The organism is Streptomyces sp. NPDC005496, assembly GCF_042872045.1.
Lineage (GTDB): Bacteria > Actinomycetota > Actinomycetes > Streptomycetales > Streptomycetaceae > Streptomyces.
Genome location: NZ_JBIAJQ010000010.1, coordinates 1 through 57,671 on the forward strand (window position 1 = coordinate 1; position 57,671 = coordinate 57,671).

47 protein-coding genes and 5 pseudogenes (1 of these 52 running past the window's edge) are annotated in these 57,671 nt (G+C 67.7%); 30 read left to right on the forward strand and 22 right to left on the reverse strand.

Translation table 11 applies throughout. The features are described from left to right. Positions 1-1,460: 1,460 nt before the first annotated feature. A pseudogene (locus tag ACFYQQ_RS28115) lies at positions 1,461-1,960 on the reverse strand (helix-turn-helix domain-containing protein); the annotation flags it as partial. 277 nt (positions 1,961-2,237) lie between these two features. Between ACFYQQ_RS28115 and ACFYQQ_RS28120 the strand changes: the two are divergent. The 7 genes from ACFYQQ_RS28120 (at position 2,238) to ACFYQQ_RS28150 (ending at position 10,222) form a co-directional block, all read left to right on the forward strand. Continuing rightward, a complete protein-coding gene (locus tag ACFYQQ_RS28120) occupies positions 2,238-2,744 on the forward strand; it encodes a hypothetical protein (RefSeq protein ID WP_355787243.1) in 507 nt (168 codons plus the stop codon). A gap of 50 nt (positions 2,745-2,794) precedes the next feature. Further along, positions 2,795-3,457, forward strand: a complete 663-nt coding sequence (locus ACFYQQ_RS28125; protein ID WP_356240074.1) for a Crp/Fnr family transcriptional regulator — start codon at positions 2,795-2,797, stop codon at positions 3,455-3,457. Positions 3,458-3,561: 104 nt separating this feature from the next. Next, positions 3,562-4,392, forward strand: coding sequence for a hypothetical protein (locus tag ACFYQQ_RS28130; protein ID WP_355782419.1), 831 nt, complete (start codon positions 3,562-3,564; stop codon positions 4,390-4,392). Between the two features lie 67 nt (positions 4,393-4,459). Beyond that, on the forward strand, positions 4,460-6,697 hold the full coding sequence (locus ACFYQQ_RS28135) for a hypothetical protein (RefSeq protein ID WP_355782417.1): 2,238 nt from the start codon (positions 4,460-4,462) through the stop codon (positions 6,695-6,697). After that, entirely contained in the window at positions 6,694-7,395 is a 702-nt protein-coding gene (locus tag ACFYQQ_RS28140) for a hypothetical protein (RefSeq protein WP_355782414.1), read from the forward strand. Before ACFYQQ_RS28135 ends, ACFYQQ_RS28140 begins: the two co-directional genes overlap by 4 nt. Further along, a complete protein-coding gene (locus ACFYQQ_RS28145; protein ID WP_355782411.1) occupies positions 7,392-7,622 on the forward strand; it encodes a hypothetical protein in 231 nt (76 codons plus the stop codon). Before ACFYQQ_RS28140 ends, ACFYQQ_RS28145 begins: the two co-directional genes overlap by 4 nt. 521 nt (positions 7,623-8,143) lie before the next feature. Further along, a complete protein-coding gene (locus ACFYQQ_RS28150) occupies positions 8,144-10,222 on the forward strand; it encodes an AAA family ATPase (RefSeq protein WP_355782408.1) in 2,079 nt (692 codons plus the stop codon). A 1,017-nt stretch (positions 10,223-11,239) separates the two neighbouring features. Here the strand turns inward: ACFYQQ_RS28150 and ACFYQQ_RS28155 are convergent. From ACFYQQ_RS28155 to ACFYQQ_RS28170, 4 genes are all read right to left on the reverse strand, one after another. Continuing rightward, the gene (locus tag ACFYQQ_RS28155) at positions 11,240-11,401 is read right to left on the reverse strand and encodes a hypothetical protein (protein ID WP_355790714.1); all 162 of its coding nucleotides are present in this window, start codon (positions 11,399-11,401) and stop codon (positions 11,240-11,242) included. 3,451 nt (positions 11,402-14,852) lie between these two features. After that, a complete protein-coding gene (locus tag ACFYQQ_RS28160; RefSeq protein ID WP_356240077.1) occupies positions 14,853-16,325 on the reverse strand; it encodes a replication-relaxation family protein in 1,473 nt (490 codons plus the stop codon). Between the two features lie 882 nt (positions 16,326-17,207). Continuing rightward, the gene (locus tag ACFYQQ_RS28165; protein ID WP_355788020.1) at positions 17,208-17,789 is read right to left on the reverse strand and encodes an HD domain-containing protein; all 582 of its coding nucleotides are present in this window, start codon (positions 17,787-17,789) and stop codon (positions 17,208-17,210) included. An 89-nt stretch (positions 17,790-17,878) separates the two neighbouring features. Continuing rightward, positions 17,879-19,228, reverse strand: coding sequence for a hypothetical protein (locus ACFYQQ_RS28170; protein WP_355788023.1), 1,350 nt, complete (start codon positions 19,226-19,228; stop codon positions 17,879-17,881). 183 nt (positions 19,229-19,411) lie between these two features. Between ACFYQQ_RS28170 and ACFYQQ_RS28175 the strand changes: the two genes are divergently transcribed. The 7 genes from ACFYQQ_RS28175 (at position 19,412) to ACFYQQ_RS28205 (ending at position 25,549) form a co-directional block, all read left to right on the forward strand. Further along, positions 19,412-20,023 (forward strand): hypothetical protein, encoded by a 612-nt coding sequence (locus tag ACFYQQ_RS28175; protein WP_355788018.1) that lies wholly within the window; start codon positions 19,412-19,414, stop codon positions 20,021-20,023. Next, positions 20,020-20,607, forward strand: coding sequence for a hypothetical protein (locus ACFYQQ_RS28180; protein WP_355788015.1), 588 nt, complete (start codon positions 20,020-20,022; stop codon positions 20,605-20,607). Before ACFYQQ_RS28175 ends, ACFYQQ_RS28180 begins: the two co-directional genes overlap by 4 nt. Positions 20,608-21,441: 834 nt before the next feature. Further along, positions 21,442-21,585, forward strand: coding sequence for a hypothetical protein (locus ACFYQQ_RS28185; protein WP_356240080.1), 144 nt, complete (start codon positions 21,442-21,444; stop codon positions 21,583-21,585). Next, positions 21,582-22,760, forward strand: a complete 1,179-nt coding sequence (locus ACFYQQ_RS28190) for a phosphotransferase (RefSeq protein ID WP_356240083.1) — start codon at positions 21,582-21,584, stop codon at positions 22,758-22,760. Before ACFYQQ_RS28185 ends, ACFYQQ_RS28190 begins: the two co-directional genes overlap by 4 nt. Continuing rightward, positions 22,757-23,659 (forward strand): saccharopine dehydrogenase NADP-binding domain-containing protein, encoded by a 903-nt coding sequence (locus ACFYQQ_RS28195; RefSeq protein ID WP_355781983.1) that lies wholly within the window; start codon positions 22,757-22,759, stop codon positions 23,657-23,659. Before ACFYQQ_RS28190 ends, ACFYQQ_RS28195 begins: the two co-directional genes overlap by 4 nt. Then, on the forward strand, positions 23,653-24,789 hold the full coding sequence (locus ACFYQQ_RS28200; protein WP_355781980.1) for a hypothetical protein: 1,137 nt from the start codon (positions 23,653-23,655) through the stop codon (positions 24,787-24,789). Before ACFYQQ_RS28195 ends, ACFYQQ_RS28200 begins: the two co-directional genes overlap by 7 nt. Positions 24,790-24,838: 49 nt before the next feature. Further along, positions 24,839-25,549, forward strand: a complete 711-nt coding sequence (locus ACFYQQ_RS28205; RefSeq protein WP_388905491.1) for an NlpC/P60 family protein — start codon at positions 24,839-24,841, stop codon at positions 25,547-25,549. On the opposite strand, the pseudogene ACFYQQ_RS28210 reads toward ACFYQQ_RS28205, so the two are convergent. Then, positions 25,469-26,692 (reverse strand): annotated as a pseudogene (locus tag ACFYQQ_RS28210) (IS701 family transposase). The gene ACFYQQ_RS28205 and the pseudogene ACFYQQ_RS28210 sit on opposite strands and share 81 nt — an antisense overlap. Positions 26,693-26,961: 269 nt before the next feature. Between ACFYQQ_RS28210 and ACFYQQ_RS28215 the strand changes: the two are divergent. The 3 genes from ACFYQQ_RS28215 (at position 26,962) to ACFYQQ_RS28225 (ending at position 28,670) form a co-directional block, all read left to right on the forward strand. After that, positions 26,962-27,393, forward strand: coding sequence for a hypothetical protein (locus tag ACFYQQ_RS28215; protein ID WP_355781977.1), 432 nt, complete (start codon positions 26,962-26,964; stop codon positions 27,391-27,393). Positions 27,394-27,435: 42 nt separating this feature from the next. Continuing rightward, a complete protein-coding gene (locus tag ACFYQQ_RS28220) occupies positions 27,436-28,203 on the forward strand; it encodes a transposase (RefSeq protein ID WP_355781973.1) in 768 nt (255 codons plus the stop codon). 86 nt (positions 28,204-28,289) lie between these two features. After that, on the forward strand, positions 28,290-28,670 hold the full coding sequence (locus ACFYQQ_RS28225; RefSeq protein WP_355781970.1) for a hypothetical protein: 381 nt from the start codon (positions 28,290-28,292) through the stop codon (positions 28,668-28,670). Between the two features lie 194 nt (positions 28,671-28,864). Here the strand turns inward: ACFYQQ_RS28225 and ACFYQQ_RS28230 are convergent, their stop codons facing one another. Both ACFYQQ_RS28230 and ACFYQQ_RS28235 read right to left on the reverse strand, forming a co-directional pair. Continuing rightward, the gene (locus ACFYQQ_RS28230) at positions 28,865-29,653 is read right to left on the reverse strand and encodes a universal stress protein (protein WP_356240086.1); all 789 of its coding nucleotides are present in this window, start codon (positions 29,651-29,653) and stop codon (positions 28,865-28,867) included. 366 nt (positions 29,654-30,019) lie between these two features. Next, a complete protein-coding gene (locus ACFYQQ_RS28235) occupies positions 30,020-30,718 on the reverse strand; it encodes an alpha/beta fold hydrolase (RefSeq protein WP_355783005.1) in 699 nt (232 codons plus the stop codon). Between the two features lie 118 nt (positions 30,719-30,836). Here ACFYQQ_RS28235 and ACFYQQ_RS28240 point away from each other — a divergent pair, with 118 nt between their 5' ends. After that, the gene (locus ACFYQQ_RS28240) at positions 30,837-31,175 is read left to right on the forward strand and encodes a helix-turn-helix domain-containing protein (RefSeq protein WP_355783002.1); all 339 of its coding nucleotides are present in this window, start codon (positions 30,837-30,839) and stop codon (positions 31,173-31,175) included. An 8-nt stretch (positions 31,176-31,183) separates the two neighbouring features. Here the strand turns inward: ACFYQQ_RS28240 and ACFYQQ_RS28245 are convergent. The 4 genes and pseudogenes from ACFYQQ_RS28245 to ACFYQQ_RS28260 all read right to left on the reverse strand — a co-directional run. Further along, a pseudogene (locus ACFYQQ_RS28245) lies at positions 31,184-31,409 on the reverse strand (ArsR/SmtB family transcription factor); the annotation flags it as partial. Between the two features lie 448 nt (positions 31,410-31,857). Beyond that, positions 31,858-32,517 carry a response regulator transcription factor gene (locus ACFYQQ_RS28250; RefSeq protein WP_355783001.1) on the reverse strand — a complete coding sequence of 220 codons (660 nt, stop codon included), beginning with the start codon at positions 32,515-32,517 and terminating at the stop codon, positions 31,858-31,860. Continuing rightward, a complete protein-coding gene (locus tag ACFYQQ_RS28255) occupies positions 32,517-34,634 on the reverse strand; it encodes a histidine kinase (RefSeq protein WP_355782998.1) in 2,118 nt (705 codons plus the stop codon). The genes ACFYQQ_RS28250 and ACFYQQ_RS28255 overlap by 1 nt, the downstream gene beginning before the upstream one ends. Positions 34,635-35,043: 409 nt before the next feature. Further along, positions 35,044-35,949: a diiron oxygenase gene (locus tag ACFYQQ_RS28260; protein WP_355782995.1), complete on the reverse strand. Its 906-nt coding sequence runs from the start codon at positions 35,947-35,949 to the stop codon at positions 35,044-35,046. Positions 35,950-36,190: 241 nt separating this feature from the next. Here ACFYQQ_RS28260 and ACFYQQ_RS28265 point away from each other — a divergent pair, with 241 nt between their 5' ends. Next, complete coding sequence (locus tag ACFYQQ_RS28265; protein WP_355782992.1) at positions 36,191-37,084, forward strand: SDR family NAD(P)-dependent oxidoreductase; 894 nt, start codon at positions 36,191-36,193, stop codon at positions 37,082-37,084. 60 nt (positions 37,085-37,144) lie between these two features. Here the strand turns inward: ACFYQQ_RS28265 and ACFYQQ_RS28270 are convergent, their stop codons facing one another. Continuing rightward, positions 37,145-38,047, reverse strand: a complete 903-nt coding sequence (locus tag ACFYQQ_RS28270; protein WP_356240089.1) for a diiron oxygenase — start codon at positions 38,045-38,047, stop codon at positions 37,145-37,147. Between the two features lie 483 nt (positions 38,048-38,530). Here ACFYQQ_RS28270 and ACFYQQ_RS28275 point away from each other — a divergent pair, with 483 nt between their 5' ends. The 4 genes from ACFYQQ_RS28275 (at position 38,531) to ACFYQQ_RS28290 (ending at position 44,100) form a co-directional block, all read left to right on the forward strand. Then, complete coding sequence (locus ACFYQQ_RS28275; protein WP_388905501.1) at positions 38,531-39,514, forward strand: 3-oxoacyl-ACP synthase III family protein; 984 nt, start codon at positions 38,531-38,533, stop codon at positions 39,512-39,514. 43 nt (positions 39,515-39,557) lie between these two features. After that, complete coding sequence (locus tag ACFYQQ_RS28280) at positions 39,558-39,854, forward strand: acyl carrier protein (RefSeq protein ID WP_355779399.1); 297 nt, start codon at positions 39,558-39,560, stop codon at positions 39,852-39,854. Further along, positions 39,851-41,074: a beta-ketoacyl-[acyl-carrier-protein] synthase family protein gene (locus tag ACFYQQ_RS28285; RefSeq protein ID WP_355779397.1), complete on the forward strand. Its 1,224-nt coding sequence runs from the start codon at positions 39,851-39,853 to the stop codon at positions 41,072-41,074. Before ACFYQQ_RS28280 ends, ACFYQQ_RS28285 begins: the two co-directional genes overlap by 4 nt. Before the next feature lie 452 nt (positions 41,075-41,526). After that, positions 41,527-44,100 (forward strand): aminotransferase class III-fold pyridoxal phosphate-dependent enzyme, encoded by a 2,574-nt coding sequence (locus tag ACFYQQ_RS28290; protein WP_355779395.1) that lies wholly within the window; start codon positions 41,527-41,529, stop codon positions 44,098-44,100. On the opposite strand, the gene ACFYQQ_RS28295 is transcribed toward ACFYQQ_RS28290, so the two are convergent. Further along, on the reverse strand, positions 44,090-44,443 hold the full coding sequence (locus ACFYQQ_RS28295; RefSeq protein ID WP_355779392.1) for a hypothetical protein: 354 nt from the start codon (positions 44,441-44,443) through the stop codon (positions 44,090-44,092). The genes ACFYQQ_RS28290 and ACFYQQ_RS28295 overlap by 11 nt on opposite strands. 496 nt (positions 44,444-44,939) lie before the next feature. Between ACFYQQ_RS28295 and ACFYQQ_RS28300 the strand changes: the two genes are divergently transcribed. Further along, positions 44,940-45,194 carry a hypothetical protein gene (locus tag ACFYQQ_RS28300; RefSeq protein ID WP_355779389.1) on the forward strand — a complete coding sequence of 85 codons (255 nt, stop codon included), beginning with the start codon at positions 44,940-44,942 and terminating at the stop codon, positions 45,192-45,194. A 55-nt stretch (positions 45,195-45,249) separates the two neighbouring features. Here the strand turns inward: ACFYQQ_RS28300 and ACFYQQ_RS28305 are convergent, their stop codons facing one another. Both ACFYQQ_RS28305 and ACFYQQ_RS28310 read right to left on the reverse strand, forming a co-directional pair. Then, a complete protein-coding gene (locus tag ACFYQQ_RS28305) occupies positions 45,250-45,399 on the reverse strand; it encodes a YaaC family protein (protein WP_355779386.1) in 150 nt (49 codons plus the stop codon). 422 nt (positions 45,400-45,821) lie between these two features. After that, positions 45,822-46,169 carry an HNH endonuclease family protein gene (locus ACFYQQ_RS28310; protein ID WP_355779384.1) on the reverse strand — a complete coding sequence of 116 codons (348 nt, stop codon included), beginning with the start codon at positions 46,167-46,169 and terminating at the stop codon, positions 45,822-45,824. 249 nt (positions 46,170-46,418) lie between these two features. Between ACFYQQ_RS28310 and ACFYQQ_RS28315 the strand changes: the two are divergent. Together ACFYQQ_RS28315 and ACFYQQ_RS28320 are read left to right on the forward strand one after the other, a co-directional pair. Continuing rightward, positions 46,419-46,736 (forward strand): annotated as a pseudogene (locus ACFYQQ_RS28315) (hypothetical protein); the annotation flags it as partial. A 17-nt stretch (positions 46,737-46,753) separates the two neighbouring features. Beyond that, positions 46,754-47,830 (forward strand): NlpC/P60 family protein, encoded by a 1,077-nt coding sequence (locus ACFYQQ_RS28320; protein WP_355779381.1) that lies wholly within the window; start codon positions 46,754-46,756, stop codon positions 47,828-47,830. Between the two features lie 354 nt (positions 47,831-48,184). Here the strand turns inward: ACFYQQ_RS28320 and ACFYQQ_RS28325 are convergent, their stop codons facing one another. From ACFYQQ_RS28325 to ACFYQQ_RS28340, 4 genes and pseudogenes are all read right to left on the reverse strand, one after another. Beyond that, entirely contained in the window at positions 48,185-48,865 is a 681-nt protein-coding gene (locus ACFYQQ_RS28325; protein WP_356240096.1) for a DUF3618 domain-containing protein, read from the reverse strand. Beyond that, positions 48,841-49,185, reverse strand: coding sequence for a phage holin family protein (locus tag ACFYQQ_RS28330; protein ID WP_355779376.1), 345 nt, complete (start codon positions 49,183-49,185; stop codon positions 48,841-48,843). Before ACFYQQ_RS28330 ends, ACFYQQ_RS28325 begins: the two co-directional genes overlap by 25 nt. 64 nt (positions 49,186-49,249) lie before the next feature. Beyond that, positions 49,250-49,861 (reverse strand): hypothetical protein, encoded by a 612-nt coding sequence (locus ACFYQQ_RS28335; protein ID WP_355779373.1) that lies wholly within the window; start codon positions 49,859-49,861, stop codon positions 49,250-49,252. Between the two features lie 719 nt (positions 49,862-50,580). Next, positions 50,581-50,805, reverse strand: a pseudogene (locus ACFYQQ_RS28340) (magnesium transporter CorA); the annotation flags it as partial. Positions 50,806-51,716: 911 nt separating this feature from the next. On the opposite strand from ACFYQQ_RS28340, the gene ACFYQQ_RS28345 reads away from it, so the two are divergent. From ACFYQQ_RS28345 to ACFYQQ_RS28355, 3 genes are all read left to right on the forward strand, one after another. Then, entirely contained in the window at positions 51,717-52,478 is a 762-nt protein-coding gene (locus tag ACFYQQ_RS28345) for an SDR family oxidoreductase (protein WP_355796148.1), read from the forward strand. A 228-nt stretch (positions 52,479-52,706) separates the two neighbouring features. Further along, the gene (locus ACFYQQ_RS28350; protein WP_356240099.1) at positions 52,707-53,588 is read left to right on the forward strand and encodes a helix-turn-helix transcriptional regulator; all 882 of its coding nucleotides are present in this window, start codon (positions 52,707-52,709) and stop codon (positions 53,586-53,588) included. 145 nt (positions 53,589-53,733) lie between these two features. Further along, complete coding sequence (locus ACFYQQ_RS28355) at positions 53,734-54,357, forward strand: TetR/AcrR family transcriptional regulator (protein WP_356240102.1); 624 nt, start codon at positions 53,734-53,736, stop codon at positions 54,355-54,357. A 581-nt stretch (positions 54,358-54,938) separates the two neighbouring features. On the opposite strand, the gene ACFYQQ_RS28360 is transcribed toward ACFYQQ_RS28355, so the two are convergent. After that, a complete protein-coding gene (locus tag ACFYQQ_RS28360; protein WP_355787394.1) occupies positions 54,939-56,153 on the reverse strand; it encodes an MFS transporter in 1,215 nt (404 codons plus the stop codon). A gap of 108 nt (positions 56,154-56,261) precedes the next feature. Between ACFYQQ_RS28360 and ACFYQQ_RS28365 the strand changes: the two genes are divergently transcribed. Further along, positions 56,262-56,720, forward strand: a complete 459-nt coding sequence (locus ACFYQQ_RS28365) for a helix-turn-helix domain-containing protein (RefSeq protein ID WP_355787400.1) — start codon at positions 56,262-56,264, stop codon at positions 56,718-56,720. A 351-nt stretch (positions 56,721-57,071) separates the two neighbouring features. On the opposite strand, the gene ACFYQQ_RS28370 is transcribed toward ACFYQQ_RS28365, so the two are convergent. Continuing rightward, a protein-coding gene (locus ACFYQQ_RS28370; protein ID WP_355787391.1) for an SGNH/GDSL hydrolase family protein crosses the window boundary here: on the reverse strand, positions 57,072-57,671 show its 3' portion. 444 nt of this gene lie beyond the right edge of the window; 600 of the gene's 1,044 nt are visible here — the last part of the coding sequence; the start codon falls outside the window, past its right edge — the gene reads right to left on this strand; the stop codon is at positions 57,072-57,074.

A 57,671-nucleotide genomic window follows, 5' to 3' on the forward strand; every position in this document is an offset into this window, starting at 1 on the left:
CCGGCGGTGCCTTATGGAACTGACCTCCGGTCAGGTTCCATAAGGCTGCGTGCCTCCGTCAGGTGTTGAGCCCTCCGGGCCCAACACCCCGCCGCGAGCACCAAGGGTGAGAAGCCGTCAGAGAACGGCTGAGAGGGTATGTGAGCCCTCCGGGCACCCACACCCGCCCGCCGAGCTGGCCCACAGCAACACCCAGCGCGCGACCGCCCACGACGGAGCACGCCCCAGCACGAGAACCCTCCCCGGGCCAGCCCGCACCACCAGCCACCCCACCCCACAGCAGGCAGCCGGGCAGGAGAGGGGAAGTCAGACCCCCACCCCAGCCCCAACACACCCATGACCAGCAAACACGCCCAAGGACACTCCAGCGGCCCCTACCCGCTGTCGTACCCCATGCCCTACCCGCCTGCCCTACCTGCTGAAGTCCCCACCTCCGTAACCCATGTCGTACATGCCTGCAGGTTGTTGTTCGCCCGCTCCAGGCCCGCCGGCCTCAGGGCGGCTTGGCGAACGAGAAAAATCGACGCCACGCAAAGGTGACGGACGTCACATACCCTTTTTAGGCAGCCCAGCTCTTTTGTGACGATTGCTTAAATAGACGCCGACCTCAGGGAGCTACATCGAGAAAATAACGGGTCGTCAGCATGTCCTAGAGTAGAAGTAGTTCAAGACACCGACGCAAGGAGCGTCACATTTGGATAATAACTGGAGGGCAAATTGTCTCAGCATGAATTCTTGATTTTTACGTTCGTCGCCACAGTGCTCCTCTACCCCGTCCTGGGGGCAGCAGCAGCACTCACCTTCTTCTTCACCATCGTCGGACAGCACTACGTCAAGTAGAAACCGACGCCTCGCCCCCACAGGCGAGGCAAGCTTGTACCACCGATCACCGATTTGACGCTTCAGCCCAGCCGGCACTCCCCGCTCGCCCAACCTTGGCTCCGTGATCTATGGGCTGGCTCTTGAGAGCACGCGACGGCCCCACTCCCGGTCCCGCACCAAGCCGTCGTACACATGACGGCGCTGACACCCAGGGCACCGCACAGCCCACTCCACCGACAGCGGACGGGCCGATCAGCCCTCTGGGACAACTCGTGCTGGAGACAACACCGTTCGCCGTTCTGTCCGACCCGCGTCGCCGCTGAGAACACAAGCCCCGCCGTAGCAGAGCGCACACCCACGCCCCGAAGCCGGGTACACCCCAAAGACATACAGCCCATCCGAGCGCAGCTCCCCTCTCGGCTGGGCTCTCGGCTGGGCTCTCGGCTCGACGTGAGCTGGAGGCCGACCTGCCCGAGCCGCCTGTCACCTTCGGGGGGTGTACCAGGGCACCAGACGCAGCAGAAGGTCGAGCGTGTGCCGCGCTGCCATGCGGGTGGCCGCGCTGGAGGCAAAGGCTGCGGCGAGGACGAGGAGGAGGAGGACCACGGTGAGCACAGCGGCAACGGCCACCAGGAGGCTCGCCGCATGTCTGTTGCTGCGTCGGACGCGGCAGGCCTGACGGCCCAGGACCTTGTACCGCCGCCATCAGGGATCCGGCCGAGTTTCTTGACATCGACATGGATCAGTTCGCCGGGCCGCTCGCGTTCGTAGCGGCGGATCACGGTGTCGGTAGGCGGGTCCATGAAGGCCAGGCGGTTTCAGGCCGTACCGAGCCAGGATCCGGTGCACGGTCGAGGCGGGCAGCCCCAGGACCGGTCCGATGCGAGCGGGCCGAGCTTGCGGTCCCGCCGTAGCCATCACACCCGCTCCTCCGCCGTCGCCGGGATGCGGTGCGGCCCGCTGGAGCGGTCGTGCAGCCCTTGCTCGCCCTCGGCCCGCCAGCGGCGGATCCACTTTGGGTCGTGGCGCGCGAAATGCCCATCTCCGCGGCCACATGAGCGACAGGACGGCCCGAACGGACACGCTCAACGAGCAACCGCCTGCCATGAACGGTCAGCCGGGCATTACGGTGGGACACGAAGACCTCCGTGCGGTGCGTTCCTAGACAGCTCCACCACATCGGAGGTCTTCGCCATGTTCAAGACCCACCAGTGTCAACAACGCTCGTGAGCAATACGCCTGGTCGCGTGACACGGCCGTGTGGTCAGCTTTGTTCCGGGCCACTACGGCGCTGGAGACAAACTGGCGCTGTGCAGTGACTGACCTTGCACGGTTCTGGCCCTTTGGTGGGCAGCAGTTCCCGTCCTGGAAAGGCAGGATCTTCCGTGAGGCAGGGTGTAGCGGAAGGAGTTGCTGTGGACTGCAGCGATGTGGACGGCTGTCACTCCTATATGGAGTTTCTACAAAAGCTCGGTGGACGGGCTTATGCCGAAGTGCAGCGTGCGGACACGAAGGCGACGACTGTCTGTGGTGTTGCCGGCGGCCTGTTGGCCCTGTCCGTGGCTGCGCTTACGCAGAAGATTGGCATTCCTCTGGGGGCAGTGTTTGTGCTGGTGGTCAGTTGTCTTCTGCTGGCTGCTGCGGTGGGTGTTGCGCTGCTGGCGTTGCGTCCGGTGCTGCCGATGCGTGGGCTCCGCAGGGTACTGACCGAGGGGTCGTGTGGGCATGGCGGATGCGGTTCTGGTGCAAGTGGTCCGCTGGCCAGCACAGTTGTCAGGTGGGAGAGAGAAGACCTTCGGCTGCAGGCGTTGTCTCATGTGGCTGACAGGAAGTTCCGCTTGGTCCGCGCGGCTGGCGACCTTGTCCTGGTGGCTCTACTGGTGGCCGGAATGGGACTGTTGAGCTGTTGCGCATTCAATTGAGATGATCTCAACGTATGTGATGAACCACCCGAATCGCACCAGGGGGATGGGTGTATCAGCCGCCGCGGGTCCAGGCGATCGGCGAAGTGCTGTGGGGGCGGCTGCGGGCGCTCACGCCGCAGCGTGTGCGCCCGGCACGGAGCGTGTTGCTGCGGCAGGGAGATCCTGCAACGCATGTGATCCTGCTGGACTCCGGTTCAGCGCTGGTCACGCTGGCCGGGGACAGCGGGGGGCGGACGCTCCTGGCCGTACGCGGGGCCGGTGAGTTGCTCGGCGAGCTGGCTGTCCTTGACGAGAGGCCGCGCACAGCCACAGTCATCGCTGCGGAAGCTTGTCACGTTCACATCGTGCCGGCTCCTGAGTTCCTCAAGTTCGTGAGCACGCACGAGCTGCTGACGCCGTTGCTGCGCCACGCCATCGCCCGGGTGCGGGAGTCAGACGCGGTCCGGTTCGAGCTCGCCACGGCATCCGTTCCCGTGCGTCTGGCATCGGCTCTCTGTCGCCTCATCGAGGCCTCCTCAACCGTGTCGGCGCAGCATTCCGTTCCGCTGACGCAGGCTGAGCTGTCCCAGTTGATCGGCGCGTCCCGGAACGCTGTTGGATCGGCTCTTCGACCGTGGCGGGAGAAAGGCTGGGTGCGTACCGCGTCAGGTGGCGGGCTGCTCGTCTGCAACATTCATGCGATTCAGTCACACGCACAGATGCAGACGTGATGCGCGGCATGCCGGGGATGCCCACTGGTGGGCACCGGCGTCGGCTGGACCGCATCAACATGGGGCACTCATCTGACCGCTCGTGCTGAAAGGCCGGTGCCCGCATGTCTTCGTCGCCGTACCCGAAAGAAACCCAGATTCCGGCCGAGTTCGCCCTGCTGGCTTTCGACATGGAGAAGTACAGCAAGATCCCCGAAGTGAGGATGGAAAGCACGCGGTCCGACGTGGACGACATCATCGCTGGCGTGCTCGCCGACTGTGGGCTGCCTGATCCCCAGACGCTGCCCCATTCGTACAAGGACGGCGGGGACGGCGCGATCCTGCTCTTTCCTCCCGAGGTCCTCGCGCGGATCATCGACCCCCTGCTCGGACGCCTCAGCGCAGCTCTGGCGCGCTACGACCAGCAGCGGCTGGCCAGCAGTCCCCTCGTGCGGCTGCGGGTCGCCGTGCATGCCGGGCCTGTGACCGGGCCCGAGCTCCGCAGCGGCAACGCTCTGGTAGACGTCAGCCGGCTCCTCGACAGCCAGGCGGTACGTAAGGCTCTGCAGTCCGCGGCGGACACGGGTGGCTTCCTCGCCGGTGTCCTGTCCGAGACCGCCTACCAGCGGTGTGTCCACGGCGGCTACACCCCTGAGCTGGCACCCCTTCACTTCGCGCAGGCCACCGCTCGGGTCAGTGACAAGCCGGGCTACCAGGCGCTGTGCCATCTCCACGTGCCCGGCATGCCCGGCGCTGCTATCACGCCGTACCTGGACGAGGAGCCGGACCCGGGTTCGCCGGAGGCCGGTGCCCCCGCCGAGCCCGGGCCGTCGGGCGCCGCCCCCTCTGCAGCATCGGCCGCCCAGGGCGGCGGCATTCAGTTCCACGCGCCGCTGTACGGGGCCACCGTGGGCGGTCACATCGAACGTGTGCGCAACACGTATCCGGGTCGCTGACCGATAGCCGCGCTAGCCCCTACCCCGCTGTCGCCGACACCCCGCTTCACTCTCCTGGAGTGCCCTGATGTCCGATGTCCCGAACGATCCTGCCCGCCCGCACCAGCCCGCCGCTGAAACCGACGCTGTTGCACCGCCCGCCGCACCCCATGGCTGGAAGTCGCCCTGGCGCCGCAACCAGGACCCGCGCGAAAGCAGCAACCACGCCAGCACGCCCCCCACTCCCCCAGACGCTGTTCCTGCCGACCGGGAAGGAGGACCTGCTCTGCAGGCGAGCGACGGCGCGATCCACGTGCACCGGCATGTCGACGTCGTCGCGCAGCACATCGACGAGCTGATTCTGGAAACCCGCACACGGGACCTGCTGGAGGGCGACGTCCAGGACCGCGTCACCCTTCTGCAGCAGCCATTCGTCCGCAACGAGCACTGGACCGAGCTGTGGGGCCAGGCCCTGCACCCAGGTGCAGGTGCTCTCCGCCAGCCCGTACTCATCGTGGTCGCGCCGCGCGCGTTCGGCTCCACAACGCTCAGTCTGCGTCTTCTGGCAGAGCACACCCCCGACCACGTCCCCCTGATCAAACTGGACGCGGACTGGAGCAGCCCCTCCAGAGGCCGGCTACCGTTGGAGAGAGACCACGCCTACCAGCTCGACCTGAAGCACCCGGCCAACGACGTCTTGTCGGCCGACTTCCTCGATGCGCTGTCCAAACATGCTGAGAGCCTCCGCAGCGCCCACTCACATCTGGTGCTGTCCGTGGCGGAGGATCTGTGGAGAGACCACCGGCTGGGAGAACGCAGCGGCATCCACGTTCTGCGCCTGCGCCAGGCCCCCGACGCTCTGGCCCTGATCGAGGCGCACCTGGACGCCCACGGCTACAGCCGCCTCACCAGCGTGCTGCGTTCCTCAGCCCAGGCACAGGCCAGCGCGCGGGGTCTGAACGCCGTATCTGCAGCACGCGCCGCGCGCACGGTCGTGGAGGCCTGGCAGGAGCACCTTCACCTCGAGCAGCACCCCCGGCGCTCGGCCGCCGGGAACACCGCCGAGCCACTCACGCTGCCCCAGCGCATCGAAGCGGCGCTGACCGACTGGCGCGGTGAACTCGACTCCCGGTTCGGAGAATCCACCGCGCAGTACAACAGCGGCAGCGGCTCGTTGACTCTGGAGGACCGCTGCCTGCTTTTGGCCCTAGCCGTGTGGCAGTCCGCTCCCATGCCGCAGGTGACCCGCAGTGCAAGCACGCTGCAGGAAAGCATCGAGAGTTCTCCTGGCGCCGGGGTGCTCTCGCAGGTGCGCAGCGCGTTCTCCAGCCGGGGACTGCGCCGCCGCATCATCGATGTCGGAGCCGACGTCAACAATCAGGACATCGTCGTCTTCGACCGGCCTGCCTACGGCCGTGCCGTGCTCGAGTACGTCTGGGACAACTACGACGTCATGCGCGACCCGCTAATCGCCTGGCTGGTCGGCACAGCTGCAGACGCCTCACCAGAGGACCGGGCTGTACAGGTCCTGACCGAGCTGACCCTGCGGCACGGAACGGTGGACTACCTCGATCGTCTCGGCAAAATCACCAGCGGGGTACGCCCGGACGTGCTGGGCACCGTCATGGACAACGCCGTGCGTGACGAACACGTCGGCCGCCTCGCCTGGAGCATGCTGTACCGGTGGGCCGGCGGCCGCTCCGCCTACGCGACCGTAGTGATCGCAGTCTGCCGGCGCATTCTTCAGGAACCCGACGTCACCGCCTCGGCCACCAAGATGGCGATGGTCCGCCTGCGGCGCGTCGCCCAGTCCGGCGGCGGCGATCCGGACACCCGCAGGAGCATCCTGACCGTCTTCCAGGAGCTGGCCGGCCAGCCTGAAGTCAAGCGGCGGCTGGTTGCCGAAGTCAGGAACTGGCAGCAGGACAAGGGGGCCGCCCGCAGCGGCGGCCTCGCCTTCATGGCGCTGACCTTCCTCACCGACAACGGCATGCCGTGGCTGATGACCCCTTCCGCATCGGACATTGACGCGGTCCGCGCCGTGCACGACCTGCTCAAGGACCCCGACACCACGACCGAGATCATCCCCCGACTGACCGCATGGATCCGTGCATGCGCCGACGACCCCGAGCTGTACACGCAGCTGCGGGACCAGCTGCTGCCCGCCCTGCGAGGGCACAACATGTTCCAAGCCGGCGCCTCGCTCATGCAGGAACTGCGGGGCCTGTCCACCACCGAGGGTGCAAGCGTCGCGGACGACTTCTACGACCACCTCGTCGATACCCGACTCCACTCCGTCTTCCCGCCCCCGGGAGACGCCGCATGAGATGGCCATGGCAGCACCGTCTTCGCACCACCGCCTGCAGTAGTCCACGCCTGCTGCCCACCGCCACCGACGGCATCAGCTTCCATGCCTTCTACACCATCCACTGGCGCCCCCACCGGTGCAGCCAGCCGTGCGTCGAAGAAGCCGTCCGCACCCACGTCCACGCCATCGCACTCGACACCGCAGCCCGCCTGCCCGCCACCGACCTGCCCGCAGCCCAGGACGCCATCAACGCCGCCCTGCCCCACCGATGCCGTACCACGCACTACCGCTTGGTCTCAGCCCGGGCAGTCCTGCAACTACCTGCCGACGCAGCAGACTTCCTGCAACAGCAACAGGCAGACGACCACCGCATCCGCCGACTGCGCTTCCTCAAAACTCACCTCTACGACCACCCCGGCCTCGTGGTGCTGGACCGGCTCGAGCGCCAATCCCCCGGCGCGCTCAGCGACGACCACGTCGCCGAACTCCAGCGCCTCGCCCGACTCATCACGTCCTGCGACCGATGGTGGTCCCCGCTGATGCAGCAGTGGGAACAGCTCGGCAACGGCTTCCACGACACCGAGAAACAGCAACAAGCCATGCTCGCCCTTCTCGACTCACTCAAAACCCTCAACGGCGGCAGCCTGCCCACCGACGCCACCACGTCAGGACCCGACGCCTTCGCCCCAGCGACCCAGTGGAAAGCCCACCCATGAAACTCGCTCTATGGCGGGCCGTCCTCGACCCCCTCACCAGCCTCCGGGCCGTGATCATCCAACGACGCAGCACCACCCCTCTGTCCTACGACACCGCCTGGCGCCAAGCCCGCATGCACCGCCACCCCGACGACATGCCCTACCGCCTCCACGGCCACCAACCACAACCCACCACCGACACCACAAACCACCAACCCGCCAACCCCTCATCCACAGACGTCACTTGAAAATCTGTGGCGCACGACATGGCGAGCCGGCTGAGACAAGCCTGCGTATCTACCTGATTCGCTGCCCACAGCCCTCACCGCACCGGCTCGGCCACCGGTCCGGTCTCCGCAACGGCTTGCGGAGACCAAACCCCAACAGCAGCGCCGGCAAGCACGGCGCCGCAGCCCGACACAGCACGCAGCACGGACTTGGGCAGCGGAGTGCAGTGACGGGTTCGATGGCCGTGGTGGAGGGCGTCGTTGAAGGGCTGGCGGGCGTAGTTACCGCCGCCAAAGAGCAATCGGCTGCCAGCGCTGGCCTGACGCCGTGCACCGCGAGGATCGGCAGCCAAGTCGAACGCCACCGGTAGAGCCTGTCTCATGGTCAGCGAGTGACTCGCAGTGAGAGCGGTAGCGGAACAACGGGCAGTGAAACATGGCGAGCTCATCAAACACTTCTGTGAGGTCACTGCTCCTCTGTCATGCTCGCCTTGCGCGGTACGCGACCCGCTCAACACTGCAGATAATGAACGGCGTTTCCAATGAAGATCCACTCAGTAGCGGCCCAGGATTTCCTCTCCTTCGCCTCGCTCGACCTGCCGCTCCACTCCGGCGCAACCGTCATCACCGGACCGAACGGGGCCGGGAAGTCGAATCTGGGCGCGGCAATCGCGCTCCCGGGGCTTGTCCTGGACCACGGACTGCGCGGTGACCGTGATGCCGCGGATCCGCTCGAGGCCTACCAACAAGCAGGCCGGAACGGGACCGACGCGTACACGGTCAGTCTGGACCTCGAGCTGGACCAGCCCTGGGAGCAGGAACTGGTCAGGCTGTTCGTCGAAGGCGCGGTTACGATGGCCGCCATCGAACAGATCTCGGCTGCGAGCACGCCAACCGCGGCCAGGGCAGTCCTCGGTCAGTTCGTCGAACTCCCCGTGGCAGCGGACTCCATCCGCAGTCTCCTGCGCGGCAAACTGACCGTCGCCTACAATGCCCGCCAACATGGCCCATGGTGGGCTGCCTGGAATTTCCGCCATGCCGACCAGGACATGCAGCTGCTTCTCAAAGGGCCAGGCGCAGGACGCCTCCACCGGGGACACATGGCCCCGTGGGTGGATAACCTGGTAGCACCCTTCCGCACCACGATCCCGCCCCTGGGATTGGGTACGAACGCGGACAAGGCCCCGAGAGCCGACGAGCTGACGTCCATGCTCCAACACGAGGATTCACCGCGGGCAGGGAAACCACAGCCTTCATCAGTCGGCTTCGGCAGCATCCTGGACAGTCTGGACCAGGCCACTGCCTTCTTTATGGACGTCCCTTCGCTGGCCAACAGCAACGTCCCACAACCGGTCAGTCTGGCGCTGCTCGCCCGGCTGCTGGGATTTGAACAGAGATCGCAGACGCGCTTCGACTTCCGGTTCGTCCTGGCCGAGGTACTTCGCCGAGGGCTAACAGTCACAGACAATCGACGACTGCCCCTTAAGCGGCACTTCCCGCTCACGGACCTTCGCGCACTGGTCGACCTGCGTGACGGCAGTGGCCTGGCCGGCGAGCTGTACCGGCTCAAGAACGGCGATCTGGGTGAGCAGCAACGCTTTGAGCGGGTCCGGGAGATCTTCAGGGAGATCACCGGACTGGATCTGCATCTGCGCAGTCTGCCCATGGCCGACTCACACTTGGCCGTTGATGTCCTCGTCGGGGAGGGCGGGCAGGCTCGCAGCATCCAGTTCGCGGGTGCAGGCATCCAGGAGACGCTGTTCTTGGCCACCTTGATCGCCGGTGCGCCAGGCAGCGTCATCGTCCTGGATGAGCCTGCAGTGAACCTCCACCCCACCATGCAGCGTCGTCTGGCACGCGAGCTGGCAGAAATCCACGGCGTCGTCATCACCCACAGTCCCGATCTCGTCCCCTGCTCCCGTATCGAGGATCTCGACCGTCTCGTGCGACTGACCCCACGCTCTGACGGCACTCATGTGGCGAAGCTGCCGGGAGAAAACCGGGCACGCCTCGGCGAATGGCTGCAGAAACTGAACCTGAGCGACATACGCGCACTGCTGTTCGCATCGGCAGTCATTCTGTGCGAAGGAGCCACCGATCTCGGCGCACTCGGGTGGTGGTGGCAAGACGGCGCGGCCAGCACCAGCTCCCTCGACCCGCAGGGCGCGAACATCGCCATGATCGACGTGGGAGGCGACAACAACTTCGGCGGCTACGTGAACTACCTCGAGGCGTTCCAGATCCCTTGGACTGCAGTAGCCGACGGTCCCGCATTCCGGCCGACCAGCGGGCTCAGCAGACAGCTCAACAACCTCGGGCTCGCCCCCGCAGACGGCCGCCCAGATCCGGACGACGACGACTTTTCAGCATGGCGGGCGTACTGGAACCAGGCCGGCGTCTTCACCGTGGCTGACACGTTCGGCGGAGATCCGCAAAAGTCCGGAGAGTTCGAAGCCTTCCTGGAGCGTCAGAACTCGGCGCTTCTGACGCGGATGCGCGAACTGCACAGCAAGAGCAAGCCGCGTGTCGGAGCTGCCTTCGCCGCCTCTAATCCTGCGCCCCAAGAAGTCGCTGAACTGTACTGCCAGATCCACCAGCACATCGAAAACCAAATGAAGTAACGCACCCCCACGGGCTTCGGTCGGACCGCTACACGCGAGGCGCGGCACCGCGAGAACGAGATAGGGATTCGTATCCGCGAGCCGCGGATGTAGTGAGCTGTGTAGCGCGTACAAGGGACCCTCGCCCGGAACGCCCATTCGGGAAGGACCTGCTCCTGTTGGCGATAGCAGGAGCAGGACCCTAGCCCCAGGCAGCGCGTGCCAGACGGAGCCGCACCGCGGCCGACCGGAAGAACGAACAAAGCGCGTTGTCCCTGTGACCTTCACCTGCCCGTAGCGTGTCCGCCAGCTCCGGAGATCATTTCACCAGAGATCGCGTACACGGGCCCGAACCTGCAACGCGACCGCTAAGGACTCTGCTTCCGCCCCCGGTCCAGAGTCCTCAGCCGCGTCCCGGCCCCTGCAACGCTCTGGCCGGGGCCGGGCCACACCCATGCCTGTGCCCCTCCCGGCTGGCACAGCGAGCTCCTCGCAGCTCCTGGCAGCTCGTCGCAGAGCCGCATCGCCTGAGGTGATATCACTTTCGCCCTGGCGAAGGAGACTTCTCATCACAGGCGGCAACCGGCAACGGGCCGCCGGCCCTGATTGCTACTGGCTCCAACCACCGCGACAGGGAACAAGAAGGCAGGTGTTGGCGCACCCTCCCATGTGAAGCCGGCTCCCCCAGCCTCAACCAAGGCCGGGGCGTTGACTTCACCCACATCCACCACCCCGCACCCCGGGGACTCTCACCAGCCGGCCGGCCTCCGCGACGCCGTCCGCGCACGGCGCCGGGCAGCGGCAGCGGGCGGCCGCGTGCGAAAGGGAAGCAGTGCGCTGCAGCGGGCGGCCCCCGGCGGGGGCGCGGCACCAGTTGTCCGGTCATCCGGACCAAGCGGCCTGCTCACCCTTGCGTCCCAGGCCGCCGGAACGCAAGGGTGAGCTCTGGGAGACGTCCGCCCCGGGTCCCCGTTGAGGCGCCGGGAAAGACGGTCCGTGGGTGCGGACCGTGCGCAGGGCTGGCGAGGCGCCCAACTCTCAGCGGGGCCGGTCGTCATCGTTCTCGCCGCGGATCGCCCGCTTCGCCCGGTGCCAGGCCGCGAAAACGTCGGGGAGCTGGTCCAGAATGCCGCGCACGGCGAAGAGCAGGACGCTCGCGACGCCCGCTACGGCCAGGATCCATACAGTCAGCACATCCACTGATTCGTACCTTCGTGACAGAGGTCGAACCAGCGTCAAGGTGTGCTCAGTTCGACCATGAGGCGGTCAGAACTGAGCTCACGCCGACGGTAAAGCTCAGGTACTGCTGGGGAGGTTCAGGCAGAAGCAGGAGCGACTGCGGGCGGCCGGTTGGGTGCAGGAGTCCGGGTCGTGGTTCACGGATCACAAACAGGGGTTGGCGACATGTCGGCTCGCCTTCCTCTGCGCCTGGCACAGCCATTGAACCGGCCGGGCCGCCGCGGCGGGCCGTTTGCGGGATACCGGCACGCAGGTGGCCAGCCTGTATCTGGTAGATCAACCGCAGCCGCAACAGAACATCGCCAGGGACCGGTCCCGAGTACCGAGTAGCCGCCCCCAGCTCCCGATGTCTCTGCCAAGAGAGCTCGGCAAGATTCTTTGCCGGTCGGCCCCGGCCCCGGCCAGCGGCTGTGCGCTCCCGAAATCCTCATCAACCCCGACCTGCTCGCTCCGGCCTGCCCCAACACGGAGAGGCTCCTGTTCGTCGTGCCGGACGGGGACGGGGCATGCGCATCGTCCGGGAGAGCCCGGCGGTCGTACCGACCCGGGCAGTCCTCTCGCAGAACTGATGGACGCGTTACGGGTCCGCGCCCATGCGAGCGGGGTGGGGCATCCGTCATCGACATGCCCTCGCCCCCGATCGCCATGGACCACTTCGCGCGCGACGTGCTGTTGGTGCCACGCAGCGAGCGGTGGCGCCAGGCGGTGTCCACGGCCGTGCTGGGTAACTGGTGCACCTCTCTGCTGCAGACCGGGCACCTGCCCCCGACCGCTCTCGACGTCCTGAAGGCGCAGGCCCACACGGTGAACCGCCAGCTGGTGCCGCCGTGGCGGCACCAGACCCGGCACGGGCGGGTGCTGTCCCTCGACGCGAGCCTGGGAGAGGGGCTGTCGCTGTACGACCTGGTCGCCATCCACGCCAGCCTGCTCGCGCACACGGCGGGCGGGGTGTTCGAGGACGAGCGGCGGCGCCGCCGTCGGGCAGGGACTGTGCCATCGCGACCATGGTGGCGCACTGCTCGCGCTCCGCCTGGGCGGCGAGATGGGCGGCAAGCCACATCTCGACGATGCCCCGGGCGCGGCGCATCCCGTAGAACAGCAGGACCAGCAGGGGAACCCCGCCCGCTCCCGCCCAGTACGACCAAGTCACAAGACTAGGCCTCCTCGTAGTGACGATCTCGTTGGTGAAGACCACCGGTCTTCACCCCCTCACACGCCACCGCACCGCCGGATCCGGATGCCAAGGGCCAAGATTCTTTCCCAACTCCCCCCACCAGCACGCCTGTCACGCTATTCGCCCTCGTCACAGCCGTGTCAGGCCATGAGATTTTTTTGATGCTGAACCCTCGCGGTGAGGGTGCACCGACGGCCCTCTCGGTGCCCCCGCCGGGAGGCGGGCGGCCCGCGGCACGTGCGGCAAGGGACCAGCCCTCGGCGGCTGGCCCAGCCAGGCGGTAGGGCGGAACGAGGGCCCGCCTTGGGCCTGCCTGCCATTCAACCTGCCATGGGAACAGGGACGGAAGGACGCGCGACCCGTAGGGCAGCCCGGTCGTTGGAAGAGCGTGATCACCCTGCTGGGGGAGGGCTGCGGAGGAGGGTGAGGGCGTGCGGGGAGCACTGCGGGTAGTGCCGGTGTCCGGTGAGACGACGTGGTCGTTCCTGCAGGAGCGGCCGTGCGAGAGCAACGCGGTACGGCCTCTGCCAGTACCGGGCCGGGGCGCTCGAGGCGTGAGCGTGGGATGTGGTGGGTGCTGGCCGTGCACCGGCCGGTGGAGGTAGCAGCGGGTAAGCCTCTTCCTGCCGCTCTCGTGGGCTCGGCCGCGGCGATGGGTGGGGATGGGGGCGGGGCGCCCAGCACGGCCAACAGGAGCCGCTCTTGGCTCTACTGCCGCCCGCCCGTCAAGACGGGCGCTGCCCCCCTCCCTCACCGCCCCCGCTTCGAGGGCGGCGGCATCGTCCTGCGCGAGCGCGGAGGGCCGCCGCCCGACGCGCTACAGGCGACCAGGCGGCACCAGGCCCTCTTGCCTCTTCTCCGTCCTGTTCTGTACCCCACTCCCCACCCCCTTCTTTTACGGGGGCAGACAGGACGAGGAGAGGCAAGAGGGCTGTCGGAAAACGTGGTTGGGGTTGGTTAGGGGGTCTGACCTGCACGAATCGAAGTGTCCCTCTGGCGGACGCCAGTAGGGGGCACGGTAGGGAGATTGGTAGAGGCACCGGTAGGGGAAACGGCGCACACAGCGCCTCTCGTGCGCGGGTCCCGAGGAAGATAGTGGAGAACATCGACGGCGAGCCCGTCAAGCTCGAAGCCTTCCTCGAAATTCAGCATGAGTTGAACTAGGCGAACGCGGCGACGGAAAGCCTGCGACCCGTCCTTCGCCAGACTCAGTAGAGCAATAGGACAAGGGGAGAAGCGTGGCCACCTGCCGCGCTACTGGGATCGGCTGGCGTTCGAACCCTCCGCTGCGGGACGAGGCGCCGATGCACCTGATCGATGAGCGGGAGCAGTCAGCGCGTCCCGCAGCACACTGTCTGGCGTGCGCGCCATGCGCAGCTGCTCCCGGATCACTTTGGCTTTAACCCAGCGGATGCCGGTGAAGATCCACAATTCCAGGATCCCGTGGCCGACCTCACGCACCTCGCTCGGCTCGAAGAGGACCGTCGGAGGGATGGCGCCCTCGGTTTCCGGAGCGGGTCGCGGGGCGGTGTTGTACGTCGTGATACCGCTCCCACCCTCACCGCCCGGCCTGCGCAAAAGTTGCGCATTGCAGGCTTGACCTGCACAAATAAGCGATTACGGTACTACGCGGCCCGAACAGCTGCGCAGACGCCGGGACCCGGTCGCCTGCGCGATCGGGCGTGATGCGCAGCGTCCACGTCTTTGCGCAGAGGCCAGTGCGCAACGGTGCGCACCGACTGCGCAATGCAGGACACCGGTCACGACGTTTGCGTAATGGGGGGCGCACTGCCTCCTGTTCTCCCAGCCCACGCAACATCTCCTCGTGCATGACCGTCCCTACCCCCAGGGCTCCGCCGCCGTGCGGCATGAACCGGCCCTCTCTCGCAGGGCGGTCGAGGGGGGCCCGGACGGCTTCACGTGGTGGGGCCGAGCAAAGCACCCGACCAGTCACATCAACTCCTGGTAACGAGCCCCCACCGATGCCTCGGGGACCCGACCACAGGCCCCACCAGTCCAGGTCAACGCCATAGTTGCCCTCACGGTCACCTCGCCCAAGAATCTTCCGGTCACCGCCGCGACCACGACCCCCACCACACCCCCCACCGGTCCGTCAGGCAGCGCTCCCCACCTGCTGCCAGGGAGACCCCACATGGCAGAGGGACCCCAACTCGCTGTGCGACGCGCCGGATACATTCAGTGCCAGGGTCGCGCCGAACCCACTCGGCGCGGCCCTGCTCAACGCTGGGAGCGCCGGCCGAACAACGCCTGGCGCAGGGTCGGATAGGGCAGCTGAGGTTCGGTGTCGGTGCGGCACTCAGGGCAGTAGTGGCCATCTTCGGGCCGTGCGATGTTGTCGTCCTGATCCTGAGAGCTGGTGACGGGCAGTCCGCACCACCTGCACGGCACCGACACTGGCACCCGTGCGGGAACAGGTATGGGTGTGGGTGGCTCGGCTGCCCAGTCGTCGCGTGCACCCCACGGCTGCCGGTCGAGTGCTGTGTCAAGTTCGGCTTGGCGGGCCTGGTCGCGGGCGGCGTAGGCGTCGTAGTCCTTGGGGTTGGCGAGCGCGTCGGTGAGGGTTTCCCACTGGTCGTGGCCGCACCGCCACCACACCGTCCCGCACGGGCCCTGCTCCTGGAGGCGATCGAGGGTGGTGAACATCAGGGGGATGGCGTCCGCGTAGTTGTAGTAGCCATCACGGTCCTTGCCCCCGTAGCTGCCGCGCGGCTGGTAGGTGCCAGACCAGATATCCCTCGTCTGCTGCAGCACCGCGTTCATCCGGTTCTTCAGCCCTTCAGGACCGATGCGGGTGCCCTGGTTGAAGACCACCGCGACCGGCGGGTGCCCATCACGGCCCGTCGGCGCATAGCGGGTGCGCCACACCGGCAGTTCACGGCCTTGCGGGCCCTTGGTGGTGAGACGGAAGTAGTGGGCGTACTTCTCGAACTTCGCCGACAGGGTCTGCGCGGTCTCCGTGCAGTTGTCGACCTCCACAAACAGCACCGGTAGACCGGCCTCCGGAGCCTGAAGGACCGCATCCGCCCGCACCCCGGCCCGCGCGCCGCGGCTGCTGGGCAGATTCAACGGGACCTCGGTCGACCAGCTGCTGACTGAGCCCATACCCGCCAAGGTGGCCGCCTCCGATGAGGTGAGGGCCCTTGCGTCTGCGGGCAGGGGGCGGCTGGACCGCCGGGATATCGGCCGGGTGGCCACTGCGGGCGTGCGGGTGATGGCGATGACGGTCTCGTTGACGGCCATCGCATGCGGGGCGCCCGATCGGGCCGCACCCCGAGCTGTTCCGCCCATCTGATCCACGGGCCGGTCCAACACCTCCGCTGCCGCGTCCAGGCCCAGGGGCGTCAGCGACCACAGCTTGCCGCCCTCGCGCGTGCTGCCCTCCGAAACGGTCAGGCCGTGCCGGGCCAGATCCAACAACGCGTTACGGAAAGCCTTGTTGTCCTTGTGGCCCGGTGCCGTGAGCCGGTGAATCTGGTCGGCCGTTGCCACCTTCAGCACACCCAGTGCAGCCAGGACGTGCCCGCGCACCGCACTCGTAGACCCGTACGGGTACGTCTTCGAACCACCCACCCCTACCCCCACCCTCTCTTCCTCGCCGCCCCACGATCCTGCGACGCCGGGCGCCGCTGCGGACCGGCGCCGGCCGGGCCGCAAGCAGCCGATGCCGGCCCGGGCCCTCTTCTTCCTCACCTCCGCTCACCCTGCCACCCACCACAGACAGCAGGGTGAGCGGAGGTGAGGAAGAAGAGGGCCGTCGAGGTCGGTGGTGGGGGCGGGTCAAGGGGGCTGACCTGCTCAAACTCAGGGCAGTGAACTACGACCACCGGTAGGGGGGTTGGTAGGGGGAAGGGAAGAGAGACCGGTAGGGGAATCGGCCCCAGACCGCACCGAGGTGTTCAGCGCCCCAGACGGCTGGCACGGGGCCGCCGCGCCTCGCGGGTAATCTCGCCGCGCCTCTCTGCGGCTCGCGCAGCTGATAGGCCACCTACGACGTACTGGACAGGCCCAGGGGTCCGGGCGATCTCCCGCACCATAGACGCCTCCCCGCGTTTTACGATCTCGCGCTGGATACACGACAAGATCGCCTCCTGCCTGGCGGCAAGGTGCTCCAGCTTCCGCCTCATCCAGCTCGCCACCCCGTCATAGGAGGCGCGTCCTCGCGCACGAGAGCCCAGCCCGCCGTCGGGGTACCGGGCAGCCGGACCAGTACGGGTGAGCCAGCAGCCGCGCCTGCAACCGGCGCCTTGGAAATCACAGAAGAGGCACGTCCGCCTGCTCCTCATGAGCGGGGCCGAGTAGAAACAGGGTTGCTGTTATTCGAAGGCGCTGCAGCGCACCCGCGCCTCAGGATCAACGGACCTAGTGCCATCTCAGCTTCAACTTCACAGGCTAAGGAACCGGGTAGAGAGACGGGCCGAGCGCGACGACCGTCAGCGCCGACACGCACATGGAGGAAGGCCGCCTCACCCGCCGGCTGCTCTCCCCACTGCCAGAGCAGGTACGTCGTCTACCAAGCCTGCCAGCGCGAAAGAATGCACAACCCGTTGTGCGAGTGCCTGCCCCTGGCCGAGGTCAACGCTTCTCCCCCATGGCCGCGTGCAACCAGTCAAGCGGAGCCTGCGCGAGAAGCTGTTCGGCGAGCCTCTGGCCGGTCTCTGTGACGATGCGGCCACGGCTGTTGTCGATCCAGCGCTGAGCGCTGGCGTACCCCTGCGCCTTGTACTCAAGGCCTTGCAGCATGCACTCGAGTCTGTCGGCGTCCCGCGCGCAGATTGCCTCAGCCGACTCCTTGGCCTCGTACTCGGCGACCAAAGCCCGCACTGCGGTGCGCAGGACTTCTGGCATGCCAGCAGTCTGATCCGCGGTCACCGCTTCATGATCGCCCGGCTCGGCATACTTCTTGCCGAGGTGATTCACGTCTCCGGTTCGGGTCTCCTGGGAGTCGTGCCACACCGCCATGTGAGCAGCGCGTGAGGCGTCGGCGCCCTCGAGCGTGGCGATGACGGAGGCGATGATCGACGTGCGCCAGGCGTGCTCGGCGACGCTCTCAGGGTCGCGGACGCCTGCCATCCACCAGCCGGTGCGGCGGGCGTTCTTCAGGGTGCCGGCCTCCCACAGGAAGTGCGCGACTTTTGCCAGGTCCTGGTCGGCCACGGTGCGTCTCCTTTCACGCCTCGGCGAGGCGGATGGCGTAGCGGATGCCTTCGAGGGTTGCCGACAGCTCCCCCGGAGGCACTTCTATGTCAGGCCTTGGCCGCCGCAACCTCGCGCACCCTGCCAGCAAGTTCTCGTACTGCCTGGGTCTTGGCGTACGGCGCCAGCTCCTTGCGCATCGTGTGGAAGTGATCGTCTCCGCGAACGGACGAGACATGCTCGTACTCGTCTAGGAATCGCCCCCACGACTGGCATGAGGCGTCCAGGTGTCCCAGGCGCAGTTCCCGTTGCGCCAGGACCGCGTAGGCGTGAACACGGCCCTGCCGTTCCTGCGCTGGCTGAAACCGGATCGACTGCTTCATCGCGTTGACACTGCCCGACAAGTCGCCCTCCTCCATCAACACGTGGGAGACGTGGAACAGGTACGCGGTCTTGTCGTATCCGCCGATCGCGTCGCGCCGGTTGTCGGCCTGCGACAGTGCGGTCTCAGCCTCCCGCAGGCGGATGTGGGCCTGACGGCGATCTCCGATCATGGACGCCGCATGGGCCTGCTGCCCGCGTAGGAAGGCCACCAGGCGGGGGCCTGCCGACGGTGCCGCTTCGGCCGCGGAATCGGCCAGCTCCAGCGCCATCCGGCCATGACCTAGGTTCGAGGACTGGAGCGACATGCCGCGTAGCGTGCGGCAGTAGGTGACGTGGTCGCCTGCTTCATCGGCCAGCTTGAGCGCCTTGACGTAGTACGTCTGTCCAAGGCCGTGAGCCTTCTCGTACATCGCCATCCAGCCGGTCAGGTAGGTCAGGTCTGACGCTGCGGCAAGCATGTCCCGCTTGACCGCCTCGGAGGACTGCGCCCGCAGCCAGGGGCCAACGGTGTTGACGAGGAACGCGGCCGCCATGGGGCGCGCGTGGCCGGCGCCGAACTCGTCAAGGATGTCCGCGATCCTCTCCGTCATGGACCGCACGGAGGCGACTTGAGAGGCGCCTATCCGCGTGGTGGCCTTTCCCGGGGCAATCGGGTCATCGGCGGCTCGCGCGCCTTGCTGGAACGCCGGCACGGAGAGCGCTGCCGAGAAGAGAGTCGCGGCCAGGACACCGCGTCGAGATGGATCCATGTCCGCCCTTCCTAGGTCGATCAACTCCTCCACAGTGTCGAGTGGTTCGGAGCCGTCGCCGGACACGGCGGGCTGTAGACCGGCTTCCGCGTGGGTCACCGGCCGTCCTAACCGTGCGGATAGCGCCTCAAGAATCAGCGGCCTGACTTCGGGTTTCGGTGGCGTTCCCGCAATCCAGTGCGCGACAGCCGTTCGGTCGTACGTCAGATGCAATCCAGCCTGGGGGCCGAGCCGGTTGACGTGCTGCGCCAACTGCGTGCGCGTCCATCGTGCCTGCTCAAGCAGCGCGGCCAGGGCCGGGTTCGGCGTGCGCTTTCTCGTGGCCATGTCATCAACTCCCGACAGCTCCATGGCGTTCACGGTGTTCACGGTCCCACCGATCGCCAACGGTACCCGCAGACAGTGATCGAGCGGTTACCTCTTACGAGTAAAGCAACTGCTCTCAGCCTTGATCGCCTCACCTTGGCGCCGAGCGCACGACCCTCCGAAACCAAATCAGGGAGTTTCCCCGTGAACCCGCCACCGCATCGCCCCGCCGCTTCGACCGCATACAACGTGGAAGGGCTCGCTCTCGCCTCCTCCCCGAAGCAGTCTGCTCGCCCCGCGGCCGAAGCGAGCCCGTCTGAGGGCCTCCGGGTGATCTCCCCGGCCGTTCGACTTCTCGCGGAGGAGGAGGACGCTCATCCGCAGTTCAGGTGGGAGACGAGATTCATGGCTAACCTTGCGGCCGGTGCCAACGCCCGGCTGCGGACGCGCCCTCGCCTGACGGTGGCTCGCTGGCACGGAGACGTCGAGTTGGCGAGTCGGGTCGCGGCGCAGCTGGTGGCGAACGGCGCGGAGCACGGTTTGCCGTTCCGTGACGGCACTGTGGGCCTGCGTCTGATGATCGGACAGGAGTCGAGCGAGCTCGTCATTGAGGTGACGGATGCCTTTGCCGAGTTCCCCCACTTCGAAGAGTTGACGTCCGATCCCGACTGCGCCTCCGTGTGTACGGGGCTGCGGTGGCTGATGCGTCATCGAGTTCGGCTGTCGTGGGAGGCGCTGAAGAGCGACGAGGGCGAGGTCATCGGCAAGACCGTCAAGGCGATCGTCCCCGTCAGCAAGTCGGAGGAGACGGCATGAGCCTCACTCAGCAGCTCCCTCGCCGACAGACCGACCAGATCCGCAGATCGGCCGCCCCCGTTGGCTTCACGCAGAACCACGAGAGCATCGATCCGAGCGCTGTCGCACCCGACATGGGAGATCTGGCCTCCCGGGTCCGTGCCCTCATGGCGCTGCAACACCAACAGGTGTTGCAGCTCCCATTAGGGGGACGGTTCTTCGACATCGTTCTCACCGCGAGTGGTCCGCAGGCGTACGCCGTCATGGCCGTGATGGACAACATCCAGCACTCCGGCAAGGAATCCGCCGACGCGTGCGGGCCGGTGATCGAGGACCCGCAGCGGTCGTGGCTGGTCTGGCTTGTCCCTCCGGGCACCAGCGAGCAGTGGGCCCCGCACCGCTACGCGACGTGTCTTGGCCGGCCCCACCACATCGCGCTACCCGCCATAACGGCCACGGAGCCGCCGAGGCCCTACTGGCGACGTCCCTGCCGAGGCGATCGACTCGTCCCGCCCGCGGCACTGCGCCAGTTGCTGGACCAGTTCCAGCCCGGTCCTGCGCCTCACGAGGTACTTCTCGGATCCATGCTGAGCACGATCTCCTGAAGGGCATCAAGGGACCGCCGTGATCACACCACCGAGCACTCAGGCTCATTCTCGTCTCGAAGCCGTGCGCCAGGAGTACATGTCCCTGATCATCGATGCCGCCGTCAGCCGGGGAAACCCGGTGAGGGTAGCGCCATATGTCCTACCACTAACCGGCGCTGAGCGGTGTGCTGACGTCGAACCGATCGGGCAGTACGCGGCAGCGGTTGGCTGGCAGGTCACCTGTACTTCATTCGCTAGCTCGGGGCAGCCGCCGCTCGCACAGCGGAGCGGGTTTGGCGCCGCCTGCCGGTATGCAGAGCAGGGGTACGCGCATGGCATTCTCGCCATCGCTCAGCCGACCCATCACGACGGAGGCCGAGGCCTACGAGGGCGTCCTGAACAACCTTCATCTGCGCGGCATTTTCGTCGCCTACCTCCCCGCCTTGGGGGAGGTCACGCAGTACAAGTTTCTGCCCGGTGGCCCGGTAGACAAAGCGGCCCTGGCTCTCGGGCAGAGCACACCCCGGCGCAGGGGAGCTACACCCGACTGTGCTCCCTCACGGCAGGCACCCCTCCCCCGCGCCGGGCTCATTCGCCCTGCGCTGCCCCGCCTCCCCCGACGGGCTGCGCAGCGTTCTACCAATGGTCTGGAGGCCAGCACGCAGCTTCCCGACGCCGCCCGCTTCAAGGGTCTCCGCGCCTCACGGCGACGAGACTTGGCCCAGCCGCATCGCCGCGCTGCCCCTGGCGCCGGCGGAGCGATCCCCGGAAGCGCCGCAGTGATCACCCGTGCCATCTCGCTCAGGCATCACCTACGACCCGTGAACGCAGGAGTTCCGATGGCCGATCACCGTGCACCAACTGGACGCCTCCGCCGAGGACACCGTGCTTGTCCTGGATCCGGACCAGTTCGCGCTGTCGATGATCCAGGCCAAGCAGGCGGCCGTGCGGCGGGAGAAGCACCTGGCGGACCCCGACTCGGTGGAACGCTCGTGATCCCCGTCGTTGAGGCCGACGTGCTGCTGGGTTTGTGCAACGAGCAGGTCCGAGGCGCCGCCGCCTCCTTGTGGCCCGGCGCTGCGACCGTGTCCGGGGCGCACGCGCCGAGCGTCACTGGCTACGTTCAGCAGGTCGAGGTCGACGGCCGGCCGCTCTTCGCCAAGCACAGCCTGCTTGGCGTCTCGCTCGTCTCGGTGATGTGCGGCGCCCGCGGCAGCTGGGAACAGGTCAAGGCACAGCAACCCGCGTACGGTGCATCGCCCACCTCGCTCCTGATGCGCGAGGCCGCCCAGCTCAAGGCCCTGGCCGCCGGCGGACTCGCTGTCCCGCGCGCCGCCGGCTGCCGGGGCGGCGTGCTCTTCACCGAGCCAGTGACCGGCCCCACCCTGGCCGACCTGATTTTCAAGTCGCCCGAGCGCACTGGCGAGTTACTGGGCCGGACGTTCGGCGCCCTTGCGGTGCTGCAGCGTCCGGTGGTGGCCGAGCAGGCGGACCAGTCCGCGATCACCGAGCGCGGCATCGACGCCACGTTCCGCCGCAAGTTCAACGGCCTCTCCGGCCGGGCCTACATCGACCGGCTCGGCGAGCACCGGCTGGAGGAGCACACCCGGCACGGCGTCGCAATCGTGCTCCGTCAGGTCATCGCCCGGCTGGTGAAACTCCGCCTCGCCCCGCCGCTCGGCGCCGCCCAGGTCCTGTACGGCGACCTCAAGCCCGAGCACGTGATCTTCCCCGACGGCCCGGACGAACTGCCCGTGTTCATCGACCCGGGCCTGCAGCGCGGCCCCGGACACGCCGACGTGGCCAAGCTCGTCTCCCGCACCGTCCTCTCCCTGATCGCTGCGCCACCGCTCACCGGGCCCGTGGCGGCTCTCGATGGTGTGGACACGTTCGTCCAGGAGCAGCTGCGGCCGATGGGCCGCGCCCTGCGCGGCCTATACCTGCGGCGGCTGCTGGTCACGTGGCTGATGGATACCGCCAACATCACCACCACCTATCTCTCTGCCCCGGTCGGACTGCCGCTGCCTGAGCAGGCAGGCGCGGTCATCGGGCGGATCGAGGCGGTGAGCACTCTGCTGGACCGGATCAGCGCCCTGTTGATTGCCGACACCGACGCCAGTGCGGCCTGGCGGCTCGCGCTGGCCCAGGCGGCAAAGGCGGCCGTGCGGTGACCGGCTTCACGATCGGTGTGATCGGAGCCGGTGCGGTTGGGCAGAGCGTGGCGGCGCTTCTGGTCCAAGAACGCTGGTGCGACCGGCTCATGGTCGCGGCGCGCACTCAGGAGTCCGCAGCTGGGCTCGTCACCGATCTGGAGGACATGCGGGAGATCACCCAGGCCTCCATTCGAGCGGAGACGGCGACGGTTGCCGGGATGCGCGCGGCCGACGCGATCGTGGTGTGCCCGCGCGCGCTGTTCACCAACACGGCCACCAGCAACATCCGGATGGCCGGGCTCACCGCGAACGCCCCGCTGATCCGCTCCCTGGCCCAGGAGTTGGCCGGGTACCGCGGACAGGTCATCGTGGTCACCAACCCAGTCGACGTTCTGGCCCGCGTCTTCGCAACCACGGTCGGCCCGGCCGCCCGGGTCTACGGCATCGGCTCCAGCACCGACTCGGCCCGCTACCGCCTCGCACTCGCCACCTACTGCCGCGTCCCGGTGGGCGCGGTCCGCGGCCTAGTGATCGGCGAGCATGGCGACCATGCGGTCATCTGCGCCTCGACCACCACAGTCAACGGCTGTTCCATCAAGGTGCCGCTGGACTACGTGCGGGCCCAGATGTCCGCCCGGCCGCGTCAGATCAACGCTGGTATCGGCCGCACCCGTTGCGGCCCGGCCGGCGCCGTCCTGGGCGCGCTGCGCAAGACCCTCGGACTGGTCGACGGCAGCGAGGTGCTGTCCGTCAACCACCGCGGGGTGTGGCTCGGAATCCCGTTGCACTTCACCGCAGGCCGCCCCACCGTGGCCCTTCCCGCCCTCGACCCGGACGAGCAGCGGCAGTTCACCGCCGCCGAGATCAGGCTCGCCACCGCCTACCAGCAGACCCTTCAAGGAGAGACCACGTGCTGAGCGCCATCCGAATCCACGCCGACCAAGCGGCCGTCACCGTCGTCAGCGACACCAAGGAGATCACCGACTGGGCCCTGCGCTACTTCGGCGGCTGGTGGAACGCCACCAACACCGAGGCCCCGGCGCCGACCACCAGCAACATGACCGAGGGCGGCGCCGTGCTATTCGCCGCCCTCGACAGCAGCCGCCTGGCCGACATCGAGACGATGGTCGGCGACTACGAGCACGACGAAATCGACTACGCGAACGCCCGCACCCTCGTCGCCCGGCACGAGGACGGCTCCATCTACGCAACCCAGCCCGCCGAACGCCTCGGCTACCACTACGACCCGGCCGCTGGCCGCCTCGTCATCGTCGGCGCCCACGCTAAGCCGGTCGCCGTCGCCGCTTCCCGCCTCGCCCGCGAACTCATCCGCGGCCAGCTACTGCGCGCCGGATTCCACATCCTGCACGCCTCCTGCGTCGTCCGCGACGGTCGCGCGCTCCTGACCTTCGGCCCCAAGGGCGCGGGCAAGACCACCAGTGCCCTCCTGCTGGCCCGTTCCGGCTTCGAACTCCTCGCCAACGACCGGGTGTTCATCCGCGCTGAGGACGAGGGTCTGCGGATCCTGCCCTGGCCCTCGGCCGCCGCGATCGGCTTCGGCCTCCTGGACTCGACCGGTCTGTACGAGCCGCTGCGCGCCCGCGTCCTGATCGGCGAGCAGATGCACCCCACGCAGGACCAGAGCGTTACCGACGCTCTGAGCGCCGGCAGCAAGACACCGATCTGGAACGCCAAGGGCAAGGAACTCAAGCCGCAGTTCTTCCCCGACCAGCTCTCCTCGATCCTGCGCATGACGCTCGCCACCCAGGCCCACGCCACCGCGCTGCTCTTCCCCCAAGTGAACAAGGACGCTGAACCTCAGGCGGCCCCGGCGCCGCGCGCCCTGGAAGAAGAGGACTTCTTCACCAGCAAGACTGAGGACCGCTACCCAGACATCTTCCACCTCGCCCCCGACAAGACCGCCCCAACCACGGATTTGGCAGACCGGCTCGCGCTACTGCCGCGCCGCGCCCTCGTCCTCAACCACGACAGCAACACGTCCGCCAAGCTCCTGGCAAAAACCGCCAAGGAACTCCTCTCCGCATAGCGCAGGCGTTACGGCCGAACCCGTCGCAGAAGGGTTCGGCCGGTCCACCGTGGAACACCACCGAAGGGAACGGACCGGGACTGTCTCCCCCAGCGGCAAGTCCGGCGTTAACATCAGGGGCTTCGACTGTCCGGGGCTGACGACGTACGCCTTCGCCCGCGCGGGAGTCCGTCTGCCCCGCACCGCGGCCGCCCAGGCAGGCGTAGGGGTCTGCGTATCCCGGCATCAGCAGGCACCGCCCAGCTACGGCCCGGTGATCGCGTCTTCTACGCGTTGGTCCCGCGAGTCCGGCATGATCCTCTCCCGCCTCGGCGACCTCTACGCCGCCGAGGAACACCTCCACCTCGCCCTCGACATCCACGGCCTCGACTGCCGCCGCACCCGCACTATCGTCCTCGCCGAACTTGGCGGAGTCCGCCTCCGCCAAGGCGACGTCATCAGCCCAGACCCCTGCCGCGGCAACGCCTACCACAACCACGATGCGCCACCGCTGCCCCGAGGCCTAGTACTCCAGCAGCGGTTCGCTATCTGGCCTGGTCAGAGGCATCGTCGGGAGTGTAGTTGGCCGTTGGCATGTCAGGGGCGGTCTTTCCGGACCGCCCCTCCAACGAATGACATCGCCGTCGGTAGGGACAGTGCCGGGCCACGGCCTGACGCCTTCGCCGCCATCGCGACCATCTCAGCGCATGGACGCGAAGTGGCGGGCGGGGCCGGTGTGCGGGGCCAGTTGCCAGGAGCCGGCGGACTTCTGCCACGGTGAGCGAAACCATGGTGGAACCGTTCCTGCATCCCCCTTTGCCGCCGTAGCCGCGAGAAAGGCATGCGCGAGCATGGCCAGGGTGATGTGCCTCATCCAGCCGACGTGGCGGCGGACTTCGTACTGGTCCAGGCCGCACTCGTTCTTCGCGGTCTGGAAGCATTCCTCGATCGCCCAGCGGCGTCCGGCAACGCGCACGAGCCGGTCGATGTCGGTGCCCACCGGCGCGTATGCGAAGTAGTAGGCGATCTGATCGGGTCTGGTGATGCTGCGCCGGGCCAGTGCCCAGCGGTGATGGGTGGGCCGCTCACCGTCGAAGTCCTCGATCACCGGGAGCTGGACGGCCGCCCAGTCATAGACGCGCGGGCCCTTGGCGCCGTCGCCGCACGAACGTGGCTCCCATGCCTCATCCGGAGCCTGACCGAAGAGGTAGTCGATCCGGCCGAAGCGGGGCACCGGCTGGGACTTCGGGACGGCAAGCACGTAGCCGACCGCGGCTTCTTCCAGCATCCGGCGAAAACGCCAGTCCTGGCCGTAGGCGGCATCCGCGGTCACCCAGGCGATCGGCAGCGGGGAGGCGAGTGCGCGCAGCACCATGGCCCTGGCCAGTTCTGGTTTGGTGGCGAAGCCCCTCTCATCAGGAATTTTGGCGGCGCGGCAGCGGTCGCGGTCGTCCGTCCAGGACTTGGGCAGGTACAACTCGCGGTCCACCAGGGCGCGTGCGCGGGTGGTGGCGTAGGCGGCGAAGACGCCGATCTGGCAGTTCTCGGTGCGGCCGGCGGTGCCGGAGTACTGGCGCTGCACGCCCGCGGAGGTGGTGCCCTTTTTGATGAAGCCGGTGTCGTCGAGGATGAGGACTCCGTCGGCCTCGCCGAGTTATTCGGCGACGTATGTCTGCAGGTCGTCGCGGACGTCGTCGACGTTCCAGGTGGCTCCGTTCAGTAGCCGTTGCAGACCGTCGGGGGTGCGGTGGCCTGCGTGTTCGGCAAGTTGCCAGCCGTTTTTGCGGCCGACTGGGCCGAGCAGGGCGCGGACGTAGTCACGCATGCGCCGCCGCAGGTCGGCCCGGCCGAAACGGTGGCCGATGCGCAGGAAGAGGTCGTCGAGTTCACGGTCCCAGGTCGCGTCGGCAAGGTCGTCGATCACGCGGGAAGGCTGCCCTCATCACCGCGCAGACAGCTCTCGATGTCATTCGTTGGAGGGGCGGTCCGGAAAGACCGCCCCTGACATGCCAACGACCAACTACACTCCCGACGATGCCTCTGACCAGGCCAGATAGCGAACCGCTGCTGGAGTACTAAGGGCTGTCCCGCAAATGGTGCGCCCAGTGGGGCGGCTGGCATGACTTGGTACGGTTGTCCGTATTTGGGTGGCCTGGACGTGTAGTGGGCCTCGGATTTCATGGAGGCCGAGCGGTGCGGTTCGTCTGCCGGAACTTTGGACTGTCGGATCTGCCGCGGCGCGGTCTCACCCCGCGCGAGGCTCCCCTGGAGGTGCTTCTCCTCGACATCGAGGCAGAGCTGTCCATTTGGGAAGAGCGGAAGCTGGTGTGGTCCGAGGAGGCGTTCCCCGTGGCCGAGCTGGCGTACCACCTGGCGCTCTGGCTCCAGAGCCCGGCCGCCGGTCAGGCGGGTTTCGAGCTCGACTCGATGCAGGCGGACGCGGGACTGATTCGCATCGTGGGGTCCAACGAGGGCTGGCGGGTTGGCTCCGGCTTCACGCCCGACTTCTGGACCTCGCCCGTCGCTTGGGATGTTCTCGTGGCGGAGATCAAGCAGTTCGACCGTGCCGTACGTGAGGGTGTCGCTGCGATGGGTATCGAGCCGCCCTTCATCCCCGAGGTCTGACAGCTCGTCCGCCCGGTCGGGGCGGGGTGGAATGATCATGATGTGGCTGGTGTGATCACGGCGTCAGAGCCGTCTTGGATAGGCCCGTTCACCGGGCTGAGCCCGCGCCAGTTCGCCAGGTTGGTGACCGCGCTGCGGCGCGACGGAGCTGACGCGATCCGTAAGGGGCGACCGTGGGGTCTTCCGCTGGAGGACCGAGCGTTGTTGATCGCGGTGTACTGGCGCACGAACTTGACGATGCGCCAGCTTGCCCCGCTGTTCGGGGTCTCGAAGTCGGCGGCAGACCGCATCATCGACCACCTCGGCCCGATGCTCGCGCTCCCGCCCCGCAAGCGGTTCCGCAAGGACACCGTACTCATCGTGGACGGCACCCTGGTGCCCACCCGGGACCACACAGTGGCCGAACAGTCCAAGAATCACCGGTACTCGTCCAATCACCAGGTCGTCATCGACGCCGACACCCGGCTCGTCGTCCTGGTCGGCCGGCCCCTGCCCGGCAACCGTAATGACTGCAAGGCATGGGAGGAATCCGGTGCCAAGGCCGCCATCGGCACCACCATGACGATCGCCGACGGGGGCTACCCGGGCACCGGACTCGTGATGCCCCACCGGCGCCGCAAAGGCGAGGACCTGCCCGACTGGAAGCAGGCTCACAACAAGTCCCACAAGCAAGTCCGGGCCCGCGTCGAGCACGTCTTCGCCCGCATGAAGACCTGGAAGATCCTGCGTGACTGCCGTCTTAGGGGAGACGGCGTCCATCACGCCATGAGTGGCATTGCCCGCCTGCACAACCTTGCCCTCGCCGGATAGGCGAATGGGCCGAACCCGGACGGCCTCGCCCCGAACCCATCCCAAGATCAATTACGGGACAAGCCTTAGCAGCACAGATACTAGGCATGAAGCTCTCGATGATCCCCGATTTTCAGCGTCCGGGTTTCCTCGACTCCCTTAATAAAGAAACGCTTCTTCTTCGTGACTTCGAGGGCAGCGGGCTGTCGTTGAGGACTTCGCTGGCCAGCCAATGGCAGGACTTCACGGACGCTGAGCAGCAGGCTTTGGTCAGACTCAGCTGTGACGCCTCACTGGATTGCGGTGACCGGGCCAGGGTCTGCTGGGAGGGCTCAGAGGTCCCCGCAGACTTGATGCACCTCCTCAGCACGGGAATCATCGAGCCCGCAGCGGACGACCCGCAAGCGTCCACCGCCCACTTCCGCATTCCATGGGTCCTGCGCCAATACGCAGTGGAGGCTGCCGCCCACCTAGAGCGTGTCGCGTAACCGGTCAGACAGTTGGGTGCACTGGCTGGACATGGATGGGGCGATCTCCCAAGCGTTGTTGCCGACCGCAGTCTCGAGTGAGACAGCAGTCCGGCGACGGCCTGGACGGTGGCCGAGGTGGCGGGGCTGGGCCAGCCAGTTCTTCAGGCTCAGGCGCTTTGGCCGAACGCCACGATGGTTCCGTACTCAGGCCGTCACCGGGTGGGCACGAGGGCGATGGGGGCATCTGCGAAGTGGAGCGTCGCGTGGGCGACGTGACCGACATAGCGTCTGCCGGGTTTGCTGCTGCGGCCGACCACCAGAAGCTGCGCTGAAGCGGCCAAGGCCACCAACACCTCCGCCGCCGGCCCTACTTCCACGTGCTCGATCACTTCCACCTCGGGATGGCGCTTGCGCCACGGCTGCAGAACAGCGGCCAGTTCCCGACGATGGGCCTGCTCCAGTTCGTTGTTCTCGGCCGCATGCTGCGCCAGGCCTGGTTCATAGGTGAACAGGGCGGGCAGCTTCCAGGCCCGTACGGCGCGCAGGGCGACGCCGCGCGTGGCCGCGGCCTGGAAGGCGAAGGCCAGCAGTGTCTGCGCCTGGTCCTCCTCTTCAGGAACGCCTGCCACCACCTCCTGTTCCTGCGGACGGGCTGCGCTGTCACTACGGATCAGCACGACGGGGCACTCGGCGCGGCTCAAGACGCGCAGCCCGATCAACCCAAGGAAGAAACCGCTCACTGGCCCCGGCCTGCGTGAGCCAAGGACGATCATCTGCGCGTCCCTTCCGCACCCACGCCTGCGCGTCGGTGAGCAGCCCATGGCAGCACGGTGTTCCAGCCCGGGGTCGCCCAGGAGCAGCCGCGGCGTTCCGGCCAGTGCCTCGTAGCCGTGCAGCAGTACCAGCGGAGCCCTGAGGCGGCGTGCCTCGCCGGCCGCCCACCCGGCCGCGAGCAGGCTGGCGGGCGTTCCGTCGACTCCGGCAAGGACGGGCAATTGCATGGCATCCCCCGGCGCCGTTTCGGTAGGGGCTGAAGGTTGCACGGACGTCTCCAGAGACCGGCGAAGCGGCATCGTCACGGAGACGGAACCTAGTAGCGCAGCATCGACACCCGGCCAACGCCACGGCAGCATCTGCGCGCGACCGCTTCTGGAGTGCATCCGGGTCCCTCACAGCGGACCGGGCGGCCCCCGTTGCAGGCCTGACCGACAGGTCTACCGGCGCCAGAACGTCGCTGATCGCTGCTTCAACCGACTGAAAGGCTTCCGCGGTATCGCCTCCCGATACGAGAAGGCCGCCACCTCCTACGAAGGAGCAGTCACGCTCGCATCTTTCCTGCTCTGGGCAAGACCGTTTGAAGACAGATCCTAGGCCGTCTCGAGCAGCAATGCGGTCAGCTCGACGGGCATAGTGATCATGCAGTCGTGGCCGGTCGGCAGCTCGCGTACTCGTTCGCCTGCCGGGACGGGACGCCGGGTGATGTCCGCCGGCTGGCCCTCGATGCAGTGGATGTGTGTGCGCGGGATCGTGCGCGCGGCAGGGTCGTCCAGCAGGACTGGCTCCCGCAGGCACCGTACCGGCTGGTCCGACAGCATCGAGCGCAACCAGGCGAGGTCGCCGGGATCGGTGACGCCGAACAAGCCAAGCGGCGGCGGCTGCTCGGGCATCGGCGGAACCCGCCAGCCGTCCACGGCGAGGTCGATGAGCTGCTTGGTGACAGGGAGGACGTCGACAGCGGTCTCGCCGTCTTCGGGAACCATCGCGTCGAGAAACACCAGATGCGCGATCCTCTGCGGGATCCGGTTGGCGACTCCCGAGATGACCATCCCGGCGTAGCTGTGCCCGACGAGCACGACGTCGTCGAGGTGCTCGGCTTCGATCAAGCCGACGATGTCGTCGATGTGGGTGCTAAGCCCGATCTTGGGGCTCAGCAGGTGTGCCTTGTCACCGTAGCCGGTCAGCGACGGCGTGAGCACCCGGTGCCCGGCCGCCTCCAGCAGCGGGACCACCCGGTCCCAGCTTCGCCCGTTGTGCCAGGCGCCGTGTACCAGTAGAAATGCGGCCATGGTCGTGTAGTTCCTCCTGACGCCTCGGTACTCTTTGGTAACCGCGAACATCGTGATCCCCGCGACGCTCCCCGGGCAATACGGCACTTTTCGGTGCCCCGGTTCTCAGGAGGTAACCGTGCAGGACCCGTGCCGGGCCCGTGAAGTCCTCGGGATCGTCGGGGACAAATGGGCGCTGCTGATCGTGCGCATGCTCAAGGACGGGCCGTTGCGCTTCACCGAGCTCAAGCGGGCCATCGACGGCATCAGCCAGCGGATGCTCACTGTGACGCTGCGCGACCTTGAACGCGACGGGATCCTGACGCGCACGGTCCGCAACGTCATGCCGCCGCATGTCAGCTACGAACTGACCGCGATGGGCCGGAGCCTGCGCGAGGCCACCGCGCCGCTGCTCGAATGGAGCATCGCGCACTTGCCACACATCGACGCCGCTCGCACGGTCTACGACAACCGCTAAACGAGTAAGAGTTCGTAGCGCACGCGGCGGCCCTCGGGGGGCACGACGATGCCGCAGTCACGTCGGCAGGCGAGGTGGTTCGACAGCCGGGTGCGGGAGATCTCCAGCTGGTCGGCCAGGTCTGCGGGGTCCGCGATCGCGTTGCGCAGGGCGAGCAGGATGCGGCAGCGGATGGGTTCGGCGAGGGCGCGGCCGAAGCGGGCCAGGGTCGATGTCGGAGGCGATGGTCAGCACACCCACGGCGGCCGGGACAGCGTCCTCGGTGGTCCCGTCGCTGTCGAACGCCGCCGGCTTGCCCTGTTTCGTTGGTGCAGGCCGAACTTGAGGGAAACGGGCAGGAGGGTGGGCCTCACCGGGACCTGTTAGTCAGGGTTCGAGGTGAGGCCTTGCTCGAAGACGAGGGCGTGGTGTTAACCCAATGGTTGGCCGTGCCAGGCTTGGTAGATAGCGGCTGCTGTTGTGAGAACGGTCCCGATAACCGGTGCCCATAGTCGTGTTGTCCTGCCCCAACGCCGCCTGCGTCGTGTGACGGTGTTCTCGCCGGGCTGTCGCTGTTTCTGGTGCATCCGCCCCTCCCGTTTCCACTTCGGGTCGTCATTTGTGGGATCCGTTGTGTCCAGGATGGGGTTGGGGGACTCCCGCGGTCACGGGACGGGCTTACCGAAACAGCGGGAGTGGCTGCTCAGGGTTGTCCGAGGCCGGCTGAGCGGGCGAGGGCGACGAGTTCCTCGCGGTCGGTGGCTCCAAGTTTGGTTTTGATGTCGGTCAGGGCGTTCTCGACTCGTTTGTGGCTGATGCCGAGGCGAGCGGCTGCGGTGCGGGTGGTTTGTCTGGGGAGGGCGATGACGTTGAGGATTTCTCTTTCCCGGGTGGTGAGTTGGGGGAAGGCGTTGTCGCGACGGGCGGTGCGCAGTTGGTCGAACCAGGGGCGCATGCGGGCGGTGTCGGACAGGTGGAAGATCCAGGCTCCGGCTGCTACATCGCGCACGGCGCGAGTGAGCTGTGTGACGTCCTCTCCGGCTTTGAGAAGGAAGCCGGAAGCGCCGGCGCGCATGGCGGCCATCACGTTGGGGTCGGTCTCGTGTTCCGAGTGCACCAGGACTTTCGTGCCGGGCCGGGCGCGCTGGATCTCCTGGGTGGCCCACAGCCCGTCGCCGTTGGGCATCCGCACGTCCATGACGACGACATCGGGGTGGAACTCAAGGACGCGACTGATCGCCTCGCGGCCGTTGCACGCTTCGGCGACCACGGTGATGCCGGGGTCTGACTCAAGTAATACGCGCAGGCCGTAGCGGGTGAAGGGGTGGTCGTCGGCAATCACGACGCGGATGCCCTGCTCCATCACATGCTCCTGCTTGCTTCGGCGAGGCTGGTGTCTGCGCCTGGCAGCGTGACGGGCAGGCGCACGACGACCTCGGTACCGCCGCCGTTCCGTGGTTGTATCTCGCAGCTGCCCCCGATCTCGGCGGCACGCTCGCGCATGGACACCACCCCCACCCCGGGACGCATCCGGGCAGGAAGGCCCTGTCCGTCGTCGGCGACCGTCATCTGGAGTGCGTCGTCGCCCACGGCAAGGGATACCCAGCAGTTGGCGGCCTCCGCGTGCCGCAGCACATTTGCCACCGCCTCGACCAGGATCCAGTACGCGGCTTCTTCAACTGCTGCGGCAAGCCGGGGAATCTGCTGCGGCAGATCTGTGTGTACGGCCAGCGATACGCGGTCGGTGTAGGCCAGGACGGCTTCGCTCAGTCCGAGCTGGTCGACCGGGGAGCGCAGTCCCATGGAGATGCGGCGCAGGTCCTGGGCGCCTTGCCGGATGTGGACCAGAGCGGTTTTCAGCAGGTCACAGGTGGCGTCGGGATTGGTACGCAGCTGGGCGGTAGCAGCTTGAAGGGTCCACGTGGCGCCGGTGAGGACCGGTCCAACGCCGTCATGGAGGTCGCGGGCCAGGCGTCGGCGCTCTTCCGCCCGTCCAGCGACGGCGCGCTCTTGGGAGCGCAGAAGTGCCAGGGACAGCCGAACACCAGCGGCGGCCTGTGCGATGTGCCGGGCAACATCCCGTAACAACCGCAGATCCGCGGCAGACAAAGCCTCATTGGGCGCCCGTGCCCCCACCACGAGAGCGCCGATCTCCTCTCCCTGGTGCACCAGCGTCAATCGCAGGGCGACCTGGGATTGGGTGCCGTGGGCGGCGATGCGCGCACTGCCTGCGTCAGGCGCGGTGGCGTCGTCGAGTTCGATGGCCACGTACGGCAGGCGCAGCGCCTGCGCCACCGTCGCTGCGGCCTCTGGCAGCACCTTTTTCGGATCGGTGGTCGCTTCCAACCGTCGGCCGAGCCCGGTCAATGCCGCATATGGGTCATCCCGCAGTCCGTACACGAGTCGGCCGACGAGTCGCTGCAGCACGTCACGCAGGGGCTGTAGCGCAACGGCCACAACGCCGGTCGCCAGCAGCGGAGCCACTCCAGAGGCAGAGTGCTGCAGCACAAGCCCGAAGACACTCACGGATCCGATGTAGAGGCCGACCACGACGCCCGTCAGGCCCGCATAGAGGAGTGACCGGCTCAGGATGCGATCGATGTCGAACAGGTTGTGGCGCACGATCGCAATGGCGATGGCCGCACTCAGGACAACGCTGGCCAGATCGATTGCGATCGATCCCATCGCGTCCTTGTTCCAGGCCACGGTCAGTCCCATCACCATGATCACGTCCACCAGTACCGCAAACGCCATCCACTTGATCTGCTGGCGCGCCACCCCGCCACTGTCACCAAAGCGTCGGAGCAGCGAAGCAGCCGCCAGCAGAAAGGGACACGCGACAACTGTGAACGACAGCAGACCTTCATTCGGGCCACCGAACGCCAGTACCGAGATGCCGACCGGGTTGCGCACAGTTGGGAAGTAGCCACGATCAATCGGGCCGGGAACGAAAGCTGAGAACAGCAGGGCCCAGACCCAACACGCGCCCACGATCGCGGCGGGAATCCGCCAGCGGGCGGACGGCAACCGCCCGTTAGGGAAGAGCAGCAACAGGAAATAGACCGGGAAGAGGTAGAACGCGAAGGCCCAGTTCGACACCCACGCTGCGAAGACGCCCCCCGGCAAGCTCCGGGGAATCGCGAAGAGCCCGTAGGCATGCCCCAGCAAGTCAAGGACTGCTCCGAACCCAGAGGACAAAAGAAGCCATCCGGTAGGGCTCTGCGGTCTGTGTCTGGCCACCACTAACCCTGGGCAGGCGTAGGCAATGAGCACCACGGGCTCCACCATGGCGAGTGCCCATGGGTGCCATTCGGGACGAGGTGCCGCCCGGGACAGGGCTGCGAAAACCACGGCCAGCGCCGCCACGACCAGCGTGGCGATCCACAGGATCCAGGCGGTTCGTTTCTGCGCCAGGTTCGCCAGCAGGGGCATCGCGCTCGGACTCGGGCGTGCCTCTTCGTTCCCCGCAAGCTTGTTCATGGCTCACCTCCAGTGTGAGCACTTTCGGCGGGCGGTGATCCCGTCAACAAGGGAGTCGCTTCCCGGGCGTCCGGGACTGGCTACGACAGGATTGCTGCGTGCTGGCTCATCGGGCAGGGCGCGCCATGGGGCGTACGGGGGCCCAGTGGAGCTCTTCGGCGTACGGGTCGATTGCCCATGCTCTAGGCACAGTCCTGGCGATCTTCGATTTCAGTACGCTTTTGATGAAGCCGGGGTCTGGCGTCCCAGACAGGCGAATGGCAGGGAGGGCATCCGGTGGCACGTATCCGATTCCGCGCCCTGTGGGGATACCGACAAGCCAAGCAAGGGCAGTCATACGATTCGCCGGACACGACTTTGCCTAGGGGTGTGTGATCGACACGGCTCGCGACGCCATTCGCGGGCTGGCTCACTGCATCAGCCCGGATCGCCTCCACAGGAGCCGCTGGGCCCGGCCGATCATGCCGACTTCCGTCAAGAACGCGATCAGCTTCTCCCCGCTCCACAGCAGCGTCTGCCGGTAGTGGGGGTTGCTGCGTGCCTGCCGTCGAGCCTCGACGGGATCGAGACCGACCGCGCGGTAGATGCCCGGGTCCAGCAGACACGGCACGTCCAAAGAAGCGGCCAGAGCGGTCAGCTGGCGGTGGAAAGCGCGGCGGGACACCGAGGCCTGTGCCACCGCGCTGCGCAGCTCGGTGCGGGCGAAGCTCACGTGGCGGGCCTCCTCGACGACATGGATGTGGCAGATCCTGCGGATCAGAGGCTGTACGCGTTCGTCACGCGCGATCTCCCGCTGGAACCGGTCCAGGACTTCCTCGGTCACGAGCGTGAGCGCGAACGTGGTGAGGTCCTGAAAGGCCATGCTGCCCACCGCGAACACATGGCGAAGGTAGGCGGGCGGCCCGTAGTCAGGACAGTCAAGCTTCCGGTGCAGCAGCCCGAACATCGTCACGTGCCGGGTCTCGTCCCCGATCTCGTTCAGGGCGTAGTGCGTTCGCGGGTCCTTGAGATCACGCGACGCGAGGTACCGCGCCAGCATCTGGATCAGGCACAACTCCAGCCAGCCCCCAACTCCGGCGAGACTGGCGAACTCGTGCCGCGACAACTCGATCCGCTGCCGCTCGTCCATCTGCTCCCACAGCGGCGTGCCGTACAGCGACAGACGCTCGGGCACGCAGAACCATGCCCCCTCCTGCAAAGGTGCCTCCCAGTCGATGTCCACCATGGGGTCGTACGAGTGGGAGGCAGCGCTGCGCAGCAAGCGCCGCGCCAGAGCCTCGGGAGTCTGGGGCTGCGGCAGGGGCTGGTGGGTCATGACGTGTCACTCCTTCAGCGGCCCGCTCGGCCGGGGCGGCGAGGCTGTGCGGGACTTGGAATCTACGGCCGACGGATCTGCGAGTGGGGGATCCACGGCGGCGAGGGAGTTGCGTCGCCGAAGTGTCCCCCGCACGCCGACGCGCCGGTCCGTTACCGAGCACGCCCTCGAATGTTCGGCACAGTGAGTGCCGCACAACCATGCAGCACGAAGCAGACGAAGATGTTGGGGAGGCCCGCCTATGGGGCGCACCGTCATGGTCACCGGCGCGACGAGCGGAGTGGGACGGGCAACCGCATTGCGGCTTGCCGCAGCGGGCTACGACGTGTTCGCCACCGCACGCAGCGCGGAGAAGGCCGAAAAACTGCGTGCTACGGCGGCGGAGCGCGAAGTGCCGCTGAGCTGCGTCCTTCTGGACGTGACGGATCCCTCTTCCTGCCGGGATGCGTTCGAGCAGGTCGCCGAACGGAGCGACGGTGGTCCGTGGGCCCTGGTGAACAATGCCGGCATCCCGCTGGCCGGGGCGGTGGAAGACATCGGTGACGACGCCGCCCGCCACCTCCTGGAGGTCAACCTACTGGCTCCCGCCCGTCTCGCGCGGCTAGTCCTGCCGGTGATGCGGCGCCGGGGGGAGGGGCGCATCGTCAACATCTCCTCACTCGGCGGACACGTCACCGCTCCCGCCATGGGCTGGTACTGCGCGAGCAAGACCGCCCTGCGAGTCCTCAACGACGCGCTGCGGATGGAGACGGGACCCGGCGGAGTGCACGTCGTCGTCATCGAGGGCGGCGGATACGCGACCGGCATCTGGGAGAGAGCCGCCGACGGTCTGCAGAGGCTGGCGGTGCACGAGCGCTCCCCCTTCGCCACGCTGTACCGGGCCGCCGAGGGGCCGCTGCGGGCAGCGGTGAAGCTGCCGTCCCCGGAACCGATGGCTCACGCCGTCCAGCGGGCACTGGACGCCGACTGCCCCCGGGCCCGGTACATCGTCGGAGCACGGACCCGTGTGGGGATCGCCGCCGACGCGCTGACGCCCTACCGGACTGGGGACCACGTCAAGCGCGTCGCGCTGGGGGCATCCCGTGCGCACCCGTTGCTGGAGCACCTCGCGCACCGCTGGTGCAGACCGTGGTGACCCAGGCCGTGGTGACCCAGGCACGTCCGTCGCGATGCGGTAGTGCGGCGCACGCAGCGTTCAGCGTAGGAGACCTGCCCGGCGCCACCAGTGCCGCTGCCAGGGGCCGATCATCCCCACGTCCTCCAGGAAGGCGACGAGTTTCTCACCGCTCCAGCGCAACGTCTCGCGGTAGTGCGGGTTGCCTCGGGCCTCCCGGCGGGCGCGGACGGGGTCGAGGCCGACTGCACGGTAGACGTCACGGTGGATGCGCTGGCCCAGTGCCACGAAGGCGGACACCGCGGTGAGCTCCCGCTGGAATGCGAGACGAGTCGCAGAGGATCGAGCGGCCGCATGCAGGAGCTCACTCCGGGCGAAACCGACATGGCGAGCCTCTTCGACGACGTGCAGGCGACAGACCTGCCGGACAAGAGGCTGGACGCGTTCGTCCCGGACGATTTCCCGCTGCAGCTGGTCGTTGACCTCCTCGATCACCAGAGCAAGGGCGAAGATGCTGAGTTCGCTGTACAGCGTGCTGGCATGGGTGAACAGCCGTTGTACCGCAGGCGGCGGGGTGTAGGTGCGGCAGCCCATGGCGTGGACCATCCGGCCGAACATCACCGAATGCCGTGTCTCGTCCGCCACCTCGGTCAGCGCATAGTGGGTGCGGCTGTCCCCGAGATCCCGGGAGGACGCCATGTGCCGGGCCAGGAGCTGGATCAGACACAGCTCGGTCCAGATACCCGCGCTCATGAAACTGGCCATCTCGTGCCGGGAGAGCTCGATGCGCTGCTGCTGGTCCATCTCGTCCCACAACGGCGTGCCGTACAGCGACAATCGCTCGGGGCAGCAGAACCAGTTCCCCTCCAGCACGGGGGTGTCCCAGTCGATGGTCGCCGAAGGCTCGTAAGAGCCGGAGGCGCGCAGCAGGCGCTGCGCCACCCTGTCCGGGTCCTGCATGCGCGGCGGGGGGCGGTCGGCCATGATGTGGTTCGCTCCTTCGGATCGGTTCCCGTCTGGCCCGCACGAAGGCCAGCAGCCTCTTCGATGCCGGCGCGGTGCAGGCGGCGCCCGCGTGATCGCCCCTGGGTCCCCCAGTCCGCAGATGCCGTTCGCTTCCGCATCACGGACCGGGCCGCTCCCACGGCGTGCGCACCGGGCACCAGGAGCAGGGAGTTAAGAGTTGGATGTGGAGCGGCGAGCGCAACAGCCGGGGTTGAACGGTCACGCACGAACCCCGCACATGGATGACCGGCGGGGCTGAAGGCGCCTAACCCTATATATACGCACACCACCGCGCCACAATGATGGACCGCCCGCCTTCTGAATGAATCTCGGCCCCGGTTGCCGCCGTGTCGGCGCCGCATACGCGGAGCTGCCCGCTCCGTTGCTAGCTTGACGCAGGTGAGCGACCTAAGAGCGTGCCTCGCGGGTGTGACTAGCCACCTTCCCGAGCGGTGGGTCACCATGGCCGAACGGGAAGCCCAGATCACCGCAGCCAGCGGGGGATTCACCCCGCCCCCAGGACTGCTGACGCTGCTGACAGGCGTGGAAGGCGTGCACCTCATCGGCGATGATCAGCAGGCGTCCGACCTCGCGGCAAGCGCCGCGCGCAAACTCCTGGCCGACTGCGGCGCCGCACCCGACGACATCGAACTGATGATCTTCGCGGCGGCAAGCCAGGACATGTCGGAGCCGGCGACGTCCCACATCGTGGCCGCAAAACTGGGCCTGAGCTGCCCTGTCTTCGATGTGAATAACGCCTGCAACAGCGTACTCAACGCCATCGAGATCACCCAAGGACTCATCGCCTCCGGGCAATACCGCACCGTGCTCATCACCTGCGGCGAGGCCCCCTCGCTGTACACGCGGCTGCAGACCCCCAACGCCGCAGCCTTCGCCCGGTCCTTTCCTTCCTACGGCTTCTCCGACGCCGGAGCCGCTCTCCTGTTCACGGCCGAGGAAGACACCACCGCAATCCCCGCACAGGCCCGCGGCGTACTCGGGAGCCGCTTCGCCGCCGACTCCGCCACCTGGGAATCTGCCACCGTCCTTCACGGCGGGACACGCACCGTACGCCGACCGTCGCCCGAGGAGACGGCCTACTTCCAAATGGACAGCACGCGCATGCGCGAAAGCCTGCGCCTCTTGAGCCGGACCCAGTTGCCGCCGCTGCTCACCGAACTCGGCGTGGACATCGCCGACTTCTCCTTTATCGGTGTGCACCAGGTGTCACTCGCCGACCTGGACGACCTGTGCGCGGCGGGTTGGGGGATCCCGCGGGAAAAGCTGGTTGTCACCCTTCCCCGCCACGGCAACGTCGCCTCCGCGTCCCTGCCGCTCCAGCTCTCCGTGGCCATGGAGAGGCAACTCGCCGCCCCGGGCGACCTGGTGGCGCTCCTCGGACTGGCGGCGGGTAGCAGCGCGGGCCTGATGGTGATCCGGTTGTGAGTCGCACGCGAAGCAAGCAACCCACCGATGCGAGGAGCAACTGATGACCTCTCTCTACGAACCGATCAAGACTGCCCTGGTCACCCACTTCAACATTCCCGAGGACTCCGTCCGAGCCGACAGCACCCTGGAAGACCTGGGCATGGACTCCCTAGCCGTCGTGGAGCTCATGTGCGTCCTCCAGGACGAGCTAGGTTTGCGTGTACCCAGCAGCGACGACGCCCTGAAATCGCTGCGGGCAACCTTCGGCGAGGCCGTGACCGCCGTCGAACAGGCCCAGGAACCCGCACCGACCCACAGTCCGGGCCCGGCCGCTGCTGCCCCGGTCACCCCGGCATGAGCGGCAGCGACATCGCCGTCACCGGCATCGGCCTCCTCACCCCCGCCGGCACGGACGTCGAGAGCAGCTGGCGAGGAGTGTGCTCCGGCGCCCCCACGGCTGCCGTCGACCCAGATCTGGGCGACGTACCCGTCCCCCTCAGCTGCCGCGTCCCCGGCTTCGACGCCAAGGCGCTGCTCGGCCGAGAAGTGTGGCGCACGGATCGCTTCGTCCACCTGGCTCTGGCCGCCGCCCGGCAGGCTGTTGCCGACGCCGGGCTCGATCCCGCTGCCTGGGACGGTGCCCGCGTCGGAGTCGTCGTCGGGGTCGGTACCGAGAGTAAAGACACCAGCGTCGCGGCCCTACGCAAGTTCACCGACCACGCGTACGAGACGCTGTCCCCATTGACCGTGCCCCGCTCGACCGTGAACGCCGCCGCAGCCGAAATCTGCATCTCATTGGGTGCGTACGGCCCGAGCATGGCGGTGACCACGGCCTGCGCCTCGGGGGCAACCGCGCTGGGCGCCGCCCGGGATCTGCTGCTGGCCGACCGCTGCGACATCGTCCTCGCCGGCGGCGTCGAGGCACCGTGCCACCCCCTCACCTCCCTCTCCTTCTCCCAGATAGGTGCCCTGTCCACACGCGTACACGACCCGCAGGGCGCCAGCCGCCCCTTCGAGGCAGACCGTGACGGATTCGTACTTGCGGAAGGCGCCGGCATGCTCGTGCTCGAACGCGCCAAGGACGCCCGAGCCCGCCGCGCCCCACGGCACGCCTACTTCTGCGGTTACGGCACCTCCACCGACGGCTACCACTACGCGGCCGCCCACCCCGAGGGCGTCGGCTTCGAACGTGCCTTCACTGCGGCACTGGCCGACGCGGGCCTGCAGGCCGCCGACATCGCCCACGTCAACGCACACGGCACCGCCACCCCGATGAACGACCGCATCGAAGCCCTCGCACTCGGCCGCCTCTTCAACGGCCATCCGCCCCCCGTCACGTCAACCAAGGGCGTCACCGGCCACACCCTCGGAGCCGCCGGGGCCATCGAAGCCGCGCTCGCCGTCCTGACGCTGCGGCACCAGACAATTCCCCCCACCGCCAATTTCGACCGACCCGACCCGGCCATCGACCTCGACGTCGTCGCCAAACACCCCCGCCCCTGCCGGATGGAAGCCGTGATCAGTAACTCCTTCGGATTCGGCGGACACAACGCCGTACTCGTCCTGCGCCAGGCCTGAGCGCTGCTCCCACGACGAGGCCCGGAGCCCCGGCTTTCCCATACGGGCGCCAACTCCCGCCCGAGTGGCGTCAGCCACGCCCATGCGCACCCTTCGGCCTGCTGGCGGTGGCACAACCCCGAGCGCGCCGGGCGGGCGCCCACCACCAGGAGACACACGAGTGCCCGAGCCCCGCCGCACCCCGTTCACGGCGAGGCGCTGCGGCGCCGACTTGAAGAGTAGGGATCGTCGCGGTGTACCACGCCCCCAACAGCCCCCTCACCGCTACAGACAGCCTCGACAGTCCTCCGCCGCTGACTCAGAAGGCAGTCACCAACACAGCCGGCCACACGCCGGACTCTCCTGAGCCCTCGGCGGCCGGAACCCGCCGAGCAGGCGGGCGGAGGCTGCGCCTGGCGGCCGGAGCGGCAGCAGAGGCAGGTCGGCTCGTATGGTGGACGACCGTCTTCATCGTGCGCTGGGTCACCGGGAAGACCGTCCGCCGCAGCCACGAAGAGTCACGGCACCGCCTCGCGGTCCTGCTGCGCAGCTACCTGCTGCGAATGGGACCTCTCTACATGAAGGCGGGGCAGGTACTGGGAACGCAGTCCGGGCTCCTTCCGGGAACAGCGGCCGAAGAGTTCCGCTCCTTCTTCTCCGAACTCCCGCCCATGGACGAGGCGGACCTGCGCATCACGCTGGACCGTGAACTGCCCGTGCCCGTCGGAGAAGCCTTCCGGGCGTTCAACTGGCAGCCGGTCGCCGTCGGTTCCGTCGCCCAGGTCCACCGGGCCGTTCTCAGCGGCGGTGACGTCGTCGCCGTGAAAGTGGTCAAGAGCGGGGTCAGACAACGACTCCAGGTCAGCTCCTGGGCTCTGCACAAGCTGCTCGCCGCCGGACACGCTCTGTACCCGCCGCTGCGCCGGTACGACCTGCCCGGGCACTTTGCCGAACTGCGGCCCCTGCTGGTCGGCCAGTGCGACATGCGCCAGGAAGCCCTGCGGCAGAACGAGATCGCCCAGAACTTCCGCGAGCATCCCTTCCTGGACGTGCCCCGGACCTTCGACGCGCTATGCACCGACGACGTCCTGGTCATGGAGTACGTGGAAGGCGTCAGCGGACTGCACCCGGAGCAGGCCGGCCATCCGCGAGCATCCCTGGCCCGCCGACTGCAGGACGTCTTTTACAGCATGGTGTTCTTCCACGGACGCTTTCACGTAGACCCCCACCCCGGAAACATCATGTTCCGCCCCGACGGCCGGATCGTCCTGCTCGACTTCGGCCTCGTCGGGTCCCTGTCCGCAGACGACAAATGGAACCTCTCCTCGTTCTATTACGCCTGCATCCGCGGTCAATGGCAGCTGGCCATGGACCGCTTCATCCGCACCTTCGTGGCCAACCCGGAAGGCCTCCGTCCGGCCCACCAGGACTACGCGGAGAAGCTGGTGGACATCCTGCGCCGGCACTTCGAGGTACAGACGTCCCGATGGTCCACCATGGAGTTCTTCGACGAAGCCACCCGGCTGCTGTACCGCTACGGCGCCCGCGCCTCCACCCGGTTCTCTCTGCTGTCGCTGTCCCTGCTCACGGGCGAGGGATTTGTCACGCTGACCGACCCGGACATCGACCTCTATCGCAACGCCCGACGGTTCACCGACCTCTTCTCCCCGTACATGAGCGAAGAAGTACGTGAGAGGTTCGAACGCGAGATCGGCGGGGTGAGCCCCCGTTCCATGGCCGCTAGGCGCGACGCCGCCCGCCACCTCGTCGCCCCCACCCACCTCGACCGCTACGGCCTGCCCAGTGCCTTCCCCCTCGTCATCGACAAGGCCGCCGGGGCGCGCATCCACGATGTCGACGGCAACACCTACGTGGACCTGTCCTGCGGCTACGGCCCCCACATCCTCGGATACGCGCACCCCCTCACGGTGCGAGCCATCCAGCAGGCGGCCGCCGGCGGCGCCGTGAACGCCCTGGGAAATCCCGCGGAACTACATCTGACGAAACTGATCGCCGAGGCCTTCACCCCAGGCTCGAAGGTCATCCTCGGCAACTCCGGTACAGAAGCCGTCCAGATGGCGCTGCGGATGGCACGGGCACACACCGGAAGGCAGCGCGTCGCCAAGTTCGAGGGCCACTACCACGGATTCTCCGACCAGAGCCTGGTCAGCTCCCTGTTCCGCTACAGCGGCGACGCGCGCCGCCCCAAGCCGGTCGCGAACTCGGCCGGAATCCAACGCACGGTCGTGGACGAGACGCTCGTCCTGCAGTACGGCGACCCGGGGTCGCTGGAGCGGATCGTCGCGCACGCGCGGACGCTGGCGTGCGTCATCCTCGAACCCATGCCAGTAACAACGGCTGCTTTCGACCGGACCTTCCTCCAGCAGCTCCGCGACGTCTGTGCACGCGAAAACATCCTGGTCATCTACGACGAGGTCATCACCGGTTTCCGCGTCCACTACGGCGGAGTCCAGCATCTTGTCGGTGTGGAGCCGGATCTCACCTGCCTCGGCAAAATCATCGGCGGCGGCCTGCCCTGCGGAGCGGTCGTCGGACGTCCTGATGTCATCGACGTCGCCCGCACCACCGGCGACCCCTACCTCGACCTCGACAGCAAGGCCTTCGTCGGCGGAACCATGAGCGGGAACTCGGTAACCGCCGCAGCGGGGGCCGCAGTACTCGGCCACCTGAAAACGCACCCCGACATCTACCGGGAACTGCAGCGCAAGACGGACTGGCTGGCGCAGGAGCTGACGGCACGGGCGGCCGACCGCAAAATTCCCTCCACCATCACAGCCGCACACTCCATCTTCTCCATCACCTTCGACCACGCCGCCCCCAGACTCATCAGGGACCGGCTCACCGGATCGAACTTCAAAGCCAACCTCGCCCTGTCCTACTACATGCGCACATACGGGGTCTACGTGCCCGAACTGCACACGATGATGCTCAGCGCCGCCCACACCGACGACGACCTCAAACAGGTCTCCCACGCATTCGCGAGCAGCATCAAGGAGATGCACGAGGACGGCTTCTTCACGACGTAGACCAGTCCCGGTGGTCCACACACCCCGCCCGCAGCCTCTCCGGGCCACGCAACTGCTGGTCCGTCACGGTCGTCTCCAGCGTGAGCACTGTCCCGAACGGCTTCAGACCAATCGGCCCCGACGAGGAGTGCAGGACGCCGATCCAGCTCGCGGAGCTGGGCGTCTCATGTGTCCAGAGACGGCCAGAGACGAGGAACGGGGCGTCCTCGGTGAAGTCGCCATGGGCTGTGACCTCGAAGGTCAGAGCAAGCCGGTGGACGTCCCAGCCCTGGAAAACGTTGGCGTGCTGCTGCGCTCGAAGGTTGACGCCGTAGTCGTTCGAGCCGAGCCGGAAGTTAGCCATCGTTCCTCGCTGTTGAACCGTTGCCCGATGGTCGCAGGCGAACTGCCGCAGCGGCACCGGTTTTCGCAAGGGCTTACGGCACGGTCCCGGCGTGCCCGAGACCAAGGCCCAGACGAGTTGTCCGTGCCTTGGCCGTGTCTTGAAATGTTCCCCCCGACTGGTCGCTGTCCGTGCCCAGCCTTTCGGCCCTACGGGGTGAGGGAGTCGTGCCCGCCAGGACGAGACGCAAGCGTCTGAGTCCTGCACTGTCCCGCACGCCATGTCGAACTCACAGTGTGGACAGCTGTGATGACCACCCGCCAGACATCCTGGGCTACACCCGCGCCGATCGCCGCTACGCTGAACATGCCACCCTGGGCTCGGGCAGAGGCCCTGCAGGGACTCTCGGGCAGAGAGCCGCAGGACCGCCGACCGCGAGACGTGCGCCACCCCCATGAGGACGACACCACCACAGGTGTCCGCCGTCTCTGTTCCTCCGCCTCGTATGAGACTCCCGATGGCTCGGGACCCGCACCCGCACTCCTCCGTATCCGCCCAACCCGAACCGCCCGGCCCGCCCAGCGCGGGGCTGTCGTCGGAGGTCCCGCTGCTGTCGGTGCACGCCGCCGTGGTGTTTCCGGCGACCGTCATCATCGGACTCGTCGTGGGCGGGCTCATGTGCCTTCACGACAAGTCCGTGCCCGCGGCCGTCGCGACGGGCCTGGTGACCGCTGGAGGCAGCGTTCCCGTGCTGCACAAGCTGATCGGCTGACCGGCGGTGGGGCCGGGCTGGCCTGTCTGCCGGCCCCACCGCCAAAGCTCCTGGATCAGGTGCTCCCTTCGGTGATGGCGTCCGCGATCAGGACGGGCAGGTGGTTCATGGCTCGTTCCAGGAGCCGCTCGATCGGGACCGCGTGTCGGCTGGTGTCGACGCTGATGAGCGTTCCCCAGACCGCAGGTTGGTAGCGGGCGAGCAACAGTTGCTGAGCCTGTTCCAGGGCTGCCGAGTACGTCTTGCGGCGGGAGCCGGTGTTGGCTCTGGCCGGCGGATTGGAGCGGCTGGCCCGCAGCCGCTCCTACGCCTCATCGGACTCTCTGCCGATCGGGCTGGCGGGGCCCGCTCAATGACACCCGAACGAGGGGCACCGCTGTCGACCTGGAAGCCAGACCGGCCGTCGGACGCGACTCAGTGCCAGCGGGTACACGTTCGGTGCGAGCGCTTCGCTTTCGTTTTCGCAGGCGTGCACCTGGTAGCCGAGCCCGTCGTAATGGCCTTCGTGTACAGCATCGACTGCCTTGACGCGGCCGTCGCCGGGTACCCGAGTCACGTCCACCCGCCGGGTGCGGACAGCATTGGCCGCGGGAAGGGCAGATCGCCGTCGGCGGTTGCCTGGGCCGCTCAGCGGGCGAACTTCACGCGCACCGGCTCGTTCGGGCAGTTGGCCATCTTGTTGGTGAGTGCCTGGCGCTCGGCGTCGTCCACGGTGAGCTGCCAGCGCATCTTTACCGCCACCCAGTCCGCCAGATACGCACACCGGTAGGCCTCCTGCGGCGGGAGCCACGTCGCCGGGTCTTGGTCGGCCTTGGAACGGTTGGAGCGGGCGGTGACCGCGATCAGCGCGCGGTCGTCACCGAGATCGTTCGCGTACGCCTGGCGCTCCTTCGCCGACCAGGTCCCCGCGCCCGAGTCCCAGGCTTCGGCGAGCGGCACCATGTGGTCGACGTCCAGGCCGCCCGCGGCGTCCACGTAGACGTCGTCATAAGGGCTGTACCACTCACCCCCGAAAGGGCGCAGCGCTCGCCCTGCTCGGGAGCGATGAACGCCTCGGCCAGCAGTACTTCCTTGCGGGTGTTGCACCCGTCCCTGTCGGCGTCCGTCCAATGCTTGAACAAGGTCCGCGTGTAGCCGGCCCGCGTCTCTTCGGCGGCGGGCAGCACCTTGACCGCGTCCTTGAGCGGCAGGGCGAGCGTGCCGCCCACCTCCCCCAGCGGGCCGGTCGGCGTCACCGCTCTCACCTACGGCGGCACCAAGATCATGCAGCGGCTGGTGATCCTCTACGGCAAGCGACTGTTCGCCGTCCTCTACGGCAACCAGACCCTCGGCTTCATCGTGCCGGGCCTGATCGCCTACCTACCAACCTCTCCCCCGGCGGCATGATCACTCCGGGGTGGCTCGCCCTGACGCTGATCGAGGACGTCCAGCGCGCAGCGCCAGCCCAAGGGCGCAACCTTGCTGGCCACCGGCACGGTCTCCCTGATGGCCTACATCGTCGTCGCCGCCGGGCTGCTGCTCGGCGTCATGCCCACCGTCTGACAACCAAGGAGTACCCGATGGCAGGGAAGAAGAAGTCACGGCCCGTCGTCTCCGCTCTGGTGGTGCTGACGCTCGCCGCGACCTCCGGCTACCTCACCCTGGAGCTGCGCAAGAAAGAAGCGCCCGGGGTGACCCAGGTACGCAACGTCGGCGTCCTGGACGGCGACAAGAACTCCCCTTCCGCCAAGGACCAGGGCGAGGCGAAGTGGTCCCGGCTGGAGAACCCCGCGCGCTCGGTGCTGCGCGGCTCTGACGGCCAGATCAGGGCGGTTTTCACCGACGGGGCGCGCCTGGCCACCCTCACCGGCCCGGCCCGCACCTTCGCCGAGCCGGCCTCGACCTCCTCCAAGGTTTCCACCACGGACTGGGTGCGGTTGATGCCCGAGCCTTGGAAGAAGGGCGCCCAGGACGCCAAGTGGTTCACCACCTGGTACGCCGAGTACGAGAACAGCAAAAAAGACGACCTGTTCGCCACCGCCTTCCAGTACGTGGCCGGCGCCCCGCAGAAGAAGGACGGGCAAGGCACGGCGTACGCCGGTGACGCCAACTTCGGGCCGCTGAACACCACCGGCGCCGAGGGGGGCGACCTGCGCCTGGAGCAGTCCGACTTCTACGACTACCTCGGCCTGCCCTATCCCTTCCGGGACGGCCAGACCGGCACCCCAGAGCCCGTGCGCGCCAAGTCCCTGGACTGCTCGGGCTTCGTACGGATGGTCCTCGGCTACCGCACCCGCTACCCGCTGATGTCCTCCGACACCTCCGGCGACGGACTCCCCCGCACCGCCAACGGCATGGCCCGCTCCGACGAAGGTGTCGACGTCCTCCCACTCAGCGGCGTGAGTCCCGCAGACCGCCCCTCGGCGATCGACCAACTCCAACCCGGCGACCTCGTCTTCTTCAAGCTGGACACCCGCACCAAGAACCGCCTCGACCACGTAGGCATCGTGCTCGGCTACGACACCGAAGGCCACCTGATCTTCATTTCCAGCCGCGAGGAGGTCAACGGCCCGACCATCGGCGACGTCGGCGGCGTCTCACGACTGGACGGCAACGGCTACTACGCCAAAACCCTGCGCAGCGCCAAACGACTCTGACCGCGACCCGCCCGCCGCAGCGCCAAGGCCCCAGGGGCAACCAGGCCTCCGCGCCGTCTGCGCAACGAGGCTGACGAGCACATGGTCAACGCCCAGCGGGTACCAACCGACGCCTGCACAGGGGCTGAGCACAGTTCCTGGCAAATTGCCGCAGAGGATGCGGGGCGGAGTCCGCTTGAGGGCGCCTTTCCAGGACCCTTTGGACAGATCGGTCGGCTTCTGAGCCGGTGCGGTCGCGGACCGGTCCGGATCGGACGTCCGTCTGGCTCTGTGCGGTGGCGGGCCATGGCCCACCTCTTTTTTGATCGGTGCCGCCGCACCGCGCGCGGGCGGCGCGGCGGCGGACACTGCAGGTCACAGGGCGCCAGGTGACTGCTGTCGGGTCTCGTCGGCCACCTGCCCAGCGGCCTGCCGGGCCTGCTGCGTGACCTGCCCGGCCTGGTCGCTGGCGGCTTCCTTGGTCGTGCGGGCAGCTTCCGCGGCGCTGTCCTTGACCTCCTGGGTGGCCTGCTTCGCCACCTCCGTGGCGTCCTGCTTCACCTGCTGGGCGGACTCCATCGCTGCCTGCTTCACGGGCTCTATCACGCCGGAGGCGTTCTCGGAGAGCTGGGAAACTGCCTGCTCCTCGGCCTGCGAGCCGGGCAGGAGCGAGGCGGTGAGCAGCCCGGCGCCGAACGCGATCAGACCGGCCGCCAGGGGGTTGCCCTGCGTCTGGCGGGCGACCTGCTCCGGGGCGCTGGCGACCGCTTCGCCGACCTGACCGGCCGTCTGGCGCATCGTGTCTGTGGCCTGCCCGACGCTGTCCTGGACGGACGCCGCGGCTTGCTGTCCGTGATCCTTGGTGCTCTGCGCGGTTCCAGAAGCGGTGCCCATGACGCGCTCGCGCGCTCCCCGGACCGCTCCTCGCATGCGGTGGGTACGGCGGCGCACGATGCGTCCCGGGCTGGCGCGGTCGGCCAGCCGGTCGACATTTTGCGACAGGCGCCCGCGGGTGGCCTCAATCTCGGTTCTCACTTGGTCGGGTGACGTGCCCATTGCGCGTCCTCCTTCAGGGTCTCCACGGTCTGTTCCGGCTTGGGGGACACCTCCCGCATACGGGAGCGGCCCATCATGAACAGCACTGCCGCGATCACCGCCCACGCCGCAGTGACGATCAGTGCCGCCCATCCGGTGTCCATCACGTTGGCCAGGCCGTACATCGCGGCGAGCGAAGCGAACAGGGCGACCATGTAGCCGCCGAATCCGGCCCCGCCGTACATTCCGGCGGCCTTGCCCGCCTTAGAGGCCTCCGCACGGATCTCGACCTTGGCCAGTTCCGCCTCCTGCCGGAAGAGGGTCTGAACGTCCGACGCCACCTTCGACACCAGCTCTCCAACCGAGGGATCCTGAGTGCGAGGTGTCGTTCTTATCGATGCCATGTCACACCTCCGGATAGCCGCGCGGCCCAGTCCGCACAGCGCCCTCGGGCAGTTCCGGCGACACCGCGGCCTGCTCCTGCACCGGGGCCGAACGCTGGGGCGTGCCATGTCCCGACTGAGACTTGCTGCCGGCCTTGACCAGCCTGCCGGCCGCGAGCCCGGCCAGGGCCGCCCCTGCCAAGAACACGCCCGGTCGCCGCCGCGCGAACCCCTTCACATCCTCGGTCATGCCATCCACGCCGTGCTGGTCCAGGTAATTCGCTGCCCGATGGCCACCGTCGGCCATCTGGGACACCAGGCTGCGGGCCGGGGAGTCGCCGGGGGCGCCGCGTGTCAGTTCCGACAGGTCCTCCGCCCACTGGCGTATCGTCCCGGCCGCCCGCTGCGTCTGCCCCTGCACCTCTTCGGTCACCCGGTCTCTGAGATCCCCGCCGGCGCTTTTGGCCTGGCGGCGTGCTGTGTCGGCTACAGTCCTGGCCTGATCGACCGCAGTGCCCGCCACATCTCCGGCTGCTTCCCTGGCCTGGCCCGCCGTAGCCGATGCCTGCTCCTTCGCGGTCTGTCCGGCCGCCTGTGCACGCCCGGCCCCGCCGTCGGCGATCTGAGTACTCACAGCCCTCACCCTCTTTCCGGGCGCGGATCAGCCCTTCAAGCTTCGCTGGAAGACCGCGGGGGGACGCCTGCTCCCGCTCGCCACGGGTCGTCTCTCGACTCAGGGAGGAACCTTGCCGCACCTGTACGCTTATCTACCGATTGAGACACTTTGCGAGTATCCGAGGGCTGACATGCGAAACGGCCTGGATCCCCACAACAGCCTGGAGCCAACACGCACTGCTCAGGAGGCACCGGTAGCCCTAGTAGGTGATTTGGCGGACTTGTCAGAGACGCTGATCGTTCCGTCACAGTCCCGGCCGAACCGGTTGAAGGCTTCGCGCAGGTCTTCCTTGCAAGCGATCACAGAAGCAGCCGTCAGCGGCCTGCTCCTCCAGCTCGGCCACACCGTCGAAACCGCACCCGACCACAACGGTCTACGCGTCCGGCCGGATCCCGGTAACCCCCGGCTCGGTTCAGGGCTGGTGGCCGGCGACGTCACCACCCGGGTCGTCCGCCAGCATCACCGCGGCAACGGTGCGCTTGCCCACTGGCTCCCGATGCACCTCAACCGGGACAGCCTGCCCCCCCAGAGCGGATCGAAGCCGCCACCCACAACCTAGAGCCCGCGCAGGGTCCTTGGTGGTGGCGTGCCGCTGGTGCAGGCCGGGCCTCGGAAGGGGCGGGAAGTTCCTGGGCCCGGCTCGGGGTGCACGGTTGACTGGGTGGTGCGTTGAAGAGCGTGGGCTCGTGCAGGCCGAGCCAGACGAAGCCGTGGCCTCGCTCGCGCACCCGGGCGACGGATTCCTCGACGGTGGGAGCGGCCTTCTGGCGGAGGCCGTCGCGGTAGACGACGCAGTTGACGACCGTGGAGCCGAGCGGGGAGCGGGCCGGGTTGCTGAGGTCCACGCGCCGTCCCCGCCGCGCGAGGCGCGCGACTTTGCGCAGATTGCCGACCATCGACATGCGGAGTACTCCTTCGCCGGAACCCGGCCAGTGTGCCAGGTGGCGGTATTGGGGCTGTCAGCCCCTGCCCGCGCCGAGGGTGTCGGCACTCATCAGGCAGGCCGGGCGTAGCGTCACCGGACGTGGTCCGGTAATCGTGTCGGTCACGTACTCATGGTGCTGTCGAGCCCCGCCTCGACGCCGACTTCGCCCTCGAGGGGCCAGCGGCTCCTCCCCCGTCCAGGCCGGCAACTCCACGACGCACTCCAGCCCGTTCGCGCGCCGTAGCCGCCCGCCCGCGTAGCAGCTCGCCGCGATACGCCAAGGCGTCACAGGGCGCCATCCGGTTCATTACCCACCCGCGCGACAGGCTCAAGGACTGTGGCGCGTGTTTCCACGCCCTGGGGAGTGGTCGCCGCGGGCCGGGCAGGACAACCTGCCAGGCTGCCGCCGCCGCTCGGACGTCAGGCGGCGCTGAACTCGTGGACAGGTCCGCTGCGCCAATTCCCCACTGCGGGGCGTCCAGGGTGGCCTCGGGGTCGGGGACGACCGCGCCCTCGAGGAACAGGGCGAGTCCTTCGAGGCCCGCAAGGCCGCCCGGATCCGCCGCAGCGTCTGAGGACCCGGCCGTATTCATGCGCCCCCGAACGGGCTGGCGCGGCGTGCGACCGCCTCACCGATGCCGCCGGAGCGGTCCCGAGCCCGCCGAGGCGGCCTGTCCGGGGGATCCTCGACGAGGAGCAGATCACCCTCGCCTCCGGCACCCTCAACCACGTCGTTTCCATGCGGTCCGGACCAGGGTGGCACTGGCTCTCCCAGGGAACAGCAGGGTCTGGTCGGCCCTTTCCGCCGGATGCAGAGTGGTCCGCATCCGCCCACCGCACCAGGCCGGTCCACGAAGACCGGCTCACGCAGCAGACCCAGGAGCCTCCATGAGTTACCCCGCCCTCGCCACCCGCACCGCCGTAGTCACCGGTGCGGCCAGCGGTATGGGCACCGCCACCGCTCGCCTGCTCTCCGCGGGTGGCGCCCGTGTCGCACTGCTCGCCCGGCGTACCGACCGGCTGGACGCGCTGGCCGCCGAGCTCACGGCTGCCGGAGGCCAGGCCCTCGCCGTCACCGCCGACGTCACCGACCAGGCCTCCGTCGACGCCGCCGCCGAGGCCGTGCACGATGCCTACGGCCGTGTTGACCTGGTGGTCAACAACGCCGGTGTGATGCTGCCCAACCCCCTCGCCGAGGGTCGGCTCGACGAGTGGACCCGCATGATCGACACCAACTTCACCGGTGCCCTGCGCGTCATCCGCGCGTTCACTCCCGACCTCACTGCGGCCGCCGCCGACGGCTGCACTGCCGACCTCGTCAACGTCTCTTCCATCGCCTCTCACGTACTTTTCCCCGATTACGCCGTGTACGGAGCCACCAAGGCCGCCCTCACCCAGCTGTCCGCAGCACTGCGCACCGAGCTGGGCCCGCGCGATGTCCGGGTCAGCACCATCGAGCCGGGCCTGACCGACACCGAACTCGGTGGGCACATCGATAACCCGGAACTGCGCGATCAGCTCGGTGGGATGTTCGACGCGATCCCCGCCCTCACCGCCGAGGACATCGCTGACCTCATCGCGTACACCGTCAGCCGTCGCCGGCACGTCAACCTGCGCCACTCGGTCGTTCTGCCGACCCGCCAGGCCTGACCGTCCGGGTCACAGCCCGGGGCCGCCTCGGGCCGCCCGTCACCGACCCACAGGGACAGCGGCGCTGTCGGCTGCGGCCATGGTGACCGCGATCCCCGCCTTCTCACCAGGGGGTGGGGGGGGGGGGGGCCGGGGGCCCCCGCCCCCCCCCCCCCCCCCGGGGGGGGGGGGGGGGGGCCCGGGGGGGGGCCCCCCCCCCACACCCCCGGCATCGGCCACACTCGGCGTATGAACACCGCGACCAGCCTGAGCGACTTCCTCCGGACACGCCGCGCCGGCCTGCACCCGCAGGACGTGGCCCTGCCGGATTTCGGCGGCACGCGCCGGGTCGCCGGCCTGCGACGCGAGGAGCTCGCCAAGCTCGCCGGCGTCAGCGTCGACTACTACACCCGGATGGAACAAGGCCGCGTCGCCAACCCCTCGGACGCCGTGCTCGACGCCCTCGCCCGCGCACTGCGGCTGAACGACGACGAGTGGCGCCACCTGCACCAGCTGGCCCGATCGCGACACGCCGCCCGTCCGGCGCGCGGGCACCAGGCCGGCCGACAGCGCGTGCGGCCGATGCTCCAGCGGCTGCTGGACGAGCTGAAGGACGTGCCGGCCATGGTGATGGGGCGGCACATGGACATCCTGGCCTGGAATCCGGCAGCGGTCGCTCTCTTCGGCGACTACGCCGCCATCGACCCGGCCGAGCGCAACATCGCTCGGATCACCTTCCTCGACCCGGCGTCGCGTGAGCTGTACGCGGACTGGCCCTCCTGTGCCCGCGAGAACGTGGCCTACCTCCACCTGGAGGCGGGAAGGAACGACCCCAGCGACCCGCGATTGGCACAGTTGATCGGGGAGCTGTCGTTGCGGAGCGCAGACTTCCGCCGCTGGTGGGCAGAGCACCCGGTCCAGGACAAGACCTCGGGCATCAAGAGATTCCACCACCCGTTGGTCGGCGACCTGGAACTGACCTACGAGACCCTGCGCGCCGTGGACGACCCCGGCCAGGCACTGATCACGTATGCGGCCCAGCCGCACACCTCGTCCCACGACGCCCTCCGCATGCTGCTTGCATGGACCGCCGCCCCCACAGCCAACGGCGCCCGCCCCTCGACCGACTGACGAGCCGGAAGCATGGGATCGGGGCCAGATCCACACCGGACCACGGATGGCACCGGGTCACGCACGCCCATAACTGAACATCTCGCGCATAGGTCATCATGTCGCACTTGTTGACATTCGGGTAGGTGTGAATGACCATTCATTCATGGCTACGAGTGAGGGCACCCGCGAGGTTGGCAGATCGACACGGGAAGAGATCATGGATGCCGCACTCGAAGTCTTTGCCGCTCAGACGTTCGCAGGAGCACGCGTCCCCGGAATCGCCAAGCACGCGGGGGTGGCACAGGGCACCCTGTATCGGTACTGGCCGAGCAAGGAAGCTCTGGCCAATGACGTGTACGGCAATGCCAAGCGGGTGTTCCTCACTTACCTACGCCGGTCCATGCCGACGACCCTCCCGGCCGACGAGGCCGAGATGCGCGCCCTGTTCGACATCCTCTGGCGGAACCTGACGGATTTCGCCGAGGAGCAGACCCTGATGCTGATCTTCCTCGAGCATCAGCAGCACGCCCCCTTCCTCGACCAGAACGCCCTGGACATCACACGGGAAGTCGAGGAGTTCGCCCACGGCCTCGTTCGCGCAGGCCAGCGTCTTGGGCTGTTTCCTCCCGTGAACCCCCAGCTACTGCGGCTTATGGTCTTCGGCTCGTACGTGGGCCTGAGCAAGGGGCGCACGGCAGGCTATTCCCCCTCTCGCGAAGAAATGATCATCGCCCGCGATGCGCTCTGGGCACTGCTGACACACGGCAGCCCGTACGCCGGCACGTGACCGGACCTGAGCCATACGCGGAGCACACATCTCCTGGAGGCAGCTATGCATTGGTGGGAAGTCAGCGTTCCGCTCGTTCCCGACGACGGCGCGGCCGGTGTGCACATCTTCACCTACGTGGACACCACGCCGAACGAAGCCCGCAGCCGCGCTCGTGAAGACGCAGGCAGCTCGTGGGCCATCCGGCATCGTCGAGGGGCGAAGGTCGACTTGTCACACATGACGCTCATGTGCCATACGCCAGATCTGCGATCACGGCATTCGACTTCGGCGGAGATACCACGCCAGCGCACGACGTCTTGACGTGCTGCCCGACCACACGACGGAAACCCGGTTGGCAGTGGCGGACAGAACCGTAAGCCAGGTGGATCTTGCAGGTCAGACCACCCCGGGACCGTCCGAATACACCAGCAACCGACGAACCCCCAAGAGCGGTCCTTCGCTTCTGGAGCGCTGTCATCCGCGACGGTATGGAGTCCCACGAGGCGCATTTTCTGCGGCTACGTGAGCGATCGGTCGTGACCTGCACCGCACGATCAATCGGCGTCTGCCCTATATGGACAGCGGTGCGTTCGGATAGGTCATGTACTGATTCGCCTTCCTTGTCGGCGGGGGCTAGGCGGGTCGGGATGAGGTAGCTGCACAAGTACGTCTTGCCGCGCGTCGGCCGCCGCGTGTCGGTTGACGGCCCAGACAATGAGTGCGCAGAAGGCGAAGGCGGCGCCGAGAAGGCTTGATCCGGCCCACCCCGCGACGGAGTACACAGCGGTGGTGCCGGTTGCCCCGACGGCGGAGCCGAAGGAGTAGAAGAGCATGTAGCCGCCTATGACGCTGCTCGTCTGGTGCGGGTATGCGGCCGTGAGCAGGTGTTGACTGCTGACGTGTACTGCCTGCACCGCGAAGTCGAGAACAATCACGCCGATGATGACTGGCCAGAGCGACCAGGACGCCTGTCCGGTCGCCAGCCATGACGCCGCCAGGAGTGCAAGTGCGCCGCCCGTGATGACGTTGGCGTGGCCCGCGTCAGCCCCCTGCCCGGCTCGGGAGGCGCCTAGGGCCCCGGCGAGCCCGGCAATCCCGAAGAGACCGATCTGGGCCGTGCTCAGGTGCCACGGCCCGGCTGTGAGCGGCAGAGCCAGACCGCTCCACAGCACGCCAAAGGAAGCAAACAGGAAGAATGCAATCAGTCCACGCGAGACGAACACGCGCTCACGGAACAGGCGACCGAGCGAGATCAGCACTGCACCATACGTGGCCCGGACGTCGCGTGGGTCGGACGGCAGGAGCTTCAGGGCGAAGCCGGTGAGCGCGATGAGGAGGACGGCGAACACCACGTAGATGCTTCGCCATCCCCAGAGCGCAGCGAGACTGCCTGCGAGTACGCGCGCTCCGAGAATGCCGATGATGACGCCAGATGTGACGGCGCCGAGTGTGCGGCCGCGTTCCGCCGCTGGGGACAGGTCGGCGGCGAAGGCGACTGTGGTCTGAACGACAACCGCAAACAAGCTCGTTAGAGCAAGCCCGGCAAGCAGGAGCCATAGCTGGGCAGCGACTGCGGCCAGAGCCATGCCGACCGCGGCGAGGAAAAGATGCCCGGCAATGAGCTTGCGCCGATCGAACATGTCCCCGAGAGGGACAAGAAGGGCCAAACCGATCAGGTAGCCGAGCTGTCCGGCGGTGACGATCCATCCCAGGTCGGCTTCCGGCAGGCCCAGGTCTCCGCCGATCTGGGCCAGTACAGGCTGCGCCCCATACATCGTCGCGACCGCGACCGCGCAGATCACGGCGAACAGCATCCTTAGGCCAAACGTAAGACTCACCGACGCACCCCAATGAGTAGCAAATTGCAACCAAAATGAAGGTACGGCAGAATGGTTTCGATCCGCAACTCTTCAGGAGCAGTGATGCCTCGCACAGCGCTACGCGCCGATGGGATGCCCTGGACCGACCCCGCCTGCCCCGTCGCACGCACGCTCGACCTGGTCGGAGATCGATGGAGCCTGCTGATCATTCGCGACGCGATGGACGGCGCGCGCGCGTTCACCGACTTCCAGCACCGCACCGGAATCGCACGGAACATCCTCACCGACCGCTTGAGACGCCTGGTCGAACGAGGAATCCTCGATCGGCAGGCCGCCCCGACAGGGCGGCGACAGAACTACGTCCTCACAGAGGCAGGCCGAGACCTCTTCACCCTCATCGTGGCTGCGCGCCAATGGGGGCAACGGCACGCCTTCGCGCCAGGTGAAACTCACTCAGTTCTCGTTGATGAAAGCGGTCTTCCGCTCCCAGAGCTGCACCCCACCGACGCGCACGGCAGGCCCGTGGACATCGATACGACCTCTGTGCTGCACAATCGCTGACCACAAGGAAGGCCATCTGACATCCCCAGCGGTCCTACGACCCATCAGTGTCGAGACGACCGCGAGTGGTGCGGCAGCATCGCAGGCCTGTCGAAGCAGGCTGCGTGCCTCCTCGCTTCGCGAGGCGGTGGCGACCAGCGCGATCCCATCCGTGGTCGCGTCGCGTGGCGTACGGCGTTGCCGCCCCGGCCAAGCGTCGGCCGTTCTGCCCATCATCGCGACATCCGGCGCCCGCAGCCACTCCTGGCCGCAGCACCCTCCACCGACCGACCCATGTGATGCTCACCGGGCCGGGGTGCCCCGGGCCGCGCTTTTCGCGCGGGTGCCGGGGCCCTGACGCCGGCCGGTCGGTCAGTTCAGGAGGGCGGTGCGGATGGCTCGTTCGACGTGGACGGCGGTGTTCTCGTGTCCTGCGGCGTTGGGGTGGACCAGGGTGACACGCTTGCCGATGAGACCGCAGTTCAGGAGCGTGCCGGCGAGCTTGGCGGGCCAGTAGTCCGCGGCATCGCCGCAGATGCCCTCAACCCATTTGGTGTCCGCACTCTGGCAGGCGTCGTGGCCCACGCTGGAGGAGTAGACGTCGACGTAGGAGTCGCCGAAGAACGAAGTGACCCGCTGGATCGTGTTGTTGAGCCGCTTGAGGACGTCGTCACGGAGCCAGTCGACGTCGGCGTGCTTGATCGAGCCCAGTTCGGTGAGGGCGGGGCGGTTGCAGTCGCTGCCTTCCTCCGGCAGGACGGCCGGGTAGCCGACCGTGATCACCTTGGCGTTGGGCGCGGCTTCGTGCACTTTGGCCAGCATCTGGATGTACTCGTCCTGGACCCGGGCGAGCTTGTCCTGGATGCTCTCCTCCCCCTCGGGAGGACTGGTGTAGTACTCGCGGCAGGACTTGCCTGGCGTCGCGCCCAGTTCGAGGCACTTGAGGAGCATGCCGCCGAAGGGCAGGCTGTT

Bases quoted from the DNA above. Each gene is read 5' to 3' on its own strand.
- ACFYQQ_RS28170 (WP_355788023.1), bottom strand. From the start codon at position 19,228: ATGGCCACGAGAAAGCGCACGCCGAACCCGGCCCTGGCCGCGCTGCTT.
- ACFYQQ_RS28275 (WP_388905501.1), top strand. From the start codon at position 38,531: ATGGCCGAACGGGAAGCCCAGATCACCGCAGCCAGCGGGGGATTCACC.
- ACFYQQ_RS28135 (WP_355782417.1), top strand. From the start codon at position 4,460: ATGTCCGATGTCCCGAACGATCCTGCCCGCCCGCACCAGCCCGCCGCT.
- ACFYQQ_RS28150 (WP_355782408.1), top strand. From the start codon at position 8,144: ATGAAGATCCACTCAGTAGCGGCCCAGGATTTCCTCTCCTTCGCCTCG.
- ACFYQQ_RS28270 (WP_356240089.1), bottom strand. From the start codon at position 38,047: ATGGCCGACCGCCCCCCGCCGCGCATGCAGGACCCGGACAGGGTGGCG.
- ACFYQQ_RS28140 (WP_355782414.1), top strand. From the start codon at position 6,694: ATGAGATGGCCATGGCAGCACCGTCTTCGCACCACCGCCTGCAGTAGT.
- ACFYQQ_RS28260 (WP_355782995.1), bottom strand. From the start codon at position 35,949: ATGACCCACCAGCCCCTGCCGCAGCCCCAGACTCCCGAGGCTCTGGCG.
- ACFYQQ_RS28320 (WP_355779381.1), top strand. From the start codon at position 46,754: ATGGCAGGGAAGAAGAAGTCACGGCCCGTCGTCTCCGCTCTGGTGGTG.
- ACFYQQ_RS28250 (WP_355783001.1), bottom strand. From the start codon at position 32,517: ATGGAGCAGGGCATCCGCGTCGTGATTGCCGACGACCACCCCTTCACC.
- ACFYQQ_RS28355 (WP_356240102.1), top strand. From the start codon at position 53,734: ATGGCTACGAGTGAGGGCACCCGCGAGGTTGGCAGATCGACACGGGAA.
- ACFYQQ_RS28130 (WP_355782419.1), top strand. From the start codon at position 3,562: ATGTCTTCGTCGCCGTACCCGAAAGAAACCCAGATTCCGGCCGAGTTC.
- ACFYQQ_RS28350 (WP_356240099.1), top strand. From the start codon at position 52,707: ATGAACACCGCGACCAGCCTGAGCGACTTCCTCCGGACACGCCGCGCC.
- ACFYQQ_RS28225 (WP_355781970.1), top strand. From the start codon at position 28,290: ATGAAGCTCTCGATGATCCCCGATTTTCAGCGTCCGGGTTTCCTCGAC.
- ACFYQQ_RS28145 (WP_355782411.1), top strand. From the start codon at position 7,392: ATGAAACTCGCTCTATGGCGGGCCGTCCTCGACCCCCTCACCAGCCTC.
- ACFYQQ_RS28360 (WP_355787394.1), bottom strand. From the start codon at position 56,153: ATGCTGTTCGCCGTGATCTGCGCGGTCGCGGTCGCGACGATGTATGGG.
- ACFYQQ_RS28255 (WP_355782998.1), bottom strand. From the start codon at position 34,634: ATGAACAAGCTTGCGGGGAACGAAGAGGCACGCCCGAGTCCGAGCGCG.
- ACFYQQ_RS28300 (WP_355779389.1), top strand. From the start codon at position 44,940: ATGGCTCGGGACCCGCACCCGCACTCCTCCGTATCCGCCCAACCCGAA.
- ACFYQQ_RS28180 (WP_355788015.1), top strand. From the start codon at position 20,020: ATGAGCCTCACTCAGCAGCTCCCTCGCCGACAGACCGACCAGATCCGC.
- ACFYQQ_RS28265 (WP_355782992.1), top strand. From the start codon at position 36,191: ATGGGGCGCACCGTCATGGTCACCGGCGCGACGAGCGGAGTGGGACGG.
- ACFYQQ_RS28325 (WP_356240096.1), bottom strand. From the start codon at position 48,865: ATGGGCACGTCACCCGACCAAGTGAGAACCGAGATTGAGGCCACCCGC.
- ACFYQQ_RS28345 (WP_355796148.1), top strand. From the start codon at position 51,717: ATGAGTTACCCCGCCCTCGCCACCCGCACCGCCGTAGTCACCGGTGCG.
- ACFYQQ_RS28295 (WP_355779392.1), bottom strand. From the start codon at position 44,443: ATGGCTAACTTCCGGCTCGGCTCGAACGACTACGGCGTCAACCTTCGA.
- ACFYQQ_RS28235 (WP_355783005.1), bottom strand. From the start codon at position 30,718: ATGGCCGCATTTCTACTGGTACACGGCGCCTGGCACAACGGGCGAAGC.
- ACFYQQ_RS28285 (WP_355779397.1), top strand. From the start codon at position 39,851: ATGAGCGGCAGCGACATCGCCGTCACCGGCATCGGCCTCCTCACCCCC.
- ACFYQQ_RS28280 (WP_355779399.1), top strand. From the start codon at position 39,558: ATGACCTCTCTCTACGAACCGATCAAGACTGCCCTGGTCACCCACTTC.
- ACFYQQ_RS28230 (WP_356240086.1), bottom strand. From the start codon at position 29,653: ATGCAATTGCCCGTCCTTGCCGGAGTCGACGGAACGCCCGCCAGCCTG.
- ACFYQQ_RS28365 (WP_355787400.1), top strand. From the start codon at position 56,262: ATGCCTCGCACAGCGCTACGCGCCGATGGGATGCCCTGGACCGACCCC.